At 58.7% G+C, this 56,445-nt stretch carries 56 protein-coding genes (2 of these 56 only partly in view); 23 read left to right on the top strand and 33 right to left on the bottom strand.

Translation table 11 applies throughout. The annotated features are described in order from the left end of the window. The 11 genes from atpB to rpmH form a co-directional block, all read right to left on the bottom strand. A protein-coding gene (gene atpB / locus L4G42_RS12060) for a F0F1 ATP synthase subunit A (RefSeq protein ID WP_133774007.1) crosses the window boundary here: on the bottom strand, positions 1–547 show its 5' portion. 323 nt of this gene lie to the left of the window's left edge; 547 of the gene's 870 nt are visible here — the first part of the coding sequence; its start codon is at positions 545–547; its stop codon lies beyond the left edge, outside the window. 16 nt (positions 548–563) lie between these two features. Next, positions 564–971: a F0F1 ATP synthase subunit I gene (locus L4G42_RS12055; protein WP_237259242.1), complete on the bottom strand. Its 408-nt coding sequence runs from the start codon at positions 969–971 to the stop codon at positions 564–566. A gap of 146 nt (positions 972–1,117) precedes the next feature. After that, on the bottom strand, positions 1,118–1,990 hold the full coding sequence (locus L4G42_RS12050) for a ParB/RepB/Spo0J family partition protein (protein WP_237250184.1): 873 nt from the start codon (positions 1,988–1,990) through the stop codon (positions 1,118–1,120). A 9-nt stretch (positions 1,991–1,999) separates the two neighbouring features. Next, positions 2,000–2,794 carry a ParA family protein gene (locus L4G42_RS12045; protein ID WP_133774014.1) on the bottom strand — a complete coding sequence of 265 codons (795 nt, stop codon included), beginning with the start codon at positions 2,792–2,794 and terminating at the stop codon, positions 2,000–2,002. Between the two features lie 18 nt (positions 2,795–2,812). Beyond that, on the bottom strand, positions 2,813–3,448 hold the full coding sequence (gene rsmG / locus L4G42_RS12040; RefSeq protein WP_237250319.1) for a 16S rRNA (guanine(527)-N(7))-methyltransferase RsmG: 636 nt from the start codon (positions 3,446–3,448) through the stop codon (positions 2,813–2,815). Between the two features lie 5 nt (positions 3,449–3,453). After that, on the bottom strand, positions 3,454–5,352 hold the full coding sequence (gene mnmG, locus L4G42_RS12035; protein ID WP_237250186.1) for a tRNA uridine-5-carboxymethylaminomethyl(34) synthesis enzyme MnmG: 1,899 nt from the start codon (positions 5,350–5,352) through the stop codon (positions 3,454–3,456). Between the two features lie 524 nt (positions 5,353–5,876). After that, positions 5,877–7,247: a tRNA uridine-5-carboxymethylaminomethyl(34) synthesis GTPase MnmE gene (gene mnmE, locus L4G42_RS12030; protein ID WP_237250188.1), complete on the bottom strand. Its 1,371-nt coding sequence runs from the start codon at positions 7,245–7,247 to the stop codon at positions 5,877–5,879. A gap of 78 nt (positions 7,248–7,325) precedes the next feature. Continuing rightward, a complete protein-coding gene (gene yidC / locus L4G42_RS12025) occupies positions 7,326–9,005 on the bottom strand; it encodes a membrane protein insertase YidC (protein ID WP_237250189.1) in 1,680 nt (559 codons plus the stop codon). 2 nt (positions 9,006–9,007) lie between these two features. After that, complete coding sequence (yidD, locus tag L4G42_RS12020; protein WP_074886126.1) at positions 9,008–9,253, bottom strand: membrane protein insertion efficiency factor YidD; 246 nt, start codon at positions 9,251–9,253, stop codon at positions 9,008–9,010. After that, positions 9,246–9,647 carry a ribonuclease P protein component gene (gene rnpA, locus L4G42_RS12015; protein WP_122534378.1) on the bottom strand — a complete coding sequence of 134 codons (402 nt, stop codon included), beginning with the start codon at positions 9,645–9,647 and terminating at the stop codon, positions 9,246–9,248. The genes yidD and rnpA overlap by 8 nt, the downstream gene beginning before the upstream one ends. Positions 9,648–9,663: 16 nt before the next feature. Then, positions 9,664–9,798 (bottom strand): 50S ribosomal protein L34, encoded by a 135-nt coding sequence (gene rpmH, locus L4G42_RS12010; RefSeq protein WP_002551315.1) that lies wholly within the window; start codon positions 9,796–9,798, stop codon positions 9,664–9,666. Between the two features lie 584 nt (positions 9,799–10,382). Here rpmH and dnaA point away from each other — a divergent pair. The 4 genes from dnaA to gyrB are packed head-to-tail and all read left to right on the top strand — an operon-like array spanning position 10,383 to position 16,596. After that, positions 10,383–11,918, top strand: a complete 1,536-nt coding sequence (gene dnaA, locus L4G42_RS12005; protein WP_237250191.1) for a chromosomal replication initiator protein DnaA — start codon at positions 10,383–10,385, stop codon at positions 11,916–11,918. Positions 11,919–11,953: 35 nt separating this feature from the next. Then, entirely contained in the window at positions 11,954–13,057 is a 1,104-nt protein-coding gene (gene dnaN, locus L4G42_RS12000) for a DNA polymerase III subunit beta (RefSeq protein ID WP_237250193.1), read from the top strand. A gap of 13 nt (positions 13,058–13,070) precedes the next feature. Then, the gene (gene recF / locus L4G42_RS11995) at positions 13,071–14,174 is read left to right on the top strand and encodes a DNA replication/repair protein RecF (RefSeq protein WP_237250195.1); all 1,104 of its coding nucleotides are present in this window, start codon (positions 13,071–13,073) and stop codon (positions 14,172–14,174) included. A gap of 4 nt (positions 14,175–14,178) precedes the next feature. Then, positions 14,179–16,596, top strand: coding sequence for a DNA topoisomerase (ATP-hydrolyzing) subunit B (gene gyrB, locus L4G42_RS11990; protein ID WP_237250197.1), 2,418 nt, complete (start codon positions 14,179–14,181; stop codon positions 16,594–16,596). Positions 16,597–16,660: 64 nt separating this feature from the next. Here gyrB and L4G42_RS11985 read toward each other — a convergent pair whose 3' ends face one another. Further along, the gene (locus L4G42_RS11985; protein ID WP_237260822.1) at positions 16,661–17,809 is read right to left on the bottom strand and encodes an acyltransferase family protein; all 1,149 of its coding nucleotides are present in this window, start codon (positions 17,807–17,809) and stop codon (positions 16,661–16,663) included. Positions 17,810–17,872: 63 nt separating this feature from the next. Continuing rightward, complete coding sequence (locus L4G42_RS11980; protein WP_237250200.1) at positions 17,873–19,015, bottom strand: acyltransferase family protein; 1,143 nt, start codon at positions 19,013–19,015, stop codon at positions 17,873–17,875. Between the two features lie 314 nt (positions 19,016–19,329). On the opposite strand from L4G42_RS11980, the gene L4G42_RS11975 reads away from it, so the two are divergent. Then, positions 19,330–20,517, top strand: a complete 1,188-nt coding sequence (locus tag L4G42_RS11975; protein ID WP_237250202.1) for an MFS transporter — start codon at positions 19,330–19,332, stop codon at positions 20,515–20,517. A 184-nt stretch (positions 20,518–20,701) separates the two neighbouring features. Here the strand turns inward: L4G42_RS11975 and L4G42_RS11970 are convergent, their stop codons facing one another. From L4G42_RS11970 to glyQ, 4 genes are read right to left on the bottom strand one after another with little or no spacing between them, the layout of a single operon-like run. Continuing rightward, positions 20,702–21,472 (bottom strand): lysophospholipid acyltransferase family protein, encoded by a 771-nt coding sequence (locus tag L4G42_RS11970; RefSeq protein ID WP_237250204.1) that lies wholly within the window; start codon positions 21,470–21,472, stop codon positions 20,702–20,704. A gap of 57 nt (positions 21,473–21,529) precedes the next feature. Continuing rightward, entirely contained in the window at positions 21,530–22,087 is a 558-nt protein-coding gene (gmhB, locus tag L4G42_RS11965; RefSeq protein ID WP_237250205.1) for a D-glycero-beta-D-manno-heptose 1,7-bisphosphate 7-phosphatase, read from the bottom strand. 11 nt (positions 22,088–22,098) lie between these two features. Continuing rightward, positions 22,099–24,153 carry a glycine--tRNA ligase subunit beta gene (gene glyS / locus L4G42_RS11960; RefSeq protein ID WP_237250207.1) on the bottom strand — a complete coding sequence of 685 codons (2,055 nt, stop codon included), beginning with the start codon at positions 24,151–24,153 and terminating at the stop codon, positions 22,099–22,101. Then, complete coding sequence (gene glyQ, locus L4G42_RS11955; protein ID WP_065988033.1) at positions 24,150–25,097, bottom strand: glycine--tRNA ligase subunit alpha; 948 nt, start codon at positions 25,095–25,097, stop codon at positions 24,150–24,152. The genes glyS and glyQ overlap by 4 nt, the downstream gene beginning before the upstream one ends. Before the next feature lie 82 nt (positions 25,098–25,179). Here glyQ and L4G42_RS11950 point away from each other — a divergent pair, with 82 nt between their 5' ends. Both L4G42_RS11950 and L4G42_RS11945 read left to right on the top strand, forming a co-directional pair. Beyond that, on the top strand, positions 25,180–25,752 hold the full coding sequence (locus L4G42_RS11950) for a DNA-3-methyladenine glycosylase I (protein ID WP_237250209.1): 573 nt from the start codon (positions 25,180–25,182) through the stop codon (positions 25,750–25,752). 39 nt (positions 25,753–25,791) lie between these two features. Further along, a complete protein-coding gene (locus L4G42_RS11945; protein ID WP_122534273.1) occupies positions 25,792–26,679 on the top strand; it encodes a lysophospholipid acyltransferase in 888 nt (295 codons plus the stop codon). A 4-nt stretch (positions 26,680–26,683) separates the two neighbouring features. Here the strand turns inward: L4G42_RS11945 and trkA are convergent, their stop codons facing one another. The 4 genes from trkA to def all read right to left on the bottom strand — a co-directional run bounded on the left by trkA (position 26,684) and on the right by def (position 31,081). Further along, complete coding sequence (gene trkA, locus L4G42_RS11940) at positions 26,684–28,057, bottom strand: Trk system potassium transporter TrkA (RefSeq protein ID WP_237250211.1); 1,374 nt, start codon at positions 28,055–28,057, stop codon at positions 26,684–26,686. Positions 28,058–28,162: 105 nt separating this feature from the next. After that, positions 28,163–29,485 carry a 16S rRNA (cytosine(967)-C(5))-methyltransferase RsmB gene (gene rsmB, locus L4G42_RS11935; protein ID WP_237259247.1) on the bottom strand — a complete coding sequence of 441 codons (1,323 nt, stop codon included), beginning with the start codon at positions 29,483–29,485 and terminating at the stop codon, positions 28,163–28,165. Then, a complete protein-coding gene (fmt, locus tag L4G42_RS11930) occupies positions 29,482–30,441 on the bottom strand; it encodes a methionyl-tRNA formyltransferase (protein ID WP_237250215.1) in 960 nt (319 codons plus the stop codon). Before fmt ends, rsmB begins: the two co-directional genes overlap by 4 nt. A 133-nt stretch (positions 30,442–30,574) precedes the next feature. Next, positions 30,575–31,081, bottom strand: a complete 507-nt coding sequence (def, locus tag L4G42_RS11925) for a peptide deformylase (RefSeq protein ID WP_237250216.1) — start codon at positions 31,079–31,081, stop codon at positions 30,575–30,577. Positions 31,082–31,222: 141 nt separating this feature from the next. Between def and L4G42_RS11920 the strand changes: the two genes are divergently transcribed. From L4G42_RS11920 to tsaC, 3 genes are all read left to right on the top strand, one after another. Then, entirely contained in the window at positions 31,223–32,248 is a 1,026-nt protein-coding gene (locus tag L4G42_RS11920) for a LysM peptidoglycan-binding domain-containing protein (RefSeq protein WP_237250231.1), read from the top strand. Positions 32,249–32,372: 124 nt separating this feature from the next. Next, positions 32,373–33,485, top strand: a complete 1,113-nt coding sequence (gene dprA / locus L4G42_RS11915; RefSeq protein ID WP_237259248.1) for a DNA-processing protein DprA — start codon at positions 32,373–32,375, stop codon at positions 33,483–33,485. A 38-nt stretch (positions 33,486–33,523) separates the two neighbouring features. Beyond that, on the top strand, positions 33,524–34,081 hold the full coding sequence (gene tsaC, locus L4G42_RS11910) for an L-threonylcarbamoyladenylate synthase type 1 TsaC (protein ID WP_237250233.1): 558 nt from the start codon (positions 33,524–33,526) through the stop codon (positions 34,079–34,081). Positions 34,082–34,218: 137 nt separating this feature from the next. On the opposite strand, the gene L4G42_RS11905 is transcribed toward tsaC, so the two are convergent. After that, complete coding sequence (locus tag L4G42_RS11905) at positions 34,219–35,196, bottom strand: NADPH:quinone reductase (RefSeq protein WP_237259249.1); 978 nt, start codon at positions 35,194–35,196, stop codon at positions 34,219–34,221. 225 nt (positions 35,197–35,421) lie between these two features. On the opposite strand from L4G42_RS11905, the gene hemF reads away from it, so the two are divergent. Continuing rightward, a complete protein-coding gene (gene hemF / locus L4G42_RS11900; protein ID WP_237250235.1) occupies positions 35,422–36,342 on the top strand; it encodes an oxygen-dependent coproporphyrinogen oxidase in 921 nt (306 codons plus the stop codon). Beyond that, positions 36,342–37,169, top strand: a complete 828-nt coding sequence (gene aroE / locus L4G42_RS11895; protein WP_237250236.1) for a shikimate dehydrogenase — start codon at positions 36,342–36,344, stop codon at positions 37,167–37,169. The genes hemF and aroE overlap by 1 nt, the downstream gene beginning before the upstream one ends. 129 nt (positions 37,170–37,298) lie before the next feature. On the opposite strand, the gene choX is transcribed toward aroE, so the two are convergent. Together choX and betC are read right to left on the bottom strand one after the other, a co-directional pair. Then, positions 37,299–38,225 carry a choline ABC transporter substrate-binding protein gene (gene choX / locus L4G42_RS11890; RefSeq protein WP_237250237.1) on the bottom strand — a complete coding sequence of 309 codons (927 nt, stop codon included), beginning with the start codon at positions 38,223–38,225 and terminating at the stop codon, positions 37,299–37,301. 39 nt (positions 38,226–38,264) lie between these two features. After that, positions 38,265–39,770 carry a choline-sulfatase gene (gene betC / locus L4G42_RS11885; RefSeq protein ID WP_237250238.1) on the bottom strand — a complete coding sequence of 502 codons (1,506 nt, stop codon included), beginning with the start codon at positions 39,768–39,770 and terminating at the stop codon, positions 38,265–38,267. A gap of 114 nt (positions 39,771–39,884) precedes the next feature. On the opposite strand from betC, the gene L4G42_RS11880 reads away from it, so the two are divergent. Continuing rightward, entirely contained in the window at positions 39,885–40,835 is a 951-nt protein-coding gene (locus tag L4G42_RS11880; protein ID WP_237250239.1) for a choline sulfate utilization transcriptional regulator, read from the top strand. A gap of 157 nt (positions 40,836–40,992) precedes the next feature. Here L4G42_RS11880 and L4G42_RS11875 read toward each other — a convergent pair whose 3' ends face one another. The 3 genes from L4G42_RS11875 to trpB all read right to left on the bottom strand — a co-directional run bounded on the left by L4G42_RS11875 (position 40,993) and on the right by trpB (position 43,664). After that, a complete protein-coding gene (locus L4G42_RS11875) occupies positions 40,993–41,502 on the bottom strand; it encodes an anti-virulence regulator CigR family protein (RefSeq protein ID WP_237250240.1) in 510 nt (169 codons plus the stop codon). Between the two features lie 75 nt (positions 41,503–41,577). Next, a complete protein-coding gene (gene trpA / locus L4G42_RS11870; protein ID WP_237250241.1) occupies positions 41,578–42,438 on the bottom strand; it encodes a tryptophan synthase subunit alpha in 861 nt (286 codons plus the stop codon). Further along, positions 42,438–43,664 carry a tryptophan synthase subunit beta gene (gene trpB, locus L4G42_RS11865; RefSeq protein ID WP_237250242.1) on the bottom strand — a complete coding sequence of 409 codons (1,227 nt, stop codon included), beginning with the start codon at positions 43,662–43,664 and terminating at the stop codon, positions 42,438–42,440. Before trpB ends, trpA begins: the two co-directional genes overlap by 1 nt. Positions 43,665–43,784: 120 nt before the next feature. Here trpB and L4G42_RS11860 point away from each other — a divergent pair, with 120 nt between their 5' ends. Next, a complete protein-coding gene (locus tag L4G42_RS11860) occupies positions 43,785–44,684 on the top strand; it encodes a LysR family transcriptional regulator (protein ID WP_237259251.1) in 900 nt (299 codons plus the stop codon). Here the strand turns inward: L4G42_RS11860 and L4G42_RS11855 are convergent, their stop codons facing one another. Then, entirely contained in the window at positions 44,685–45,008 is a 324-nt protein-coding gene (locus L4G42_RS11855; RefSeq protein WP_037017008.1) for an ElaB/YgaM/YqjD family protein, read from the bottom strand. It abuts the gene before it with no gap. A 183-nt stretch (positions 45,009–45,191) separates the two neighbouring features. Between L4G42_RS11855 and L4G42_RS11850 the strand changes: the two genes are divergently transcribed. Further along, entirely contained in the window at positions 45,192–45,407 is a 216-nt protein-coding gene (locus tag L4G42_RS11850) for a dodecin (protein WP_074886200.1), read from the top strand. Between the two features lie 161 nt (positions 45,408–45,568). Next, entirely contained in the window at positions 45,569–45,793 is a 225-nt protein-coding gene (locus L4G42_RS11845; protein ID WP_237250244.1) for a DUF1161 domain-containing protein, read from the top strand. Positions 45,794–45,878: 85 nt separating this feature from the next. On the opposite strand, the gene L4G42_RS11840 is transcribed toward L4G42_RS11845, so the two are convergent. Next, a complete protein-coding gene (locus L4G42_RS11840; protein WP_237250245.1) occupies positions 45,879–46,880 on the bottom strand; it encodes an LLM class flavin-dependent oxidoreductase in 1,002 nt (333 codons plus the stop codon). 284 nt (positions 46,881–47,164) lie between these two features. Here L4G42_RS11840 and L4G42_RS11835 point away from each other — a divergent pair, with 284 nt between their 5' ends. Continuing rightward, positions 47,165–47,596 (top strand): OsmC family protein, encoded by a 432-nt coding sequence (locus tag L4G42_RS11835; protein ID WP_237250246.1) that lies wholly within the window; start codon positions 47,165–47,167, stop codon positions 47,594–47,596. Positions 47,597–47,728: 132 nt separating this feature from the next. Beyond that, positions 47,729–47,962: a DUF1161 domain-containing protein gene (locus L4G42_RS11830; protein WP_237250247.1), complete on the top strand. Its 234-nt coding sequence runs from the start codon at positions 47,729–47,731 to the stop codon at positions 47,960–47,962. Between the two features lie 91 nt (positions 47,963–48,053). Here the strand turns inward: L4G42_RS11830 and L4G42_RS11825 are convergent, their stop codons facing one another. Beyond that, on the bottom strand, positions 48,054–48,470 hold the full coding sequence (locus tag L4G42_RS11825; protein ID WP_237250248.1) for a PA0061/PA0062 family lipoprotein: 417 nt from the start codon (positions 48,468–48,470) through the stop codon (positions 48,054–48,056). 108 nt (positions 48,471–48,578) lie between these two features. Here L4G42_RS11825 and L4G42_RS11820 point away from each other — a divergent pair, with 108 nt between their 5' ends. Continuing rightward, positions 48,579–49,646: an aminopeptidase gene (locus tag L4G42_RS11820; protein WP_237250249.1), complete on the top strand. Its 1,068-nt coding sequence runs from the start codon at positions 48,579–48,581 to the stop codon at positions 49,644–49,646. A 110-nt stretch (positions 49,647–49,756) separates the two neighbouring features. On the opposite strand, the gene L4G42_RS11815 is transcribed toward L4G42_RS11820, so the two are convergent. Together L4G42_RS11815 and L4G42_RS11810 are read right to left on the bottom strand one after the other, a co-directional pair. Next, on the bottom strand, positions 49,757–50,407 hold the full coding sequence (locus tag L4G42_RS11815) for an HAD family hydrolase (RefSeq protein ID WP_237250250.1): 651 nt from the start codon (positions 50,405–50,407) through the stop codon (positions 49,757–49,759). A gap of 8 nt (positions 50,408–50,415) precedes the next feature. Beyond that, on the bottom strand, positions 50,416–50,964 hold the full coding sequence (locus L4G42_RS11810; protein WP_065987984.1) for a gamma carbonic anhydrase family protein: 549 nt from the start codon (positions 50,962–50,964) through the stop codon (positions 50,416–50,418). A gap of 90 nt (positions 50,965–51,054) precedes the next feature. Here L4G42_RS11810 and prlC point away from each other — a divergent pair, with 90 nt between their 5' ends. Together prlC and L4G42_RS11800 are read left to right on the top strand one after the other, a co-directional pair. Next, positions 51,055–53,106 carry an oligopeptidase A gene (prlC, locus tag L4G42_RS11805; protein WP_237250251.1) on the top strand — a complete coding sequence of 684 codons (2,052 nt, stop codon included), beginning with the start codon at positions 51,055–51,057 and terminating at the stop codon, positions 53,104–53,106. Further along, the gene (locus L4G42_RS11800; RefSeq protein ID WP_237250252.1) at positions 53,103–53,390 is read left to right on the top strand and encodes a YheV family putative zinc ribbon protein; all 288 of its coding nucleotides are present in this window, start codon (positions 53,103–53,105) and stop codon (positions 53,388–53,390) included. The genes prlC and L4G42_RS11800 overlap by 4 nt, the downstream gene beginning before the upstream one ends. 178 nt (positions 53,391–53,568) lie before the next feature. Here L4G42_RS11800 and L4G42_RS11795 read toward each other — a convergent pair whose 3' ends face one another. Beyond that, a complete protein-coding gene (locus L4G42_RS11795) occupies positions 53,569–54,246 on the bottom strand; it encodes a dual specificity protein phosphatase family protein (RefSeq protein ID WP_237250253.1) in 678 nt (225 codons plus the stop codon). Between the two features lie 194 nt (positions 54,247–54,440). Here L4G42_RS11795 and L4G42_RS11790 point away from each other — a divergent pair, with 194 nt between their 5' ends. Continuing rightward, positions 54,441–55,499: a PA0069 family radical SAM protein gene (locus L4G42_RS11790; protein WP_237259252.1), complete on the top strand. Its 1,059-nt coding sequence runs from the start codon at positions 54,441–54,443 to the stop codon at positions 55,497–55,499. Between the two features lie 428 nt (positions 55,500–55,927). Further along, positions 55,928–56,445, top strand: partial view of a carbonic anhydrase gene (locus tag L4G42_RS11785; RefSeq protein ID WP_419789370.1) — the 5' portion only. Its footprint extends 148 nt past the window's final position; only the first 518 of its 666 coding nucleotides appear in the window; the start codon lies at positions 55,928–55,930; its stop codon lies beyond the right edge, outside the window.

Here is a 56,445-nt window from a genome sequence, read left to right as displayed (position 1 = left end):
ATTCGCCGATGAAGCCGCCGATACCCTTGATCTTGATGCTATAGAAAATGATCAGGGCAAAGACGGACAGTGCCATACCCAGCGTCGCGTTCGGATCGGTTGTCGATACGGCGCGGAAAGGAATGTGGTGATCACCGGTGATCATGATCGCCAACTGCGGGATCCAGTCGACAGGAATCAAGTCGACGGCGTTCATGAGGAACACCCAGGCGAAGATGGTCAATGCCAGAGGGGCGATCACGGCGCTACGGCCATGGAAACTGTCGCGGACGCTGCCATCGACGAACTCGACGAGCACTTCAACGAAGTTCTGCAGCGCGCCCGGCTGGCCGGAAGTCGCCTTTTTTGCGGCCATGCGGAAGATGAGGACGAAAATAAGACCCAATGCGACCGACCAGCCGAGGGTATCGACGTGGAAAGCCCAAAAGCCCATTTCTTTTGCTTCCGCTGCGGAATGCGCGAAGCCCCAACTGCCGTCAGGCAAATGACCAAAGGTCAAGTTCTGCAAGTGGTGCTGGATATAGCCCGAAGCTGTTTGCTCTGCCATGGTTGCCTCAAACGCCCTAAGGTCTCGAAAGTCTTGTTCTCAGTAGCAGGGGCGCAAACCAACTGACCAGCTGGGTCAGTATGAACACGCCGAAAACCGCCAGCGGAGCCAGCGGCTTTACTCCCGCAAACGTCAGCGCAAATAGCACTGCCGTAAAAATCAACTTGCCTGCCTCGCCGGCGTAGAACGACCGAACGATGGCCTGCGCTGCCCTGGCCCCGGAGTACCGGAATGCCTTATGAGCAAAATACAAATTCGGCAGCCAGGCTATCAGGCCTCCGCAAAGCCCCGAATACCCGGCTACGACACCGTGCCACTGCCAAAGCGCCAGCGCAGCCCCCAAGAGGACAATCAACTGAGCCAGCAAGATCGGGAAAACAGCCAGGCGATGGAATGGCAAGCGGTTTGGCGTGCGTGTCTCCATCACATGGGCTCCTCGTAAGCCGGCCGCCAAAATCAATAACTTGGCATAAATTGTGCCGACAAAATGCGCGCAGAGTATAGGGGCGGTTCAGCCCCTATTCAACTGCCAGGTAGTGATTTCCGACTACGCGCTACGCATGATTTGTTTCAGCGAATGTGAGCGAGCACACCCTGTAGCTCATCCAGCGAGTTATAACGGATAACCAACTGACCTTTGCCCTTCTGTCCATGGCGAATTTGCACTGCGGAGCCCAGCCGCTCGGCCAGGCGCTGCTCCAGACGTGTGATGTCAGGATCGGCCTTCACCGGCTCGGCAGTCTCCTGTTTGCCGCTCAGCCACTGGCGAACCAGCGCCTCAGTCTGGCGCACGGTCAAACCGCGTGCGACAACATGTCGCGCCCCTTCAACCTGCTGTTCTTCAGGCAGTCCCAGCAGCGCACGGGCGTGGCCCATCTCCAGATCACCATGGGAGAGCATGGTCTTGATCACTTCCGGCAATGCGATCAGTCGCAGCAGATTGGCGACGCTGACTCGCGACTTGCCGACCGCTTCGGCCACTTGCTGTTGGGTCAGCTGAAATTCCTGCTGCAGACGCTGCAGGGCAATCGCTTCCTCGATCGGATTCAAGTCCTCGCGCTGGATGTTCTCGATCAGTGCCATTGCAATGGCTGCTTCATCGGGCACATCACGCACCATGGCAGGAATCGTTTCGACCCCTGCCTGCTGGCTGGCGCGCCAGCGGCGTTCACCGGCAATGATCTCGAAGCGGTTATCGGCAATCGGGCGGACCACGATCGGCTGCATCACCCCTTGCGCCTTGATCGAGTTCGCAAGTTCTTCCAGTGCCTGGGGATCCATGTCACGACGCGGCTGATATTTGCCGCGTTGAATCAGGTCCAGCGGAATGTGCTGAAGCTCGCGCTCACTGGCCTTAACGGCCTGTTCTTCCAGTGCGCTGACGGTTGGGCTGCTCAGCAGTGCGTCCAGCCCACGTCCGAGTCCACGTTTCTTGACGGCCATGGAATTTCCTTAAGTGGGCTGAGCCGCGGTGCGACTGCCGCGACGTTGGCGACGGACCATCTCGCCCGCCAGCGCCAGGTAAGCCAGCGCGCCGCGAGAAGTCTTGTCATACGCCAACGCCGGCATACCGAAGCTAGGCGCTTCGGCCAGACGAATGTTGCGCGGAATAACGGTGTCGTACAGCTGCTCGCCAAAGTGCTCTTTGAGCTGTGCCGAAACATCGTTGATCAGGCTGAGCCGCGGGTCGTACATGGTCCGCAGCAAACCTTCGATCTTGAGTTGAGGATTGAGTAACTCACCGATGCGCTTGATGTTATCCACAAGGTCGCTCAGACCTTCGAGCGCAAAGTACTCGCACTGCATGGGGATAATGACGCCATCGGCTGCAACCAGCGCGTTGAGCGTCAGCATCGAAAGCGATGGAGGGCAGTCGATGAGGATGTAATCGTAATTTTCGCGGATGGGTGCCAGTGCTGAACGCAGACGCGATTCCTTCATCTGCATTTCCAGCAGGACCACCTCGGCAGCCGTCAGATCGCGGTTTGCCGGCAGCAGCTGATAGCCGCCGTGTTCGGAAAAGTGCATGGCCTGATTCAGGTCGCACTCGCCAATCAGCAAATCGTAGACCGAATGCTCAAGCGCGTGCTTATCCACACCACTGCCCATGGTGGCATTGCCTTGCGGATCGAGATCGATCAACAGCACCCGACGCTTGGTAGCCACCAGCGAAGCCGCGAGGTTGATGCAGGTTGTGGTTTTACCCACACCCCCTTTTTGGTTCGCTATCGCGAATACCTTAGCCATTCTTGCGTGTGTTCCCTGTCATGCCGTGCGGCGCAGTATCAGCAGATGCCGTTGACCTTGGCAACCGGGTACGGCCAAGGCTTGCGCGCTTTCCAGATGAAAATCTGCGGGCAATGCTACCAGTTCATCCACTGGATGCAGACCCTTCATTGCCAACCAGCGCGTTTCGCCGTCGCCCATGTGCCGAGTCCACTGGGTAAAGTCTTCCAGACTGCTGAAGGCGCGGGAGATGATGCCGTTGAACGGCAGCGCAGGCTGGAATGCTTCGGCACGGCTGTGGATAACTTCGAGGTTGGCGAGCGCGAGCTCAAGTTTGACCTGCGTCAGAAACCGGGTCTTCTTGCCGTTGCTGTCGAGCACCGTGATTTTCATGTCCGGAAACAGGATGGCCAGCGGAATGCCGGGCATCCCGCCGCCGCTGCCGACATCCAGCTGACGCTCACCTTCGATGAAACGCACCACGCTCAAGCTGTCCAGCAGATGGCGGGAGACCATTTCATCTGGATCACGAACAGCAGTCAGGTTGTAGGCCTTGTTCCACTTGATCAGCAAGGCCAGATACGCAAGCAACCGGCCGTGTTGGCTCTCGCTCAACTCGACGCCGAGCTCTCGAGCGCCAAGGGTCAGTTCTTCTGCATGCTGCGGGGTAACCATCGAACTCAAGCGCTTTGCTCCAACTGACGGCCCGCGCCGCGTTTTTTCAAATGAATCATCAACAGAGAAATCGCCGCTGGTGTGACGCCTGGAATCCGCGAGGCCTGGCCTAGCGTTTCCGGACGAGTTATCCCCAGCTTGCTCTGGATTTCTTTGGACAGACCGGAAATGCCGGTGTAATCGATATCAGCAGGGAGCTGTGTGTTTTCGCTGGCACGAAGACGAGCGATCTCATCTTGCTGACGGTCGATGTAACCGGCGTACTTGGTCTTGATTTCGACCTGTTCAGCGACCTGCGGGTCAGGCGAACCGTGGCCGGTCAGCGCAACCAGACTGGCGTAGTCCACTTCGGGACGGCTCAGCAAATTCAGCAGATTGTATTCGTGGGTCAACGGGGTGCCGAAGTGCGCCGAGACCGCATCGCCCTGCTCGGTTCCTGGACGAATCCAGGTAGATTTCAGTCGCTGTTCTTCCAGCTCGATGCCTTCACGCTTGGCACAGAACGCCGCCCAGCGGGCATCGTCGACCAATCCGAGCGCCCGACCCTGTTCGGTCAAACGCAAGTCCGCGTTGTCTTCGCGCAAAATCAGGCGGTACTCGGCGCGTGAGGTGAACATCCGGTACGGCTCTTGGGTGCCCAGCGTAATCAGGTCATCCACCAGCACGCCGATGTAAGCCTCATCGCGACGCGGACACCAGCTGTCCTTGCCTTGAGCCCGGAGCGCTGCGTTGGCACCCGCGAGTAAACCTTGGGCACCGGCCTCTTCGTAACCGGTTGTGCCGTTGATTTGTCCCGCGAAAAACAACCCACCGATAACCTTGGTTTCCAGGCTGTACTTCAGGTCGCGCGGATCGAAGTAGTCGTACTCGATGGCATAGCCAGGCCGCACGATGTGGGCATTTTCCATCCCGCGAATAGACCGAACAATCTGCAGCTGAACGTCGAACGGCAGCGAGGTCGATATGCCATTTGGATAAAGCTCATGGGTCGTCAAACCTTCCGGTTCGATAAACACCTGATGGCTTTCCTTGTCGGCAAAGCGATGAATCTTGTCCTCGATCGACGGGCAATAACGCGGGCCGACCCCTTCGATCTCCCCGGCAGCAGAATACATCGGCGACCGATCCAGATTCGCAGCGATGATTTCGTGGGTCCGGGCGTTGGTGTGGGTAATCCAGCAACTGACCTGGCTCGGGTGCTGAGCCTTGGAGCCCATGAACGACATCACGGGAATCGGCGTATCCCCCGGTTGTTCAGTCATCACCGAGAAATCCACAGATCGACCATCAATGCGCGGAGGTGTACCCGTTTTCAGGCGACCCACTCTCAGCGGTAGTTCCCGAAGCCTGCGTGCAAGCGCAATGGACGGCGGATCACCGGCACGACCGCCCGAATAGTTCTGCAGGCCAATGTGGATAAGTCCGCCCAGGAAGGTCCCTGTTGTCAGAACCACGGAGTCAGCCAGAAAACGCAGTCCCATCTGAGTGACGACGCCGCGTACCTGGTCCTGCTCGACGATAAGGTCGTCGCATGCTTGCTGGAATACCCACAGGTTGGGCTGGTTTTCGATGATTTCTCTGACCGCCGCCTTGTAAAGCACGCGGTCCGCTTGGGCGCGCGTCGCCCGGACAGCTGGGCCCTTGCGGCTGTTAAGCACACGAAACTGGATGCCGCTTTTGTCAGTAGCGGTGGCGATCGCACCGCCCAGTGCATCGATCTCTTTGACAAGATGACTTTTACCGATGCCACCAATGGCCGGGTTGCAACTCATTTGGCCGAGGGTTTCCACGTTGTGCGTAAGCAGCAGGGTGGTAGCACCCATACGTGCGGACGCCAGTGCTGCCTCGGTACCGGCATGACCGCCGCCGATGACGATCACTTGAAAACGGGAAGGGAAATCCACCACGCACCTCGTGCCTGTTGATTGGGGGGAATAGGAATGACGGCAAGTATAGGGACTTACCCCCCCTTAAGAAACCCGTTGCGCAAAATCTAACCAGCTGTGGATGAATGGCGGTTATATAAATTAAAAAGAAAGAAATTTATAAGATCTTTGTTTTTATGTTTATGTTTACTGAGCTACCTTTCTGTGGATAAAGTCCTGAAGGCCTTTAAATACGTGATGTACATAGATTCAAAAGCCTGTGTCCATGTGGCCAAGAGACCCTTGGATAACCTGTCTAAGCCTGTGGATTAAATAGCCAGTTGTCCACAGGCGCGATTATCCTCAGCTCAGAGGCCTCCTTATCAACTGACCTTAGCCGCGGTTATGCACAGGGCTTATCCGAGCACTCCAGCGCTAAACGGGCAAATTCGAGACGCAGTTATCCCGCCGCGCATTGATCGGGGGTTCAAGAAAAGTCAGAAGAATGAATCGAGATGGGGCAGATCCAGAGAGATTGACCTGCCAGGGGATAGATCGCGGCGTTATTTGCCGATGCAAAAGCTGGAGAAAATTCGTCCCAACAAGTCGTCCGAGCTGAATGCGCCGGTAATTTCGCCCAAGGACTGCTGGGCTTGGCGCAAGTCTTCTGCAAGCAGCTCGCCGGCGCCGGCTAAGGTCAGCTGCGAGCGTCCATGCTCCAGAGAAGCGCTTGCCTTGTGCAACGCCTCAAGATGGCGCCGGCGTGCACTGAAGCTTCCTTCAGCTGTTTGCTGATACCCCATGCACGCCTTGAGATGTTCGCGCAAAAGCTCCACGCCCTCACCACCGGCCTTGGCGCTGAGGTTGATGGTGACGTGGCCATCGACGCTGGTCACCAGTTCCACCGGTTCATCACTCAGGTCCACCTTGTTACGAATCAGGGTGACATGGGCCGGGTCAGGTTTTTGATCAAGGAACTCAGGCCACAATGCAAAGGGATCGCCGGCCTCGGGCGCTGTTGCATCCACTACCAGCAAAATGCGGTCTGCCTGGCCTATCGCCTGGAGCGCTCGTTGAACGCCTATTTTTTCCACCTGATCGTCGGTATCGCGCAGACCTGCGGTGTCCACCACGTGAAGCGGCATGCCATCAATGTGGATATGTTCGCGCAGGACATCCCGGGTTGTGCCGGCAATCTCAGTCACGATCGCCGCTTCTTTGCCCGCGAGTGCATTCAGCAGGCTGGATTTCCCGGCATTTGGCCTGCCTGCAATAACCACATTCATGCCATCTCTGAGCAACGCGCCCTGATTGGCTTCGTGTAGCACTGTGGATAACTGGATACGTACGTTATCCAACATGCTCAGCACATGGCCATCCGCGAGAAAGTCGATTTCCTCCTCCGGAAAGTCGATGGCCGCTTCAACGTAAATGCGCAGGCTGATCAGTTTCTCCGTGAGCTCATGCACTCTTTGGGAAAATGCACCCTGTAGCGACCTCAAGGCGTTGCGCGCGGCCTGAGCAGAACTCGCTTCAATCAGGTCAGCGATCGCCTCGGCTTGGGCAAGGTCAAGCTTGTCATTGAGAAACGCGCGTTCGCTGAATTCACCCGGCCGCGCCAGGCGGCACCCCAGCTGCACACAACGTTGCAGCAACATGTCCAGCACAACAGGCCCGCCATGCCCTTGAAGCTCCAGCACATCTTCCCCGGTGAACGAGTGAGGGCCTGAAAAATAGAGACCAATGCCCTCGTCGATTACAGCGTCGTCTTCTCCCTTGAAAGCGCCGTAGTGCGCATAACGAGGTTGTGGCAGTTTGCCGAGAATCGCCTCGGCACATTTGCCGGCCTGGGGGCCGGAAATACGGACGATACCGACGCCTCCACGTCCGGGAGCCGTGGCAATGGCCGCAATGGTTTCAAAAAGAACATTCATGGGCCGACTCCTGGGCAACCGACGGATAGCAAAACGCCCCACGAGGGGGCGTTTTGAGTGACTTGTTAACAGGGTAGATCAGGCTTCAGCTTTCTTGGCTTTCGCTTCGATGCTGCGGGTGATGTACCACTGTTGAGTGATGGACAAGGTGTTGTTCACAACCCAGTACAGCACCAGACCAGCCGGGAACCACAAGAAGAAGAACGTGAAGATGATTGGCATCAGCTTCATGACCTTGGCCTGCATCGGATCCGGAGGTGTCGGGTTCAAGCGCTGCTGGATAAACATGGTAGCGCCCATGATGATCGGCAGAATAAAGAACGGATCTTTGATCGACAGGTCAGTTATCCACAGCAGCCACGGTGCCTGGCGCATTTCGACGCTTTCAAGCAGTACCCAGTACAGCGACAGGAACACCGGCATCTGGACCAGAATCGGCAAGCATCCACCCAACGGGTTTATCTTCTCTTTCTTGTACAGTTCCATCATCGACTGAGACAGCTTCTGACGATCGTCGCCATGCTGTTCTTTCAGCGCGGCAAGGCGCGGCGCGACTGCGCGCATGCGTGCCATGGATTTGTAACTGGCAGCCGACAGAGGGAAGAAAAGCCCTTTGATCAGCATGGTCAGGAAAATAATCGACCAGCCCCAGTTGCCGACGATGCTGTGGATATGTTGCAGCAGCCAGAAAATAGGCTGGGCAATGAACCACAGAATCCCGTAATCCACTGTCAGTTCCAGACCTGGGGACAACTCCTTCAGGACTGCCTGACTCTTGGGACCGGCGTAAAGCGTTGCAGTTGTCTCGGCTTTCGCGCCAGGTGCGACCGTCAATGCCGGGCCAGTGAAACCGATGATGTAATTGCCGGCACTGTCCTTACGGGTGGTGACGGTGTTGCTGTCAGTCTTGTTCGGAATCCAGGCGGTCACGAAGTAATGCTGCAACCAGGCGACCCAACCACCCTGAACAGTATCCTTCACTGATCCTTTATCGATGTCCTTCATGGAAACCTTTTTGTAGGGTTCCGAAGGTGTCCACATGGCAGCACCGAGATAGGTGGCGGTGCCCGTAGCGGTAGTCGAGGATGGATCAGCGCTCGCATCACGTTTCAGCTGTGCGAACAGGTTGCCGTTCCACGCCTGCGGGCTTTGGTTGTCGATCACGTAGGAAACGGTCAGGTCATACAGCCCGCGTTTGAACGTGAAGCGCTTGATGTAGTTGACGCCGCCATCGCTGAATTTCAGATCGACGACCAGATCGTTCTGGCCATCAGCCAGCTGGTAACTCTTTTGCGTAGCCGAGTAGACCGGACGACCAGTGGCTCTGGCATCAGGACCGTTCGCGCCAGTCAGACCGCTCTGAGCAAGGAAAATCCTCTCGCCACCGTTATCGAACAGTTGGAAAGGAATCTCCGGGTGATCCTGACGGCGTGGATAAAGTGGCAAACGAAGCTGCACCACGTCGCCGCCCACTGGATCAATCTCCAGGTTGAGGACGTCTGTCTTCACCTGAATCAGATCTTTGCTGGTGGCCACCGGCATTTCCGCCGGCGCAGCCACTTCGCCCGTGGCGCTAGGGACGTCTGCATTGGCAGTCGCCGAGCCTTGCGGAGCATCAGGAATAGCGGATGTATTGGTGTTGGCAGCAACATTCTGAGTCGGCAAGGCAGCCTGACCATAGTCCTGGTTCCATTTCAGGACACCGACATAGGTCACGATTGCCAGGGCGACGATCAGGATCGTGCGTTTAATATCCATGATTACTCGGCCATCGAAGAGGAACGGGAGGTGGGAGCAGGTGGAACCGGGTCATAACCACCGGGATTCCAGGGATGACACCGACCTAAGCGACGTAAGGTCAGCCAGCCACCGCGTACCAGACCATAATTTTCAATGGCCTCGTACGCGTAGCAGGAGCAACTGGGGTAGAAACGACAGTGACTGGCCATCAGAGGACTGATGGCATAGCGGTAAAACTGGATCGGAACGAGCGCCAGTTTACGCATCAGGACTGTCTACCCCCGCAGTTTCGGTTTTAAGTTCGGGATCGGGCCGGCTGCGCGCCAGACGTTTCCAGAGCTTGCCGAAATGCTGAATCAATTCGGGGTTTTCAATGTCACCCAAGCCTTTGCGTGCGACGACGACGATATCCCATCCGACCAGGTTGTCCTGGTGAAGGCGAAACGACTCACGCATCAGGCGTTTCAAACGGTTGCGCTCGACGGAGAGCTTTACGCTCTTCTTCCCGATTACCAGCCCGAGACGGGGATGATCAAGGTCGTTGTTGCGCACAAGGAGCAGGAGGTTTTTCCCCGGAACCTTGCCGGTGGGGGAGTCAAAGACTGCCTTGAAATGCCGGGGTGTCAGCAAACGCTTTTCCCGACTGAAGTCCTGACTCACCACCTGTGCCGATTAATCAAACTGCCAGACGCTTACGGCCTTTTGCGCGACGACGCGACAGGACTGCGCGACCGTTTTTGGTGGCCATACGAGCACGGAAACCGTGGGTGCGAGCGCGCTTGATAGTGCTGGGTTGGAAAGTACGTTTCATGGCGTGTTACCTGGTTCGTCCACAACGGGCCGGAATGGCCCCCGTTTTAAGAGACCGGGGATTCTAGAGAAAGCGGGCTCGCAGGTCAATTTCCAACCAACGTTTCTTGCATTTAGTTCCTGAGTGCAATTCATCGACAGCGATCAATCAGCCGGTGCATTCTTGGAGCGTAGATATAGAAATAAAGAAGGAAGGTATTTAAAGCTTCTTTGTAAAGCTTATAAAAGCTTAAGGGAAGGATTTCTGTGGATAAAGCTCTGCGGGCCACGTATTGCTTGATGTACAGAGGACTGAAAGTCTGTCCACAAGCAGTGCCCGGGCTGTGCGGCAGCTGATTACAAGCTGTGCACAGAACGTATAGTTATCCACAGTGGCTTTATCCACAGCTTTTAGCCCAGGGTTATGCAAGGAGCTGAAGCGTGGTTATCCACAGACCTTAACTATCCACCGGTTGTCGTCTTTTTATGCGCTTTCCCATGGATATCGTGCGTCAGCACCCCACCTTCGTGTGGATAAGTCAGTTAGGGGTGGTTACAATGGCCGCTTGTTTTTGCCGCGCCGGCTTCAGAATCTAGGGGATATTTGTGTCAGTGGAACTTTGGCAGCAATGCGTTGAGCTTTTGCGCGATGAGCTGCCTGCCCAGCAATTCAACACCTGGATCCGTCCGTTACAGGTTGAAGCCGAAGGCGACGAATTGCGCGTGTATGCGCCCAACCGATTTGTGCTGGACTGGGTCAATGAAAAGTACCTGGGTCGATTGCTCGAGTTGCTGGGCGAGCACGGTCAGGGTATTGCCCCGGCGCTTTCCTTATTAATAGGCAGCAAGCGTAGCTCGGCCCCACGTGCAGCCCCGAATGCACCGCTTGCTGCGGCGGCAGCCGCATCTCAGGCCGCCGAGATGGCAGCTACTAGCGAAGCGCCGGTTACAGCACGAGCACCGCAGTCCGTCGCAACGCCTGCTCCAATGATTCAGACCTCTTTGAATGTCGAGGATGAGCCTTCCCGAGCTAGCTTTGATCCAATGGCGGGCGCCAGTTCCCAGCAAGCTCCTGCGCGGGCCGAGCAGCGTAATGTTCAGGTTGAGGGCGCTCTGAAGCACACCAGCTATCTGAACAGGACCTTCACATTCGAAAACTTTGTCGAAGGTAAATCCAACCAACTGGCGCGTGCGGCCGCCTGGCAGGTAGCGGACAACCCCAAGCATGGCTATAACCCGCTCTTCCTTTATGGCGGTGTAGGTCTGGGTAAAACTCACTTGATGCATGCTGTGGGTAACCACCTGCTCAAGAAAAACCCGAATGCCAAGGTCGTGTATCTGCACTCCGAGCGATTTGTGGCGGATATGGTCAAGGCGCTACAGCTCAATGCTATCAATGAGTTCAAGCGCTTCTATCGCTCCGTCGACGCACTGCTAATTGATGACATTCAATTTTTTGCGCGCAAGGAACGTTCCCAGGAAGAGTTTTTCCACACCTTCAACGCCCTTCTCGAAGGTGGTCAGCAGGTTATTCTCACGAGTGACCGCTACCCTAAAGAAATCGAAGGCCTTGAAGAGCGCCTCAAGTCGCGTTTCGGTTGGGGCCTGACGGTCGCCGTCGAGCCCCCGGAGCTGGAAACACGGGTGGCGATTTTGATGAAGAAAGCGGATCAGGCGAAAGTCGATCTCCCTCACGACGCTGCGTTTTTTATCGCACAGCGTATCCGTTCCAATGTGCGAGAGCTTGAGGGTGCGCTGAAGCGCGTCATCGCTCACTCACACTTCATGGGCCGTGACATCACGATCGAGTTGATCCGCGAGTCGTTGAAGGACCTGCTAGCGTTGCAGGACAAGCTCGTGAGTGTGGATAACATCCAGCGGACTGTCGCTGAATACTACAAGATAAAGATCTCTGACCTGCTTTCCAAGCGCCGTTCCAGGTCCGTCGCGAGACCGCGGCAAGTGGCGATGGCATTGTCCAAGGAACTGACCAATCACAGCCTTCCCGAAATCGGTGATGTGTTTGGCGGCCGCGATCACACAACCGTGTTGCACGCGTGCCGGAAGATCAATGAATTGAAAGAATCCGATGCGGACATCCGCGAGGACTACAAGAACCTGCTGCGGACTTTGACAACGTGATGCCGACGCAGCTTATCAAGGCAAGGGACTAGACCATGCATTTCACCATTCAACGCGAAGCCCTGTTGAAACCCCTGCAACTGGTCGCGGGCGTTGTTGAACGCCGTCAGACCTTGCCGGTTCTGTCGAACGTGCTTCTGGTCGTTCAGGGCCAGCAGCTGTCTTTGACCGGTACTGACCTGGAAGTCGAGCTGGTCGGCCGTGTGCAGCTGGAGGAGCCTGCCGAGCCGGGCGAAATCACGGTGCCTGCGCGCAAGCTGATGGACATCTGCAAAAGCATTCCCAATGACGCGCTCATCGATATCAAGCTCGACGAGCAAAAGCTGATCGTCAAAGCCGGCCGTAGCCGCTTCACCCTGTCTACCCTGCCCGCCAACGACTTCCCAACCGTCGAAGAAGGCCCGGGGTCTCTCACATTCAGTCTCGTTCAGAGCAAGCTGCGCCGTTTGATCGAGCGCACCAGCTTTGCCATGGCCCAGCAAGACGTTCGCTACTACCTCAATGGCATGTTGCTTGAGGTTCAGTCAGGCATTCTGCGCGCGGTTGCAACTGATGGGCATCGTCTTGCGATGTGCTCCATGGCGGCTGAGATCGAGCAAGCTGACCGTCACCAAGTGATCGTGCCGCGTAAGGGGATACTTGAACTGGCGCGGCTACTGACCGAGCAAGATGGACTGGTCAGCATTGTGCTCGGTCAGCATCATATTCGTGCGACCACGGGTGAGTTCACGTTCACATCCAAACTGGTAGACGGCAAATTTCCTGACTATGAGCGAGTGCTGCCCAAGGGCGGCGACAAGCTGGTAGTGGGTGATCGTCAGGCACTGCGGGAAGCGTTCAGCCGCACGGCGATTCTTTCCAACGAGAAGTATCGAGGTATTCGCCTTCAGTTGGCTAACGGCCAGTTGAAGATTCAAGCGAATAACCCGGAGCAAGAGGAAGCCGAAGAGGAAATCAGTGTCGAATACAACGGCAGCTCGCTCGAGATCGGATTTAACGTGAGCTATCTGCTCGACGTACTGGGTGTCATGACTACGGAGCAAGTCCGTCTGATCCTCTCGGATTCCAACAGCAGTGCGTTGGTGCAGGAATCCGGCAATGACGACTCGGCCTATGTCGTTATGCCGATGCGCCTGTAACAGCAGTTGATCAATGTCTCTTAGCCGCGTCTCGGTCACCGGGGTGCGCAATCTGCAACCGGTGACCTTCTCTCCTTCTCCCCGCATCAACATCCTGTACGGCGCCAACGGTAGTGGGAAAACCAGTGTTCTTGAAGCCATCTATCTCCTCGGTTTAGCGCGCTCTTTCCGCAGCGTTCGACTGCAGCCGGTCATTCAATACGAGCAACCTGCGTGTACGGTCTTTGGCCAAGTTGAACTCGCCGAAGGTGGCCACAGCAGCCTTGGTGTTTCCCGAGAGCGTCAGGGTGATTTCCAGATTCGTATCGATGGGCAGAACGCCAAGAGTGCCGCCCAACTTGCCGAGGCGTTGCCGCTGCAGCTGATCAATCCTGACAGCTTCCGACTCCTTGAAGGTGCACCCAAGATCCGGCGTCAGTTTCTGGATTGGGGAGTGTTCCACGTGGAACCTCGTTTTATGTCGACCTGGCAGCGGCTTCAGAAGGCCCTCAGGCAGCGAAACTCGTGGCTTCGCCATGGTACACTTGACGCCGCTTCGCAGGCCGCATGGGACCGTGAACTGTGTCTGGCGAGCGATGAAATTGACGAGTTTCGGCGCGCTTACATCAAAGCGTTGAAACCAGTGTTCGAGCAAACCTTGAGTGAGCTTGTTCAGATCGATGGGCTGACGCTTAGTTACTATCGAGGATGGGACAAGGAAAAGAACCTGAGTGACGTGCTGGCATCTTCGCTCTACCGTGATCAACAGATGGGTCATACGCAAGCAGGGCCGCAACGTGCAGATCTACGTCTGCGACTTGGCGGACACAATGCAGCGGATATTCTTTCCCGCGGGCAGCAGAAACTCGTGGTCTGCGCCCTGCGTATCGCTCAGGGACACTTAGTCAGCACGGCCCGTCGTGGCCAATGTATTTACCTCGTCGACGATCTGCCATCGGAGCTCGATGAGAATCACCGCGGTGCGCTATGTCGCCTGCTGGAAGAATTACGCTGCCAGGTATTTATCACCTGCGTAGATCATGAATTGTTGAGGGAAGGCTGGCAGACGGAAACGCCAGTTGCTTTGTTCCACGTGGAACACGGCAATATCACCCAGACCCACGACCACCGGGAGTGAAGGCATGAGCGAAAACCAAACGTACGACTCGACCAGCATCAAAGTGCTGAAAGGGCTCGATGCCGTACGCAAACGTCCTGGTATGTATATCGGCGACACAGACGATGGCAGCGGCCTCCACCATATGGTGTTTGAGGTTGTGGACAACTCGATCGACGAGGCATTGGCCGGTCACTGTGACGACATCAGCATCATCATTCACCCGGATGAATCGATCACTGTTCGCGATAACGGTCGCGGCATTCCGGTTGATGTGCATAAAGAAGAAGGCGTGTCTGCTGCCGAAGTCATCATGACTGTGTTGCACGCCGGCGGTAAGTTTGACGATAACTCCTACAAGGTATCCGGCGGTCTGCACGGTGTGGGCGTCTCGGTCGTTAATGCGTTGTCCGAGGTTTTAAACCTCACTGTGCGCCGCAGCGGAAAAGTCTGGGAGCAGACGTACGTCCACGGTGTTCCACAAGAGCCAATGCAGATTGTTGGTGAAAGTGACTCCACGGGTACCGAGATTCACTTCAAACCTTCCGCTGAAACCTTCAAGAACATTCACTTCAGCTGGGACATCCTGGCAAAGCGAATTCGTGAGCTGTCCTTCCTCAACTCCGGTGTGGGTATCGTTCTTAAGGACGAACGCAGCGGCAAGGAAGAGCTGTTCAAGTATGAAGGCGGTCTGCGCGCATTCGTTGAATACCTGAACACCAACAAAACGCCTGTGAATCAGGTCTTCCACTTCAACATCCAGCGTGAGGATGGCATTGGCGTTGAAATTGCCTTGCAGTGGAATGACAGCTTCAACGAGAACCTGTTGTGCTTCACCAACAACATTCCGCAGCGCGACGGTGGTACCCACCTCGTCGGCTTCCGTTCTGCCCTGACACGTAACCTGAACAACTACATTGAGCAGGAAGGTCTGGCGAAGAAGCACAAGGTTGCCACCACCGGCGACGATGCGCGTGAAGGCCTTACAGCAATCATCTCCGTCAAAGTCCCTGATCCGAAGTTCAGCTCGCAGACGAAAGACAAGCTGGTGTCCTCAGAAGTGAAGACTGCGGTTGAGCAGGAGATGGGCAAACACTTCTCTGACTTCCTGCTAGAGAACCCGAACGAAGCGAAAGCCGTTGTCGGCAAGATGATCGATGCAGCACGTGCTCGTGAAGCTGCGCGCAAAGCACGTGAGATGACTCGCCGCAAAGGTGCGCTGGATATCGCAGGCCTGCCCGGCAAACTGGCTGACTGCCAGGAAAAGGACCCTGCTCTTTCCGAACTGTATCTCGTGGAAGGTGACTCTGCTGGCGGTTCCGCCAAGCAGGGACGCAACCGTAAGACTCAGGCCATCTTGCCACTCAAGGGCAAGATCCTGAACGTGGAGAAGGCGCGCTTCGACAAGATGATCTCGTCCCAGGAAGTGGGCACGTTGATCACTGCACTGGGTTGCGGTATTGGTCGTGACGAGTACAACATCGAAAAGCTGCGGTACCACAACATCATCATCATGACCGATGCTGACGTCGACGGTTCGCACATCCGTACCTTGTTGCTGACCTTCTTCTTCCGTCAGTTGCCGGAGCTGGTTGAGCGTGGCTACATCTATATTGCTCAACCGCCGTTGTACAAGGTGAAGAAAGGCAAGCAAGAGCAGTACATCAAAGACGACGAGGCCATGGAAGAGTACATGACCCAGTCGGCCCTTGAAGATGCGAGCCTGCACCTGAACGAATCGGCGCCTGGTATTTCCGGTGCAGCGCTGGAGAAACTGGTACACGACTTCCGCATGGTCATGAAGACCCTGAAACGTCTGTCCCGTCTGTACCCGCAAGAGCTGACTGAGCACTTCGTCTACCTGCCGGCTGTGCCAATGGAGCAGTTGTCGGATCATGCGGCCATGCAAGAGTGGCTGGCGAAGTTCGATGAACGCCTGCGTGTGGGAGAGAAATCCGGGTTGGTCTACAAAGCCAGCTTGCGTGAAGACCGCGAGCGTAACGTGTGGCTGCCAGAGGTCGAGCTGATCTCCCATGGTCTGTCCAACTACGTAACGTTCAACCGCGATTTCTTTGGCAGCAACGACTACAAGACAGTCACCGCGCTGGGTGCTCAGATCAGCACGCTGCTTGAAGAAGGCGCTTACGTTCAACGTGGCGAACGCAAGAAAGCGGTCACCGAGTTCAAGGAAGCACTGGCCTGGTTGATGGCAGAGAGCACCAAGCGTCATACGATTCAGCGCTACAAAGGTCTCGGTGAGATGAACCCTGATCAGCTGTGGGAAACCACGATGGACCCGAGCGTGCGACGCATGCTCAAGGTGACGATCGAAGACGCCATCGGCGCTGATCAGATCTTCAACACCCTGATGGGTGACGCAGTAGAACCTCGCCGCGACTTCATTGAAGCCAACGCACTGGCGGTGTCGAACCTGGACTTCTAAGGTTCACCTGCTAACCAAACAGCCCCAACGATGCGAATCGATTGGGGCTGTTTCGTTTAGGGATTCAGCTCAAGGTTTTCATGGGATTGATCGCCAACGTGGTCCGCCCTCCGCTTCTCAACCGTTTGCCCCATTCGATACTGCGCAGTTCAATGAGTCGGTGGCTGACCGCAGATATACCCACAATCAAGATCAACAGACCGATGAGCAGGAAGTTATCAGCCACTTCGTCGTGGAAGGAAAGCATCGGGCCTGGCGCCGCGGCAGCGTATGTGACGATGGTGTTGCCGGCGACTTTCCCTACAAGAAGCATGGCGAGGGTGAAGGCGAATAGGACCATCGCATGGGTCATGTAGATCGAGTAGGACAGCGCGCCCAGCTTCTCGAACGGGCGAGCCTTCAGCAAGGTCGAGATCACTCCTCCCTCAAAGGAGAAAATCAACATGAGCGCGCAGAAGCCCAACGTCAGAATGATCTGCTTGTGATCGATGTTACTCACCAGCAAGCTCACTGTCAGGCAGACCCCGACGACTTCCAAAGCTGTGTGCAGCCAGCGCGGAATGGTCTTGTTGTGGATAACCCGATAGAGGTGATAGGTCATCACGCCTGCAAAGAAACAGGATAGACCCTGCAATGCAGGCTCCATCAGATAGGCAAGTCCCAAGGACAAGCACACCGTAGCCATCAACGAAATCATCAGAAATATCAGCGTGGCGAAGCGTGGGGTACACAAGAGTATCCCCGCGAAGATCATGTAAATGTAGTACTCGACACTGATGCTCCACGCCGGAAAGTTGAACGACTGGGGATTGAATCCCGGCCACCAGGACTGCAACAGCAGCAGGTTGGGGATGATTTCCTGGGGCGCGCGCTGCCCGGTGAAGCTGGGCTGATTGAACGCTATGCCGGCATTCTCCGCACCCAGCTTCATAACCTCCAATGCGATAGCGAGCAGGAGCACAAAGACGTGCAAGGGGTAAAGTCGGAAGGTGCGAGTGATGAAGAACTGCTTGAACTGGTCCGTCGTTGCCAGCCGCTGTCCGTAGGTGTGGACCATGACAAACCCGCTCAGGACGAAGAAAAAGCTCACCAGGTAATGAGCATTTCGGAAGAACGCCCATTCGCCGAAGCTCTGTGGAATGTGGATGTGATAGACCGCAACGCTCAGTGCGCAGATGCCCCTAAAGCCGTCCAGCACTTGAAATCTCTTCATCGCAAACTCCCTGTTGAATCCATGCCGGATGCGTTTAGATTCTCCCTCGGTGCGCAGGTCATCTCATGCGGTACCTTTCCCGGTTCCGGTCCAGCGGGTTTTCAAGTTGTCCAGGCGAATGCTTAAAGACCCGGCAAGCCCACGGCGCCAGGCCATAGCGAGCTTCTCGATAACATGCCAAGAGAACATGGCTGCCAGTAACACAAGCGGGAACGCGAGCAGCATCATGCTGACAGGCCCGATGCCTTTGAACAGATGGGCGAGGATTTCCTGAATCGGGAAGGCATAGATATAAACGCCGTACGAGTAATCACCCAGCTGGTTGTAGCGGTCGACCAGGGGGTGAGTGGCGAACCCGAGGTAGAAAATCAGATACGTCCAGGCCAGCACAAAGCACTCGAAGAAATAGGTCGTGCGCCATGTGACGGCGGCTAACGCGGCGAAAGGCAGGAAGCCGATGCATCGATGCTGAATGTGATGACGATATCGGTAGAAGGACATGCCCAGCACAAACGGCAAACTCCACGTGAAGAAAAACTCGGCGCGGTGGACGTCATTGAGCAAAGCGCTGTTCAACATCAAGGCTTTGAAGGCGACGTACAGCGCGGCGTAAGACAGTAGAAAGCCGGCGAATTTACGTCCTTCACTGTAAAAGGCAAATTTGCCAAGCCCGCCGACCAGGATGTAGAGAGCGACTTCATAAAAGAGCGTCCACAGCGACCCATTGATTCCGGGCCAAGGGTTGTTCTCGAACACGCCAGGCAGCTGGAACTTCATGCTGAACAGCGTCAGGTTATGGGTGAGATAACCGTATGTTTCACCTGAGCTGAAATATTCCCACGCACTCAGTGTCGTAAATAAAGGCCCGATCAGAAACACGCTGAGCAGCAGCACGAGTGTCAGCCCTGGGTAGATCCGCAGAAACCGGGCGGTGAAAAAATCCAGCGTGCTGCCTGCGCGATCACGGCTAAGGGAGATAAAAAAGCCGGAGACGCAGAAAAAGGTGATTACCGCCAGTTCACCGAGTGACAGGCCAATCCAGTTCGAGAGCGGCTCGACCGCATCATGGCCGAGTGCAAGAGGGTAACTGTGGGAAATCAGTACCGCCGTGGCGGCAAGCATTCTGATCAAGTTGAAGTTGTTGTTTCGTCTGGACGCCAAGTCACCCAACGTATTCATACTGCCTCCGCGCGCGATCAGGGTCATATCGGTTCGATCCATTCACCGCTGTGACGCTCACGCCGTCGGGGACACGCGATATTGAGAGGGTTGGAAATGGTTTTTGAGCTTGAACGATACACTGGGGGTGCTGCGCGTCTAATTGGCATCTCTAATCGGGATGCGGATTATCTGCATGCCCTGTCAGCCAATAATTTGGCCCTGAAACTCGAACGATAGTTTTTGTTAGGCGGGAGTGTGCCGTTGCGCCTGGATTGGCCAATGACAGCGGCAAAAACTTAGATATCCGCCGATTGAACCGTTGCATCAGGACAGATGTAAGACCAAGGAGCCGCAGTCATATGTCGATTCGCAAATACCAGAGAGTGCTGGCCATTCCTCGAGTGCTGCCTGCCACGTTGTTCATGTTTGTTGCGGGTTTGCCCCTGACCATTATGGGGCTCACGCTGAGCCTGCATGTACTCAACGAAATGGGCGGCAGCTATTTTGATGCAGGCGTGGTGGGAACAGCGACCGCCCTTGGGTTCGCGGTGGGCTCTCCCCTCCTCGGCCGGATGATTGACCGTCACGGGCTGCGCCTGGTAGTGGCCGTCTGCGGGACGCTGTCAACTATCGCCTGGATACTGCTGCCGATGGTGAGCTACTGGCTCTACGTCCTTCTGGCTTTTGTGGCGGGCCTGTTTACGGTGCCGACGGGTTCACTCGCCAGGCAGTTCGTCGCCAGCCTGGTGCCGGAAGATCAGCGCCGGCCTGCATACTCGCTCAACATGATGCTCATGGAGCTCTCATTCGTGATCGGGCCTGCCAGCGGCATCCTGTTGATCACTACCTATTCGGCGACTGCCACTCTGGCGGGTATCGGCCTCTGGCGTGCGTTCTCTTATGTTGTGCTTTACGTGTTGAACTGGCCTACGCGCAATGTGGACGAAGTCGCAGCAAATCCTGATCGCGTGCGACCCAAACTCCGCACATGGATGAGCGGCCGTTTGCTGGCCGTCATGTTCGTCAGTGCGGGTGCTTTGTTCGTGCTGTACGGCACCGAGTTGGCACTGATCGCCGTGCTGCGCGCCAGCGATCAGCTTGCCTTTACCGGGTATGTCATCGCCGCCATGTCCATTGCATCCATTGTGGGCGGATATGTCCACGGGATTGTCCACAGGTCGTGGTCGCAGATGAGACTCGCTTTGGCAATGAGCCTGCTGCTGCTGCCCGTAGTGTTCTTTGATGACGTCTGGTGGTGGCTGATGCTCGCGCTGTTGCCCACCAATCTGCTGTGCACGCCTACGCTGGCTGCAGGTTCGGAAGCGGTTGCCAAGCTGGCGCCTTCCAGCGTGCGAGGTGAAGTGATGGGGCTGCACGATTCGGCTTACCGAATAGGCCAGACGCTGTCCGCGCCGATTGTGGGATTCGCGATCGACAGCGTTTCCCCCGCCATGGGATTTGTCGCAGCGGCGTGTGGAGGGATTGCATTGGTTGGTATGGGGGCGCTATGCAATCTGTGGATATCAGCGCCGGCCAGAGCGGCTTGATCCACACGTCGGTCTTGGGCTGCACAGGCTCAAGACCGGTCTTTTCAGGTCAGCGGCAGACAAGAAGAATAAACTTATGCACGTTTTGGACGCTGTAAGCGTCGGAAGAAATAAGTATTTAAATTAACAAGTTAGACGCTAATTTTTCGAATTTCGATTTATTCGTGCACAGGTTATCCACAATTCACGCCGGTGATTTCTCGGGTGCAGGCGCAGGCATTGCGGGCGATCCCAAATCACGCTGGGTTTGCTCGTTCCATGCCGAGACGCGATCGTTCAGCGCAGCGATTGCGCGAGGGCCAGTGCCCTCTGCGTACATCGGTTTGCCAATCACGACTTCGATGGTGCCCGGCTTTTTACCCCATCCCTCTTTAGGCCAATACCGGCCGGCATTGTGGGAAATGGGCAGGACGGGCAAGTCCGCGTTAACTGCCAGTGCCGAACCGCTGCGCGAGAACTTTCCGATCTGGCCGTACGGCACGCGTGTGCCTTCAGGAAAGATCAACACCCAGACGCGATCCTTGAGCAACTCATCGCCCTTCTTCGCCACAACCTTCAGCGCCGCTTTGGGATTGTTGCGATCAATGGCGATGGGACGCAGCATCGCCATTGCCCAGCCGAAGAACGGCACGTACAGCAACTCCCGCTTGAGCACTTGGCTTAAAGGCTGAAAGTGGGCCGAGAGAAAGAACGTTTCCCAAGTACTCTGGTGATTGGAGACGATCACGCACGGGGTCTCGGGGATGTTTTCCTGGCCGGTGATGTTGACCTTGATGTTGAGGAACACTCGGGTCAGCCATAAGGCGCAGCGGCACCAGTAAACATTGATGAAGCGATAACGAACACGGAACGGCAGGAAAGGTGCAATAAAGAAACTCAGCGAACACCACAGCAGGGCGGTAGTGCCCAGCAGCAGGTAAAAGAAGAAAATCCTGATGGCCTGCACAATCGACATAGCTGCTTTTACCGTTACGGGGCAATTGCCCGAATTGAGCGAGCCATTGAATAGCCGTTAGCTGTTCAACAGGGCGCTGTTGTGAATAAGTTCTGCGGCAACCGCCGCCAGATCGTCAAAAACCAACGTACCTTCGGGTAATGCACCGCTTCGCGTCTTCTGACCTTTGCCAGTCATGACCAGAACAGGTTGTGAATCGACGGCCACCGCCGCCTCCAGGTCACCCTTGCTGTCGCCCACAAACCACACACCGCGCAGATCGGCGGCGTAATGGCGGGCAATTGTCTTCAGCATGCCCGGTTTTGGCTTGCGGCAATCACAGCCGGCGTCCGGGCCATGAGGGCAATAAACGACCAGTCCGACCTCACCACCCTGCTCCGCCACGAGTTCCCGCAAGCGTGCGTGCATGGCATCGAGGGTGGCGAGATCGTAGTAACCGCGAGCGATGCCGGACTGGTTGGTGGCCACTGCCACCGTCCAGCCCGCCTTACTTAGTTGCGCAATGGCCTCGATGGAGCCGGGAATCGGAACCCACTCGTCCACCGACTTGATGTAGGCGTCGGAGTCCTGGTTGATCACCCCGTCCCGATCGAGAATCAGCAACTTCACTGGCATGCGCTCCGCTGTCAGCCCAACAAGGAGATGTCGGCAACGCCGAGGAATAGATTGCGCAGACGGGCGAGCAAGGCGTAACGGTTAGCCCGCACGCTGGCGTCTTCCGCGTTGACCATCACTGCCTCGAAAAACGCATCCACAGGCTCGCGAAGTGCCGCAAGACGCGTCAGCGCTTCGTTGTACTGACGGCTGGCGGACATCGGCGCTACGGCCTGATCTGCCTGCTGAATCGCCGAGTACAGCGAGAACTCGTTGGCGTTATCGAAGTACTTTGGCTCGACGGTCTGGGCGATGTTGCCATCCGCCTTGCTCAGCAGATTGGAAACGCGCTTGTTCACGGCGGCCAGTGCTGCAGCCTCAGGCAATTTGCGGAAGGCCTGGACAGCCTGAACACGTTGATCGAAGTCCAGTGCCGAAGCGGGCTGCAAGGCGCGCACCGACAGGTAGACAGAAACGTCGACGCCTTCGTCTTCATAGCGCGCGCGCAGACGATCGAAGATGAATTCGAGCACTTGCTCCGGCAGACCGGCCGGTTTGATCTTCACACCGAACTGAGCGACGGCGAACTGCACGGTTTTGACCAGGTCCAGATCCAGCTTTTTCTCGATCAGGATGCGCAAAATGCCGAGCGCGGCGCGGCGCAAGGCGTACGGGTCTTTGCTACCGGTCGGCAGCATGCCGATGCCGAAGATGCCCACGAGTGTGTCGAGCTTGTCGGCGATGGCAACTGCGGCGCCGGTCAACGTGCCTGGCAATTCAGCACCAGCGCCGCGCGGCATGTACTGTTCGTTCAATGCCAGTGCGACGTCTTCGGGTTCGCCGTCGGCCAAGGCGTAGTAGTAGCCTGCAACGCCCTGCATCTCCGGGAACTCGCCGACCATCTCGGTCGCCAGGTCGCACTTGGACAGCAAGCCTGCACGTGCGGCGCGCTGAGCATCGCCGCCGATGCGTGGCGCGATGAACGCAGCCAGCTTGGAAACCCGTTCGGCCTTGTCGAACACCGTACCCAGTTGAGCCTGGAATACCACGTTCTGCAGGCGCTGGTTGAACGTCTCCAGCTTTTGCTTCTTGTCCTGCTTGAAGAAGAACTCGGCGTCGGTCAGACGCGGGCGAACCACCTTCTCGTTACCGTGGACGATCTGGGAAGGGTCCTTGCTATCGATGTTCGCGACAGTAATGAAGCGCGGCAGCAGCTTGCCTTCGGCATCCAGGAGGCAGAAGTACTTCTGGTTGTCCTGCATCGTGGTGATGAGGGCTTCCTGCGGTACTTCAAGGAAACGCTCCTCGAACGAGCACACCAGCGGCACTGGCCACTCGACCAGCGCAGTCACTTCATCGAGCAGTGCCGGCGGCACGATGGCGGTGCCTTCGTGTTGCGTGGCGAGCTCTTCAACGCGCTTGCTGATCAACTGACGACGCTCGTTGAAATCCGCAAGCACGTGGGCCGCGCGCAAGTCGCTGGCGTAGTTGGCCGGCGACGAAATGCGCACGCTGTCCGGATGATGGAAGCGATGGCCACGGGATTCGCGGCCGGACGTCTGGGCGAGAATGGTGCAGTCGACGACTTGATCGCCGAACAGCATCACCAGCCACTGGGTCGGACGTACGAACTCTTCCTTGCGCGCGCCCCAGCGCATGCGCTTCGGGATCGGCAGATCGTTGAGCGAATCTTCGACGATGGTCGGCAGCAGACTCAACGTTGGCTTGCCAGGGATACTCTGGCTATAGCGCAGCTTCGGGCCGCTCTGATCGATTTCGCTCAGGTCCACGCCGCACTTTTTGGCGAAGCCCAAGGCGGCCTGGGTCGGATTGCCCGCGGCATCGAACGCCGCCTGGCGTGGCGGGCCATCCAGGTTGACGCTGCGATCCGGCTGCTCGGTGGCGAGCTGAGTAACCAGCACGGCCAAGCGACGTGGGGCTGCATAGACTTGCTTGGCGCTGTAGGTCAGACCGGCAGCTTGCAGGCCTTTTTCGATACCGGCCATAAACGCATCGGCCAGGGTATTCAATGCTTTGGGTGGCAGTTCTTCGGTGCCCAATTCAACCAGAAAATCTTGAGCACTCATTGCGCAGCCTCCAGCTTGGCCAACACTTCATCGCGAATATCGGGCGCGGCCATCGGGAAGCCGAGCTTGGCCCGGGCCATCAGGTACGCCTGGGCCACGGAGCGAGCAAGGGTGCGGACGCGCAGAATGTACTGCTGACGCGCCGTCACGGAAATCGCGCGACGGGCATCCAGCAGGTTAAAGGTGTGAGAGGCCTTGAGGACCATTTCGTAGCTCGGCAATGGCAGCTCGACTTCGATCAGGCGCACGGCTTCGCTTTCATAGAAATCGAACAGCTCGAACAATTTGTCGACGTTGGCGTGCTCGAAGTTGTAGGTCGATTGCTCCACTTCGTTCTGATGGAACACATCGCCGTAGGTGACTTTGCCGAACGGGCCGTCAGTCCAGACCAGGTCGTAGACCGACTCGACGCCTTGCAGGTACATCGCCAGACGCTCGAGGCCGTAGGTGATTTCGCCCGTGACCGGGTAGCACTCGATACCGCCGACTTGTTGGAAATAGGTGAATTGCGACACTTCCATGCCGTTCAGCCAGATCTCCCAACCCAGGCCCCAGGCGCCGAGGGTGGGGGATTCCCAGTTGTCTTCGACAAAGCGGACGTCGTGCACGAGTGGGTCAAGACCCACGTGCTTCAACGAGCCAAGGTACAGCTCCTGGAAATTGTCCGGATTGGGCTTGAGAACGACCTGAAATTGATAGTAGTGCTGCAGGCGATTCGGGTTCTCGCCATAACGGCCATCGGTAGGACGACGGCTCGGTTGTACGTAGGCGGCGTTCCAGGTTTCCGGGCCGATGGCGCGCAGAAACGTAGCGGTGTGGAAAGTGCCGGCGCCCACTTCCATATCGTAGGGCTGAAGTACCACACAACCTTGCTCAGCCCAGTATTGCTGGAGGGCGAGGATCAAGTCTTGGAAGGTACGCACGGCTGGCGTAGGCTGGCTCACGAAATTCACCTGTACTGGGGGGCTGCGATTTAAAGAGCGGGAGTATACCCGATTCGGCCGTGCCTCCACCCTTGGGAGCCCTATGCCACGCTGCTTTTGGTGCAACGAAGATCCGCTTTACATGGACTACCACGATCAAGAGTGGGGTGTGCCGTTGCGCGATGCGCAGATGCTGTTCGAGTTCCTGTTGCTCGAAGGGTTCCAGGCCGGACTGTCGTGGATCACCATCCTGAAAAAGCGTGAGCGCTACCGCGAAGTGATGTTCGGCTTCGACGTCCAGCGCGTCGCCGCGATGACCGATGCTGAAATCGAAGCGCTGATGCTGGAGCCCGGCATTGTGCGCAACCGCCTCAAACTCAATGCCGCACGCAAGAACGCCCTGGCCTGGTTGCAGCTGGAGGATCCGGTTGCGTTTGTCTGGTCCTTCGTCGGCGGCGAGCCGAAGGTCAATCACTTCAAGGGCCGCAGTGAGGTCCCGGCCATTACGCCAGAGGCCGAGGCGATGAGCAAAGCGCTGAAGAAAGCCGGCTTCACCTTCGTCGGCCCGACCATCTGTTACGCGTACATGCAGGCCACCGGAATGGTGATGGACCATACGGTTGACTGCGATCGATACGCCGAGCTGGCGGGTGATGTGGATAATCGGCTCCCATGAATGGTTACAATGGCCGCCTCATGTATTCGGGAGTGATCTGTGGATAAGTTCAAAGGCGCCTTGATGGTTGGGGCATTGCGCCTGTTTGCCCTGTTGCCGTGGCGCGCAGTGCAATGGGTCGGCACCTGCATTGGTTGGCTGATGTGGAAGTTGCCTAACAGGTCCCGCGACGTCGCGCGCATCAACCTGTCCAAGTGCTTCCCCGAACTGAGCCCTGAAGAACTCGAAGCACTGGTCGGCCGCAGCCTGATGGACATCGGCAAGACCCTGACCGAAAGCGCCTGCGCGTGGATCTGGCCGGCGCAGAAGTCGATCAATCTGGTTCGCGAAGTCGAAGGGCTTCAGGTGTTGAAAGACGCCTTGGCGTCGGGCAAGGGCGTCGTCGGGATCACCAGCCATCTGGGCAACTGGGAAGTGCTCAACCACTTCTACTGCAGCCAGTGCAAACCGATCATTTTCTACCGGCCACCCAAGCTCAAGGCCGTGGACGATCTGCTGCGCAAGCAGCGCGTGCAGCTGGGTAACCGCGTGGCCGCGTCCACCAAGGAAGGCATTCTCAGCGTCATCAAGGAAGTGCGCAAAGGTGGCTCGGTCGGCATTCCGGCTGACCCTGAACCCGCTGAGTCGGCAGGGATATTCGTGCCCTTCTGCGGGACGATGGCGCTGACCAGCAAGTTCGTGCCGAACATGCTGGCGGGCGGCAAAGCCGTTGGTGTGTTTCTTCACGCGATGCGTCTGGAGGATGGCTCTGGTTACAAAGTCGTACTCGAAGCCGCGCCGGACGACATGTACAGCACCGACACCGCAACGTCGGCAGCTGCCATGAGCAAGGTGGTTGAAAAGTACGTGCGGGCCTATCCGAGCCAATACATGTGGACCATGAAGCGCTTCAAGAAACGCCCCGAGGGTGAGAAGCGCTGGTATTGAGCTGTCAGAAAAAGCTCAACCCCACTTGAAACAGTCGTTCCACGTCGCGGATGTACTTTTTATCCACAAGGAACATGACCACGTGATCGCCCGATTCGATCACTGTGCTGTCATGGGCGATGATCACCTGGTCGGCGCGGGTGATTGCGCCGATGGTCGTGCCGGGCGGCAAGTTGATGTGCATGATGGCTTTGCCAATCACCTTGCTCGATTTGGCATCGCCATGGGCGACAATCTCGATGGCTTCAGCCGCGCCCCGACGCAATGAATGCACGCTGACGATATCGCCGCGCCGCACGTGCGCCAGCAACGTACCGATGGTGGCGAGCTGAGGGCTGACGGCGACATCAATCTCTCCCCCTTGCACCAGATCGACATACGCCGGGTTGTTGATGATCGTCATCACCTTCTTCGCGCCGAGACGTTTGGCCAGCAACGACGACATGATGTTCGCCTCGTCGTCGTTGGTAAGCGCCAGAAAGAGATCGGCGTTGTCGATGTTCTCTTCCACGAGCAGGTCGCGATCGGAAGAGCTGCCTTGCAGGATCACCGTGTTGTTGAGCGTGTCAGAGAGGTGACGGCATCGGGCGGGGTTCATCTCGATGATCTTGACCTGATACCGGTTCTCGATGGCCTCCGCCAGCCGCTCGCCAATCTGACCGCCGCCAGCAATCACGATGCGCTTGTAGCTCTCATCCAGGCGACGCATCTCGCCCATGACGGCGCGAATGTCCGCCTTGGCAGCGATGAAAAAGACCTCGTCGTCAGCCTCGATAACCGTATCGCCTTGAGGAATGATCGGACGGTCGCGACGGAAAATAGCCGCAACGCGGGTGTCCACATTCGGCATGTGCGTGCGCAGCTGACGCAGTTGCTGCCCCACCAGAGGCCCGCCGTAGTACGCCTTGACCGCCACCATCTGCACCTTGCCGCCGGCGAAGTCGATGACTTGCAGCGCGCTGGGGTATTCGATGAGCCGCTTGATGTAATGGGTGACCACTTGCTCGGGGCTGATCAGCACGTCCACGGGAATGGCGCCGTTGGCGAACAGTCCTGAGCGGGTCAGGTACGCCGACTCGCGAACACGGGCAATCTTGGTGGGGGTCTGGAACAGCGTGTACGCGACCTGGCAGGCGACCATGTTGGTCTCGTCGCTGCTGGTCACGGCCACCAGCATGTCAGCGTCGTCGGCGCCGGCCTGACGCAGCACGGTCGGGAATGAGCCGCGACCATGAACGGTGCGGATATCGAGGCGATCACCCAACGCCCGCAGACGATCCTGATCGGTGTCCACGACGGTGATGTCGTTGGCTTCGCTGGCCAGGTGCTCGGCCAGCGTACCGCCGACCTGCCCTGCGCCGAGAATGATGATCTTCAATCAGTCTCTCCTTGAAATGATGATCGGGTCAGTTGCGTGTGCTGAATACCTGCGGCGTTTTCGGACCGTAGGAGCCACCAAGCCGGCTCCCACAGGAGACAGGCATCAGACCGCCGCAGCAACCTTGATCAGTTTGGCGTAGTAAAACCCGTCATGCCCGCCTTCCTGGGCCAGCAACTGACGGCCGTGGGGCTGTTTCAGACCGGGCGGTGGATTGCCTTGTTGACCGGCAATGTCCAGCTCCCGTGCGCCAGACGTACGCGCCAGGAATGCAGCGATGACTTCGGTGTTTTCAGTCGGCAGCGTCGAGCATGTGGCGTACAGCAAGATGCCGCCGACCTGCAGCGTCGGCCACAGCGCGTCGAGCAATTCGCCTTGCAGCGCGGCGAGGGCGGGAATGTCATCCGCCTGGCGTGTCAGCTTGATGTCGGGGTGGCGGCGAATCACGCCAGTCGCCGAGCAAGGCGCGTCGAGCAGAATGCGCTGGAACGGTTTGCCGTCCCACCATAGATCGGTGGCGCGGGCGTCGGCGGCGATGAGTTCGGCGCTCAGGCCCAGGCGATCCAGGTTCTCTTTGACCCGCACCATGCGCTTGGCTTCCAGGTCCACCGCGACCACGCCTGCCAAATCCGGTTGTACTTCCAGAAGGTGGCAGGTCTTGCCACCTGGCGCACAACAGGCGTCCAGCACACGCTGACCCGGCGCCAAGTCCAGCAAGTTGGCGGCCAGTTGGGCTGCCTCGTCCTGAACGCTGATCCAGCCCTCGGCGAACCCCGGCAGTGAGCGAACATCGCCCGGTTCGGTGAGCACGATACCGTCCTGGCTGAACGTGCTGGGCGTTGCGGCGATGCCTGCGTCCAGCAACAGCTGAAGGTACTGCTCGCGGGTTTTGTGCCGGCGGTTAACCCGCAAAATCATCGGCGGGTGGGCGTTGTTCGCCGCACAAATCGCTTCCCAATGCTCGGGCCACGCGGCTTTCAGCGCTTTTTGCAGCCAGCGTGGATGGGCAGTGCGCACCACCGGATCGTGTTCCAGCTCTGTCAGCAATGCCTCGCCTTCCCGTTGGGCTCGACGCAGCACGGCATTGAGCAACGCTTTTGCCCACGGCTTTTTCAGCTTGTCGGCGCAGCCTACGGTTTCGCCGATAGCAGCATGGGCGGGAATGCGCGAATAGAACAGCTGATACAGACCCACCAGCAATAAAGCCTGCACGTCGTTATCAGCGGTTTTGAAAGGTTTCTGCAGCAGCTTGGCCGCCAGCGCGGAGAGCCTCGGCTCCCAGCGCGCGGTGCCAAATGCCAGGTCCTGAGTCAGGCCGCGGTCGCGGTCTTCAACCTTGTCCAGTTGCGTGGGCAAGGAGCTGTTCAGCGATGCCTTGCCACTCAGTACGGCAGCCAGAGCCTTGGCCGCGGCCAGACGCGGGTTCATCGCGCATCCACCGCTTGGCCGAGGACGGTGCCCACGGCGAATTTCTCGCGGCGGCTGTTGAACAGGTCAGCGAAGCCCAGAGGTTTGCCGCCCGGGAGTTGCAGACGGGTCAGACGCAGTGCGCCAACCCCGCACGCGATCACCAGACCTTCTTTGTTCGCGTCGATGATGCTGCCGGGCGTGCCCTCCCCGTCGGCAACCTGCGCGGCCAACACTTTCAGCGCTTCGCCGTTCAGCGTGCTGTGGCAGATCGGCCATGGGTTGAAGGCGCGTACCAGTCGCTCCAGCTCAACCGCCGGGCGGCTCCAGTCGATGCGCGCTTCATCTTTGTTCAGTTTGTGCGCATAGGTCGCGACGCTGTCGTCCTGCACTTCGCCAACCAGTGTGCCCTCAGCTAGCCTGGCAATGGCTTGAATCACCGCAGTCGGGCCGAGCTCAGCGAGACGATCGTGCAGCGTGCCGCCGGTGTCATCGGTCGTGATCGGGGTGGTCACCTTGAGCAGCATCGGGCCGGTGTCCAGCCCCGCTTCCATGCGCATGACCGTCACGCCGCTTTCGGCATCGCCCGCCTGCACCGCGCGCTGAATCGGCGCAGCACCGCGCCAGCGTGGCAGCAACGAGGCATGACTGTTGATGCAGCCCAGACGCGGAATATCCAGCACGGTCTGCGGCAGGATCAGGCCATAGGCGACCACCACCAGCAGGTCCGGCTGTAACGCAGCCAGCTCGGCCTGGGCTTCGGGTGCGCGCAAGGTAGGCGGCTGCATGACAGGAATGTTGTGCTGGAGGGCAAGCTGCTTGACCGGGCTCGGCATCAGCTTCTGGCCACGACCGGCCGGGCGATCTGGCTGGGTGTACACCGCAATGACGTCGTGGGGACTGTCGAGCAGGGCTTTCAAATGCTCGGCGGCGAATTCCGGGGTGCCGGCGAACACGATGCGCAGTGGCTCAGTCATGGGCTTCTCTGTGAGGTATGACAATAGAAGCGCGTGTGCCCGCGGATAGCGTGGTGTCAGCCGACGGATGCATCAGAGACAGGTCGCAGTCGCGGGCAATCGTGCTCCTACAGTAGAAAGGAGGACGGCTGGATCAGGCGTTTTGCTTGTGGAGTTTTTCCAGCTTCTTCTTGATCCGGTCGCGCTTGAGATTGGACAGGTAATCAACGAACAGCTTGCCGTTCAGGTGGTCGCATTCATGCTGGATGCACACGGCGAGCAGGCCCTCGGCGATGAATTCGTAGGGCTGGCCATCACGGTCCAGCGCCTTGACCTTGATCCGTTGCGGGCGATCCACGTTCTCGTAGAAACCCGGAACAGACAGACAGCCTTCCTGGTACTGGTCCATCTCGTCGGTCAGCGGCTCGATCTCGGGGTTGATGAACACCCGCGGCTCGCTGCGATCTTCGGAGAGATCCATCACCACCACGCGCTTGTGTACGTTAACCTGCGACGCGGCCAGACCGATGCCAGGTGCTTCGTACATGGTTTCAAACATGTCGTCGACCAACTGGCGAATGCCGTCGTCCACTTCAGCCACCGGTTTGGCGATGGTGCGCAGGCGCGAATCGGGAAATTCGAGGATGTTTAGAATGGCCATATACGTAAGGGATGCACTGTAGGGTAAAGTCAAAATCGGCTGCTAGGCTTGGGACGTCACAAGCTGCAGCCCTAGTAAAACCGGAAGTCTCGCAAGACTCAGCGTTTCACGCGAAGCCAACATGATAAAGGGATTCACCGCATGAGGAAATCACTACTCGCCCTGCTGCTGTTGGCCGCGACCGGCCTTGTCCAGGCGCAAGTACAGCTCAGGGATGGCCATCCACAGAGTTACACCGTCGTCGCCGGTGACACACTTTGGGACATTTCCGGAAAATTTCTAAGCCAGCCCTGGAAGTGGCCGCAGCTCTGGCGCGCCAATCCACAGGTCCACGACCCTGATCTGATCTACCCCGGCGATACGCTCAACCTGATTTATGTCGATGGTCAGCCACGCATCGTGGTCAACCGCGGCGAGTCCCGGGGCACCATCAAATTGTCCCCGCGGGTGCGCAGTACGCCGATTGCCGAGGCGATTCCGACCATTCCGCTGGGCGCGATCAATGCGTTTCTGCTGAACAACCGAATCATCGATAACGCTAACCAGTTTGAAGTCGCGCCCCATGTCGTGGCCGGCCCCGGCGAGCGGGTGCTCAGTGGCGCGGGTGATCGCATCTATGCCCGCGGACAGTTCGAGCCGAGCCATGTGGCGTACGGCATCTATCGCAAGGGCAAGACGTACGTCGATCCGGTCACCGGCGTGGTGTTGGGCATCAATGCCGATGACATCGGCAGCGGCGAAATCGTCGCCACGGAAGGCGATGTGGCGACGTTGCAAATGCAGCGCTCCACCCAGGAAGTGCGCCTTGGCGACCGACTGTTTGTCAGCGAAGAGCGCCGGATCAATTCCACCTTTGTCCCCAGCGAACCTCAGCAGCCGGTCGACGGCACTATCATCGACGTGCCGCGGGGCGTAACCCAGATCGGCGAGTTCGACGTGGTCACTATTGATCGTGGTCGGCTTGATGGCTTGGCCGAAGGCAACGTATTGGCGATCTACAAGACCGGTGAGACGGTGCGCGACCGGGTCAATGGTGACCAAGTCAAGATTCCGGACGAGCGCTCTGGGCTACTGATGGTCTTCCGCACGTACGAGCGACTGAGCTACGGCATGGTGCTTCACGCAACCCGATCTCTGGCGGTGCAGGACAAAGTCCGCAATCCGTAATGCTATGTATCAGCTGTAAATCACTTTTCTCCACCGGCATGCTTCACTTATCAAATTGTTGTTAACAGACTTATCCACAGCTTGGTTCATTGATTAAGGTGGACCACTGATCAAGGAAGATCACATGCCGTTGTTCGAAAAGGCCGGTCAGTCGCCGGCCGAGCTGGAAGCACGCTTGCGTCTGCATCGGCTGCCGGAAATCGGCCCAAAACGTTTCCATACCCTCATCGATGCGTTCGGCAGCGCCTCTGCCGCGTTGAGTGCGCCGGCTTCAGCGTGGCGATCATTACGTCTGCCGGCGGCCAGTGCCGACGCCCGTCGCAGTGCTGAAGTACGCGACGGCGCCAGCGCTGCACTGGCCTGGTTAGAGCGCCCGGGCCAGCATTTGCTGATGTGGGACGACCCTGACTACCCCGCGCTGCTGGCAGAAATTCCGGATCCACCGCCGCTGCTTTTCATCGCAGGAAACCGCGCATTGCTCGAACGTCCGCAGTTGGGAATGGTGGGCAGTCGACGCGCTTCCAAGCCTGGGCTCGACACCGCTGCGGCGTTCGCGCGGAGCCTGGCGGGCGCCGGTTTTGTCATCACCAGCGGGCTGGCGCTGGGTATCGATGGCGCCGCTCATCAAGGTGCGCTGGATGTAAAAGGCGGGACAATCGGTGTGCTTGGCACCGGCATCGAGAAACTTTATCCACAGCGGCATCGCCAACTCGCAGCGCGCATGATGGCCGATGGCGGCGCAGTGATTTCCGAGCTGCCACTGGACGCAGGCCCCCACGCCAGCAACTTTCCCCGGCGCAATCGAATCATCAGCGGTCTGTCCCTGGGTGTGCTGGTGGTCGAGGCCAGCGTCGCCAGCGGATCGCTGATTACGGCACGTCTTGCCGCCAAACAGGGCCGTGAGGTCTATGCCATCCCCGGCTCTATCCATCATCCGGGCGCCAGGGGTTGTCACCAGTTGATCCGTGAAGGGGCGGTGCTGGTGGAAACCATCGACCATATTCTTGAAGCGCTGCAGGGCTGGAAAAACGTCGCGCCGAGTCCTGACGTCGTTGATAAGCCGTCGACCCCACTGCACCCGCTTCTGGCGCTCTTGCACGCAGCGCCGCAAACCGGCGAGGCGCTGGCCCATAACAGCGGTTGGCCTTTGCCCAAAGTCCTGGCGGCGCTGACCGACCTTGAAATCGACAGCAGCGTGGCCTGTGAAGCCGGGCGATGGTTTGCCCGGGCACGCTGAGGTTAAACTGCCGCCTGCGCAATTTGGGAGAACGGACGATGGTCAGCAGTTGGCGAGTGCAGCAAGCCGCACGAGAAATTCAGGCCGGGGCGGTGATTGCCTATCCAACCGAAGCGGTGTGGGGGTTGGGCTGTGACCCTTGGGATGCGGAGGCGGTGTATCGCTTGCTGGCAATCAAGGCGCGGCCTGTTGATAAGGGCTTGATCCTGATCGCAGACAACATCCGTCAGTTTGATTTTCTCTTCGAGGACTTCCCTGAGCTGTGGATCGATCGCATGGCCAGCACCTGGCCGGGACCGAATACCTGGCTGGTGCCCCATCAAGGCCTGTTGCCGGACTGGATCACCGGAAAGCACGACACCGTCGCCCTCCGGGTTAGCGATCACCCGACCGTACGCGAGCTGTGCGCCTTGACCGGTCCGCTGGTGTCGACTTCCGCAAACCCTACCGGCCGCCCCGCTGCCCGCTCGCGATTGCGCGTTGAGCAGTATTTCCACGAGCAGCTGGACATGGTTCTGGGTGGCAGTCTTGGCGGGCGCCGCAATCCTAGTGTGATCCGTGATCTGGTGACGGCTGAGGTGGTAAGGGCGGGGTAATGCCAGCCCGGACTAGCGCTAAGGTGCAAAGCCTGTAGGAGCGCGCTTGCCCGCGAAAACGTCTTGTCAGCCGCTGAAGGCGTAACAGACATATCGCATTCGCGGGCAAGCGCGCTCCTACAACGTCAAATGCGGGATCAAGGCACCAGAATGATCGACCCAACCGTTCTGCGGCCGGACAGTTCGGTGTGCGCCGTCGCGGCATCCTTGAGGGCGAACTTCTGGATGTCGTCAACCTTCACTTTGCCGGTGGCAACCATTTCAAACACTTCATCCGCCATTGCCTGCAAGGCTTCCGGGGTGTTCGCGTAGGAGCCCAATGTCGGGCGAGTGACGTAGAGCGAGCCTTTCTGAGCGAGAACCCCCAGATTCACCCCGGTCACCGCGCCTGATGCATTGCCGAAGCTGACGAGCAGGCCTCGCAATTCCAGGCAATTCAGAGACGTTTCCCACGTGTCTTTACCCACACCGTCATAGACCACGGGGACTTTCTTGCCATCGGTCAATTCCAGTACACGCTGAACGACGTCTTCCTTGCTGTAATCGATCACTTCCCACGCGCCGAGTGCCTTGGCGTGCGCAGCCTTCTCTGCCGAGCTGACCGTGCCGATGAGCTTGACGCCCAAGGCATTGGCCCACTGGCAGGCGATCGATCCCACGCCGCCGGCAGCGGCATGGAACAGGATGGTTTCTTCAGGGCGGATCTCATAGGTCTGGCGAAACAGGTACTGCACGGTCAGGCCCTTGAGCATGACGGCGGCGCCCTGCTCGAAGCTGATGCCGTCGGGCAGTTTGGCAATATTTGCGGCCGGTGTTACGTGCACGTCCCCGTACGCACCCAGCGGGCCTGTGCCGTACACCACCCGGTCGCCGACTTTGACGTGGGTGACTTCGCTGCCGACCGCTTCAACCAGGCCCGCGCCTTCGTTGCCCAACCCCGACGGGAACGAAGGCGCCGGGTACAGGCCGCTGCGAAAGTAGGTCTCGATGAAGTTGACGCCAATCGCCTTGTTACGCACGAGCACGTCTTTGGGGCCTGGCGCCGGGGGTTCGAAGTCCACGTACTCGAGCACTTCGGGACCGCCATAAGCCTTGAACTGGATACGTTTTGCCATTTGCTTTCTCCGTCATGGATCGGACTTGCAGGGGATGACTGTCGATGCGAAAGGGCTCTATCGGACTCCTTCGCTCGCGCTTCGTCAACTGCGGCATCTGCCAAGCCGGTGATATGCTACGGGCCGAATTTCGCCGACGGGATTTGCTCAGCCGGGCGTGCCATCAACGCCAAGAACGGTCGAATCCCGCTCCCGACGCACGTTTCAGTTTATGCAGGTACCGCCATGTCCTTTCGCACCGATGCCGTCAAAGCCTACTTGCTCGATCTTCAGGACCGCATTTGCGCCGCGCTGGAAACCGAAGATGGCAGCGCCCGTTTTGTCGAGGACGCCTGGGAACGGCCTGCGGGCGGTGGCGGACGAACCCGCGTGATCGAGAACGGCTACATCCTCGAAAAGGGCGGGGTCAATTTTTCCCACGTTTTCGGCGCAGGCCTTCCTCCTTCGGCCAGCGCCCATCGACCGGAGCTGGCAGGACGTGGTTTCGAAGCCCTCGGCGTGTCGCTGGTGATGCACCCGCACAATCCCCATGTGCCGACTGCCCACGCCAATGTGCGGTTCTTCATCGCAGAGAAAGAAGGCGAAGAACCGGTGTGGTGGTTCGGCGGCGGCTTTGACTTGACCCCCTATTACGGCGTCGAGGAAGACTGCGTTCATTGGCACCGCGTCGCCGAGCAGGCCTGCGCGCCTTTTGGCGCTGACGTCTATCCCCGTTACAAGGCGTGGTGCGATCGCTACTTCCATATCAAGCATCGCAATGAGCCGCGCGGCGTCGGTGGATTGTTTTTCGACGACCTCAACGAATGGGATTTCGACACCAGCTTCGGATTCATCCGCGCCATCGGTGATGCATTCGTCGAGGCGTATCTGCCCATCGTTCAGCGCCGCAAAGACACGCCGTACACGCCGCAGCAGCGTGAATTTCAGGAGTTTCGTCGTGGGCGTTACGTTGAATTCAATCTGGTGTACGACCGCGGCACCTTGTTCGGGCTGCAATCGGGTGGTCGCACTGAATCGATCCTCATGTCGCTGCCGCCGCAAGTGCGTTGGGGCTATGACTGGAAGGCCGAGCCGGGCAGTGAGGAAGCACGCCTGACCGAGTATTTTCTGCAGGATCGCGACTGGCTGGCTGAGGCGGCACAGTGATGACTGACCAGTACGTTGTCTTCGGCAACCCCATTGCGCACAGCAAATCGCCGCTGATTCATCGCCTGTTCGCCCAGCAAACCGGTCAGGCGCTCGACTACCAGACCTCACTGGCGCCGGTGGACGGCTTCACCGCGTTCGCCAAGGCGTTTTTCGAGACCGGCCGTGGCGCCAACGTCACCGTGCCCTTCAAGGAAGGGGCGTATCGGCTGGCCGATCAGTTGACCGAGCGCGGCCGTCGAGCCGGGGCGGTCAATACCCTGGCCCTTCAAGCGGATGGCAGCCTGCTGGGCGACAACACTGACGGAGCAGGCCTGGTTCGGGACCTGAAGGTCAATCATGGCGTCACCCTCAAGGACAAACGCATTCTCGTGCTGGGGGCTGGCGGTGCGGTGCGCGGCGCGCTTGAACCCTTGCTGGCGGAAGATCCCTACGTGTTGGTGGTTGCCAATCGCACGGTAGCAAAGGCCGAACAACTGGCCCAGGAGTTCGCCGACATCGGCCCGGTGCTGCCCGCAGGCTATGACTGGCTGGAGGAACCGGTGGACATCATCATCAATGCCACGTCGGCCAGCCTGTCGGGCGAAGTACCGCCCATTGCGCCTAGCCTGATTCAGCCAGGCGCGACCTTTTGCTACGACATGATGTACGCCAAAGAGCCGACTGCATTCTGCCGCTGGGCCTCTGAACACAGCGCCGGACAGGCAGTGGATGGTTTGGGGATGTTGGTCGAGCAGGCAGCCGAGGCATTTTACCTGTGGCGCGGCGTGCGACCGGAATCAGCGCCGGTACTGGCGGAACTGCGGCGGTTGATGGCGCAGACCTGACCGGCTGTTATGGCGGGCGATGTACCGTAGGAGCGCGCTTGTCCGCGAAGACATTGTGTCAGTCGATGCACTTGGCAATGACTCACTGCATTTCGCGGGCAAGCGCGCTCTTACAAGGTTTTTTTCTGCTTACAACTTGGCCTTCACCGCTGGCAGCGCATCCTTGTCGTCAGCGGTTTTCACGCCGTCGAGCCATTTGTCCAGCACTGCCGGATTGGCTTTCAACCACGCTTTCACCGCCTCGGTGTTGCTGACCTTCTTATCCACCACGGTCTGCATGATCGAGTTTTCCATGTCTTGGGTGAACACCAGGTTGGAAAGCAGCTTGGCGACGTTCGGGCACGCGTCGGCAAAACCTTTACGGGTCACGGTGTAGACGCTGCCGGTATCACCGAAATACTTCTCGCCACCTTTGAGGTAGTGCATGCCTTTGATCTGCACGTTCATCGGGTGCGGCGTCCAGCCGAGGAACACCACGAACTCATTCTTCTTCACGTTGCGCTGCACTTCAGCCAGCATCGCCTGTTCGCTGGACTCCACCAATTTCCAGTCACCCAGGTCGAACTCGTTCTTTTTGATGATCTCCTGAATCGACGCGTTGGCCGGAGCTCCCGAGCCGATGCCGTAAATCTTCTTGTGGAACTTGTCGGCAAATTTGTTCAGGTCGGCGAAGTCGTGAACGCCCGCGTCATAGACGTAATCCGGAACCGCGAGGGTGAACTCGGTGCCTTCCAGATTCTTGGCGTATTGCGTCACGTCACCTGTGGCGATGAACTTGTCATAGAAGCCCTGCTGCGCCGGCATCCAGTTGCCCAAAAACACGTCGAGTTGCCCGTCCTTCAGACCACCGTAGGCGATAGGCACCGCCAGGGTGTCGATCTTGGTTTTGTAGCCCATGCCGTCGAGCAAAAAGCCTGCGGTGGCGTTGGTTGCAGCGATATCGCTCCAGCCTGGATCGGCCATCCGCACGGTGTTACAGCTAGCGTCGGCGGCATAGGCCACGACGCTGCTCAAGCTCAAGACCCCAACCGCCAGCGTGGTGAACAGCTTATTCATGGTGTGCCCCTTTTTTGGTTTTCTAGGTGTTGGCAGGGTTCAAGGTTGCGGATAACGGGCCTTGCGCTCCAGATCGTCGAGATCGATATGGTTGCGCATATACTGCTGACTGGCGTCGACCAGCGGCTGGTGATCCCAACTCTTCAGCTTGCCGATGGCCAGCGACTCGGCGACGAAACGCCGGCGTCGCTGGCTGGCGAGCACCTGGTGGTGTATCGCCGGAATGTCCCACTTGGCCTGTGCTTCGGCCAGGAACGCAGCGAACAGGTCGCGATGAGCCTCGGATCGACTCAGCTCTTCCTGCTCCTTCGGATCGTTGCCCACGTCATATAGCAGACAGGGGTCGCGTTCCGAATAAATGAATTTGTACGCGCCGCGACGAATCATCATCAGCGGACTGTTGGTGCCCTCAGCCATGTACTCGCCGAACACCTCGTCGTGACCGCCCTCGCCTTGCAGATGCGGTAACAGCGAACGGCCATCGAGCGGCAACCAGGCGTCCAGTTGACCGTCAGCCAACGCCACAAAAGTCGGCAACAGGTCGGCGGTGGACACCGCGGCCTGCACGCGGCTGGCCTTGAACTGCCCCGGAGCGTACACCAGCAGCGGCACCCGCGCCGACATCTCGAACCAGTGCATTTTGTACCAGAGCCCGCGCTCACCGAGCATGTCGCCATGGTCGCCGGAGAACACGATGATCGTGTCATCGGCCAGGCCGGTTTCCTCCAGGGTTTTCAGCAGTTTGCCGACGTTGTCATCAATGTAGCTGCATGCACCGAAATAGGCGCGGCGCGCGTCGCGAATTTTCTGCTCCGGCAGCGGCTTGTCCCACAGGTCATAGACCTTCAGCAGGCGCTGAGAATGCGGGTCCAGTTCGGGCTGGGGCAACGGCGCGTGGGGCATCGGGATTTCGTCGTCGCTGTACAGATTCCAGTAAGACTTGGGAATGGTGTACGGATCGTGGGGATGGGTCATCGACACCGTCAGGCAAAACGGCTGATCGCCGTCTTCGCGCACATGATCGAACAGATACTGCTGCGCCTTGAACACCACTTCTTCGTCGAAATCGAGCTGATTGGTTCGCACGCAAGGACCAGCCTGCAGCACCGATGACATGTTGTGGTACCAGCTCGGGCGCACGTCTGGTTCGTCCCAGTTCACGGCCCAACCGTAATCGGCCGGATAGATGTCGCTGGTCAGGCGCTCTTCGTAGCCGTGCAATTGATCAGGGCCACAGAAATGCATCTTGCCGGACAGCGCCGTGCGATAGCCGAGACGACGCAGGTAGTGAGCGTAGGTCGGCACATCAGCGGGGAAATCAGCGGCGTTGTCGTAAGCGCCGATCTTGCTCGGCAACTGACCGCTGACCAAGGTGAAGCGCGACGGCGCGCACAGCGGACTGTTGCAGTAGGCGGCGTCGAACACCACGCCTTCAGCGGCAAGGCGACTCAAGTGGGGCATTTTGATGGGAGAAGAGGCGTACATCGGCAACATGGGCGCGGCCATCTGATCGGCCATGATGAAAAGAATGTTTTTGCGCTTCATGTATTCGCGGCATCCCATAGTCATTATTTATGCGAAAGTGCTCCGACCGAGGATGGTGCCCATGCCGTCTGCGGTAAAGCCCATGAGAGGCAATGCCTAGGATAAGTGCAGCTTATGTTTGAAGCCCTTGGTGCCATATCGCTGGATTTGCTTCGCGGCTTTGAGGCCGCAGCACGGTTGCGCAGTTTTACCGCTGCGGCCATCGAGCTCGGCACCACTCAGCCGGCCATCAGCCAGCAAATCAAGCGACTGGAGGAGCAACTGGCGACGCGGCTTTTTGATCGCATTTATCGCGGCATCGAGCTGACGGACGCCGGGCTGATTCTCTTCAATCACGTACAGACAGGGCTGGAGTCGATAAACGCCGGCCTCAATGCAATCACCGGGCAGCATCAGCATGAGGTGCTGCAAGTGGCGACCGACTTCGCCTTCGCCGCGTATTGGCTGATGCCGCGCCTGCACCGTTTCCACAAGGACAACCCCGACGTCGACGTCAGCCTGGTCACCAGCGAGCGCAGCCACAGCATGCTCCGCGCAGATATCGATGTGGCCGTGTTGTTCGGTGACGGGCGATTCAAGCAGGGGGAAAGCCACTGGTTGTTCAGCGAAGAAGTGTTCCCGGTCTGCAGCCCACAATTGTTGAAGGGTCGCGATCTGCCCTTGCCCACCGAAGCGCTGAAAGACTTCGCGCTGCTGCACCTTCGCGGCGAAGGCGGCAACAACTGGTTTGACTGGGCTGGCGTGTTCCGCGCCCTGAATATCCCTCAGGCACCCGCACCGGGGCAGCTGCGATTCGACAACTACACCCTGCTGATTCAGGCGGCGATCGGCGGCCAGGGTGTGGCCATCGGCTGGCGACATCTGGTGGATGATTTGCTTGAGCAGGGTTTGTTGTGCCGCCCGATCGAAGCCAGCGCCGTCTCCGGATACGGGTATTACATCGTCCTGCCGCAACGCAAACGCCGCGTGCAGATTGTGCAGCGGTTCGTGGACTGGTTACGAAGTGAACAGGCGTTGAGCGGGGATTTGTTGAAGGGCAAGGCACTGCCGTCGATTGCGGTTTAGCGCTTGGCATTGGGACCGTACAGGAGCGCGCTTGCCGCGAATGCGGTGTGCCAACAGAATTTATCTGTCAGGACGACTGCATTTCGCGGGCAAGCGCGCTCCTACCAATTTGGAGTCCGTCTCACAACGCGTGGATGGACACCATTTCCAAAGTCCCTTAGTTCAGCACGCCATCCAGGATTTCATAAACGACACCGCTGCCGATTGCGATCAGCACAACGTCCGGGCCCAGGCGGCGCCATTCGTAGCCATCGTATTGCGGCAGGTACTGCAGCGAGCGTTGGTCCAGTCTACGGCCATAACCGCGTGGCAGCGGGTGGCCTTTGACGATGTGGACGCCAGGGGGCAGCGGCTGACCGCGACCGATGATTTCCCGGTGCTCGGTGATGGTCCGGCGCACGTCGCCGAAATCAGCTGGAGGACGGCCGCCACGCTGATTGTTGCCACGGTTATCGGCGCGCGGGTCGTTGCGATGGTCGTTGCCGTTGTTATTACCGTTGCCATTGCCGCGATCGCCCTGCGGACCACCTTGCTGGCCGTGGTCCTGATGCTGGCCCGGGCCGTTGTCATCGCCGCCGCGTTGATCCGGTGGTGCAGCCTGAACCAGCGCGCTGGCGCTGAGCATCAACACGCCCAATCCGGCGATCAAACGATTCGAGACTTTCATGTAGCGCGCTCCTGAGCAGATACGGGCAGCAAAAAGGGGTTCAGGACGTGGTCCTGAACCCCTTCGCTGTACCGCTTAGTGTGCTGCCAGAGACTGAGATTCCTCTGTATCAGAAACTTTACCTTCGGCTACCCGGGCTTTACGCACGCCTTCCGACAACTGCGCGCACAACTCCAGCACGCCGCTGACCGCTTGTTCTGGCGAGGACGCATTGGCGATCTGGTCAATCAATGCCGAACCGACGACGACACCGTCGGCCACGCGCGCAATGGCTGCTGCCTGTTCAGCCGTGCGAATCCCGAAGCCGACACTGATTGGCAGATTGGTATGGCGGCGAAGGCGTTGCACAGCATCCTTGACGTGATCAATCGTTGCCGAGCCTGCCCCCGTCACGCCTGCTACCGACACGTAGTAAACGAAACCGGAGCTGCCATTGAGCACGGTCGGCAAGCGAACGTCATCGGTGGTCGGCGTGGTCAGACGGATGAAGTCCAGGCCGGCGTCCTGCGCAGGGTCGCACAGCTCGGCGTTATGCTCCGGCGGCAGGTCCACCACGATGACGCCGTCGACGCCAGAGGCATGGGCTTCGGAAATGAAGCGCTCAATCCCGTAATTGTGGATCGGGTTGTAGTAACCCATCAACACCAGCGGCGTTGAGGTGTCTTCTGCGCGAAACTCGCGAACCATCTGCAGCGTTTTCGCCAGGTTTTGCTTGGCATCGAGAGCGCGAATATTGGCCAGCTGAATCGCCGGGCCGTCGGCCATCGGGTCAGTGAACGGCATACCCAGCTCGATCACATCGGCGCCTGCCTTCGGCAACCCCTTGAGGATCGCCAGAGAGGTGTCGTAGCCCGGATCGCCTGCCGTGATGAAGGTCACCAGAGCTGCGCGATTTTGTTCTTTCAGTTCGGCAAAACGCGTTTGCAGGCGGCTCATCAGTGTTTCTCCTGCTGGGACAGATCCAGGTGATGCATCACGGTTTGCATGTCCTTGTCGCCACGACCGGACAGGTTGACCACCATCAGGTGATCCTTTGGCAGCGTTGGCGCACGTTTGAAAACTTCAGCCAGGGCGTGAGCGGTTTCCAGCGCCGGAATGATGCCTTCGAGAAGGCAGCACTGGTGGAATGCAGCCAACGCTTCATCGTCGGTGACCGAGGTGTATTCGACGCGGCCGATATCGTGCAACCAGGCGTGCTCCGGGCCGATGCCTGGATAATCAAGACCGGCTGAAATCGAGTGGGCGTCGATGATTTGGCCGTCATCGTCCTGCAGCAGGAAAGTGCGGTTGCCGTGCAGGACGCCCGGAACGCCTCCGTTCAGGCTGGCGGCGTGCTTGCCGGTTTCGATGCCGTGACCGGCCGCTTCCACACCGATGATGCGCACACTCGTGTCATCCAGGAACGGGTGGAACAGGCCCATTGCATTGGAGCCACCGCCGATGCACGCCACCAGGCTGTCCGGCAGACGACCTTCCTGCTCCTGCATCTGCACGCGGGTTTCTTTGCCGATCACAGACTGGAAATCGCGGACCATCGCCGGGTAGGGGTGTGGGCCTGCAACGGTGCCAATCATGTAGAACGTGCTGTCGACATTGGTGACCCAGTCGCGCAGCGCCTCGTTCATCGCGTCTTTCAGGGTGCCGGTACCCGCGACTACCGGGATAATCGTGGCGCCCAGTAGCCTCATGCGAAACACATTGGCTTGCTGACGGTCGATATCAGTGGTGCCCATGTAGATGACGCACTCCAGACCGAAGCGCGCAGCCACGGTCGCGGTTGCAACACCGTGCATACCGGCGCCGGTCTCGGCGATGATGCGTTTTTTGCCCATGCGCCGCGCCAGCAGGACCTGGCCGATGCAGTTGTTGATCTTGTGCGCGCCGGTGTGGTTGAGCTCTTCGCGCTTCAGGTAAATCTTCGCGCCGCCACAGTGTTCGGTCAGACGCTCGGCGAAGTACAGCGGGTTCGGACGACCCACGTAATCGCGCTGGAAGTAAGCCAAATCCTTGAGGAACGAAGGATCAGTCTTCGCGATTTCGTACTCGCGGTTCAGATCGAGAATCAGCGGCATCAGGGTTTCAGCGACGTAGCGGCCGCCGAAAGCGCCGAACATGCCACGATCGTCCGGGCCTTCGCGGTATGCAGTCTGGGTCTGGGTCATGTGGACCTCCGGGGATGCGAATAGGATGAGCCGTCAGGCAGTGATCACACTCTAAACGGCGCCAGCGACGATGAAAACCGATAAGATCGGCACGACCTGTCAGGAAAACTCACATATCACATGAGCCGAGACCTTCCGCCCCTCAACGCATTGCGTGCATTTGAAGCCACTGCCCGACTGAATAGTGTTAGTCAGGCGGCTGAGCAATTGCACGTTACCCACGGTGCCGTGAGCCGTCAGCTGAAAGTGCTGGAAGAGCACTTGGGCGTTGGCCTGTTCATCAAGGACGGACGTGGCCTGAAACTCACAGATGCCGGGATTCGACTGCGCGATGCGAGTGGCGAAGCGTTTGATCGTCTGCGAGGTGTCTGTGCCGAGCTCAGCCAAGGGAGTGCGGATGCGCCGTTCGTCTTGGGGTGCTCTGGAAGCCTGCTTGCGCGCTGGTTCATCCCGCGACTGGGGCGCTTGAACGCGGACCTTCCCGACCTGCGGCTGCACTTGTCTGCGGGAGAAGGAGACCTCGACCCACGGCGCCCGGGCCTTGACGCTCTCCTGATATTCGCCGAGCCACCCTGGCCGGCAGACATGCAGGTGTTCGAGCTTGCCAGCGAGCGTATCGGTCCTGTCTTGAGTCCGCGATTCGCGAGATTTGAAGCACTGCGACACGCACCCGTACAGGCGCTTGTGGGCGAGCCGTTGCTGCAGACCACTTCACGGCTGCAAGCCTGGCCGGCATGGGCGACGCAGAACGGCATCGAACCCGACGCATTGAGCTACGGACAGGATTTCGAGCATTTGTACTATTTACTGGAAGCGGCCGTCGCAGGCCTGGGGGTGGCGATCGCGCCGGAGCCGTTGGTGGCTGAGGACTTGAAAGCCGGACGCCTTGCTGCGCCATGGGGTTTCAGTGAAACCCCGGCACAGCTGGCGTTGTGGGTACCAAGACGCGCCGCAGATGGACGTGCCCAGCACCTGGCTCGATGGCTCAAGCAGGAACTCGAGCGATCGGGGCGGGCTTGATCAGCCGCGCTTGCACAGCAGATAAGCGGCCAGCAGGCCGATTGCGCCAACAGCGACGCCTGCGGTGGTCCAAGGGTGCTCTTGGGCGTAGTCACGGGTCGCAACGCTGGTTTCGCGGGTTTTGACTTTGACGTCTTCGTAGACATCGCTCAACAGGCTGCGCGAATGGCTCAGCGCGCTTTCAGCGTTGGCTTTCAGGTTTTTCAGGGTCTTGCGCGACTCGTCGGAAGCATCGGACTTCAAGCCTTCCAGCGACTTGAGCAGACTCTCGATCTCGGCTTCCATGCTTTGCAACGACGCTTTACGGGATGACGTGAATGCCATGGTTTGACTCTCCTGCTGTGATGAGTGGCGTGTGTTGTTTCCGACTACAGGGTTTCGAGAAAGTGCAGTGCGTGATGCGAAGTACCGTTTCTTCTGAACTTTTAGGCCGCATTTCGGCACAGAGATAGTGAACACCATCACTGCGGCGCTGCCACCGCGCAACACCCTTTCAGGAGAACTGCCATGTCTGATCATCACACCTACAAAATGCTGGAGCTGGTCGGGTCATCGACCGTGGGCACCGACGACGCGATCCAAAACGCAATCGCCCAGGCTGCCAAGTCCGTAAAACTGATGGAATGGTTCGAAGTGCTGGAAACCCGCGGCCACATCGAAGACGGCAAAGTTGGCCACTTCCAGGTGACCATCAAGGTCGGTTTCCGCATCGACAACAGCTGAGTCGCTGAACTTTTAAAGTGGCCGAGTGCCACAACCTTCGCTATACATACCGCGCAGTCGTGGCTTTTGCCAAGGTTCATGACGCAGGTTCATGTAGTCAGGCCGCCCGATTGGAGCGGCCTTGTTGATCCGAAAATTGCGCCTGACGAGGGGATGTACCGATGAAAAAAGTTCTGTTGGCCATAGGCTTGTTGAGCATTGCGGGCACTACCATGGCCGCCGGCAAATCGTGCGATGACGTGAAAGCCGACATCGACGCGAAAATCAAAGCCAAAGGCGTTTCGTCCTATACGCTGGAAGCTGTTGAAAAAGGCAGCTCGGCAGACGGCAACGTCGTCGGCACCTGCGAAGGCGGCATCAAGGAAATCGTTTACAAGCGCGGCTGATACCAACCGCGGATACAAAAAAACCGACGCATCTGGCGTCGGTTTTTTTGTTTATGGCGAACAGGTTTCAGCGCGTGGCCCTGAGTCAGCCCCTCGCTGCTTGCGCCAGGATCTCGTAGGAGCGCAGGCGATCGGCGTGTTCGTACATGTCGCACGTAAAGATCAGCTCGTCCGCGTCGGTCTGCTCAAGCAGCACGTCCAGCTTCGCGCGAATCTTCTCCGGGCCACCGACAACCGCCAGTCCCAGGAAATCCATCACCGCGTCACGTTCATGGGGCAGCCACAAGCCATTCATGCTCTCGACGGGCGGCTTCTGCATCAGACTCTGCCCACGCATCAGACTCAGGATGCGTTGGTACACCGACGTCACCAGATATTCGGCGCGCTCGTCGGTCTCCGCCGCTGCCAACGGCACGCCGAGCATCACGTAGGGTTTGTCGAGCACTTCAGAAGGCCTGAAATGACTGCGGTAGACGCGAATCGCTTCGTGCATGAAACGTGGCGCGAAGTGCGACGCGAATGCATACGGCAGCCCTCGCTCACCGGCCAGTTGAGCACTGAACAGGCTCGAACCCAGCAGCCAGATCGGCACATTGGTGTTGGTGCCCGGCACAGCAATGACTCGCTGATGAGGCTGACGCGGCCCGAGGTAGTTGACCAGTTCAGTCACGTCATCCGGGAAATCATCGGCACTGCCGGAGCGCTCGCGACGCAGGGCGCGAGCGGTCATCTGATCGGAGCCCGGCGCGCGGCCGAGGCCGAGGTCGATACGCCCTGGGAACAAGCTTTCCAGCGTGCCGAACTGCTCGGCGATCACCAGCGGCGCGTGGTTGGGCAACATGATCCCGCCCGACCCAACCCGAATGGTCGATGTGCCACCGGCCAGATAGGCCAGCAGAACAGAGGTTGCCGAACTGGCGATGCCGTCCATGTTGTGGTGCTCGGCCACCCAGAAACGGTTGTAGCCCCATTTCTCGACGTGTTGAGCCAGATCCAGCGCATTACGCAGCGATTCCGCCGGGCCTTTGTCTGCGCGGACAGGCACCAGATCGAGCGTCGAAATCTTCACATCAGCTAATCGTTTCATAGGCCGTTGTTGATCCTCTTGAGCTTGAATCGGCGCATCCGTCGGGGACATCACGCGAGCAAACCGGCATTAAGACTAAATATTTGCGTTAAGCCATAGGATAAGGGCGGATTTGAGAGTTGCAATGGGCAATGCGAAATTTCCTACTAATTTGGTCGGATTTAACGTTGCGCCCGTTCGCAAAAAAGCACATGCGGCATAAGCGTTGAACTAAGTCCCGCCTACACTCCTCAGAACTTTGGTCCGCGTGCGAGCGAAATCGCACTTTTTCATGAGGAGACACCATGAGCATCGTCAAGAAAGCATCCGCCCACTGGGAAGGTGACCTGAAGTCGGGTATCGGCAGCATCTCTACTGAAACCGGCGTCCTGCGCGAAGCGCCCTACGGCTTCAAGGCCCGTTTCGAAGGCGGCAAGGGCACCAACCCGGAAGAACTGATTGGCGCTGCGCATGCCGGCTGCTTCTCGATGGCGCTGTCGATGATCCTCGGTGGGGAAAATCTGACCGCCGAGAGCATCGATACCCACGCCGAAGTGACCCTTGATCAGGTCGAAGGTGGCTTTGAAATCAGCGCTGTGCACCTCATCCTCAAGGCTAAAGTGCCGGGCGCGACCCAAGAGCAATTCGAGAAACTGACCGGTATGGCCAAAGAAGGCTGCCCGGTGTCGAAGCTGCTGAACGCCAAGATCACGCTCGATGCCACGCTGCTGAGCTGATTTCGCGTTAATGCTGTACTGGATGGCCCGCAATTGCGGGCCATCTTCGTTATGGGCACGCCAGAACCGGCGTGCGCCCCCACGGTCACATGCAAGGCCGATGCGTATCGCACGGTGTCGAAGGAGTCGATCATGAAACGTATCGCCGCAATGCTGATTCTCGGTGCGCTGACCACCAGCGCCTTAGCTGCGCCCAAGCCCTGTGAAGAGCTCAAGGACGAAATCGAAGCCAAGATCCAGGCTCAGAACGTTAGCTCCTACACGCTGGAAGTCGTGACCAACGAAGATGTCCATGATCAGAACATGGTCGTCGGCACCTGCGAAAACGGCACCAAGAAGATCATTTACCAGAACAACGATCGGTAGTCCGGGCGTGAGATGAAGGTTTTCCGTGAGCCTCAGGTGAAAGAGTTCGTGTGCGCGCTGACCCGACCACGCGTCACGGAATGCAGAAGCCTCATGGAATACAGAAGATGTCCCCCTCCTCCGCGAGCACGTTGCGTTGCTCGTCGCGCAACTGTGCGTCGATGCTGTTGGTGATATTGCGCACATCCAGACGATAGCGGTGGCCGGCCTCGAAGCGGTCGTAGTTGATCGTCACGTAGCAGGTTCGCTCGTTGTAGATGTCCATCGACAAGCCCATTGCGCCGGGCGCGTAGTCGTAGTCATAACGCACCTCGAGCTTGTGCTTGCCGGGTGTCACCTGAAAGAAGCGACCGTCGTAGGTGCGCACGCCGTCCAGTTTGTCGGCCATCAGGGTTTTGCCGGTAAAGGTGTGCAGGTCGATCCACGCCTGCTGGGGATCAACAGCAGGTAGCGGCCCTGCGCATCCGGCCAGAAGACTCAGGGCAACGATGGTCAGAAGCAAGCGCATGACGAACTCCGCAGTAGGACAAATGGCGATGAGGGTTGCGTCAGAGGCGGGCTGTCCGGCATAACGCTGATGTTTGCACTTCATGAATATCGACGTTAAGGCTGCTGCATGATTCGATCAAAAAAGGGCTGGCTGCAGCGGGGCCTCCCGGTGCTGGCGACTTTACTCCTCAGCGGCTGTTCCAGTCTTTCCTATTACTCGCAACTGGCCAGTGGCCAAATGGCCCTATTGCGGGCGCGCGAGCCGGTTGCCAACGTCATCGCTGACCCGAATCGCGACCCCAAGCTGCGCGATCATCTGCGCACATCTCAGCAAGCCCGTGCGTTTGCGACCGAGCATCTGCATCTGCCGGATAACCGCAGCTACCGCCTTTATGCCGACATCCATCGTTCGTATGTCGTCTGGAACGTATTCGCGACGGGCGAATTTTCCCTTGATCCTGTCACCCATTGCTTCCCCATCGCCGGGTGCGTGGCCTACCGCGGCTATTACACCCAAGGCGCCGCGCGCGGGGACGCGGCTGTGCAAAAGCTTGAGGGCAAAGACGTGTATGTCAGCGGCGTGGAGGCGTATTCGACGCTCGGCTGGTTCGATGACCCGATCATCAGCTCGATGATGAACTGGGGCGATGAGCGACTGGCCACGCTGATCTTCCACGAGCTGGGGCACCAGCGGTTTTACGTGAAAGACGACAGCGAGTTCAACGAGTCCTTCGCCAGTTTCGTCGAGCAGGAAGGCACGCGTCAGTGGCGCGCGGCGCGTGGTTTGCCTGCCGAAGGTGGGTCTTCGGAAGCCCGGCGACGCGATCAGCTCACCCAGTTGGCGCTCGACACCCGCGATCGGCTGAAGGCGCTGTACGCCGAGCCGCTGAGTCCGCAGGTGATGCGCGAACGCAAGGCCGCTGAGTTCGAGCGTCTGCGCAGCGAGTATCGGCAGTTGCGTGACAGTCAGTGGGGCGGAGACAAGCGCTTTGACGCCTGGGTGTATGCACCGATGAACAACGCACGGCTGCTGCCCATTGGTTTGTATGATCAATGGGTGCCCGCGTTTGAAGCGTTGTTCAGGCAGGTGAACGGCGACTGGCCCGCGTTTTATTCGGCGGTGGAAAAGCTGGGCGGATTGCCCAAGGAAGAACGCAAAGCGGCGTTGGAGCGGCTGGCTAAGCTATCTGCATGACGTCGGACGTGTGGGAGCGCGCTTGCCCGCGAAAGCGGAGTGTCAGTTGATTAATTCTTAGCTGACCCGGTGCTTTCGCGGGCAAGCGCGCTCCTACAGATTGAGTGCTTTCAGCTTTTGAGAAACGCCTGATGCAGCGCGCTCACCGAATCAAAATGATACGTCGGCGCCTCGGCTTCCAGCTCGTCACGACTGCCAAACCCATACCCCACCGCTGCCACGTCCAAGCCGTTGCGCTTGCCGCCCATCAAATCGTGTTTGCGGTCGCCGATCATCAGCGTCTGTTTCGGGTCGAGCTGCTCTTTATCCAGCAAGTGCCGGATCAGCTCGACCTTGTCAGTGCGGGTGCCGTCCAGCTCGCTGCCATAGATCAACTTGAAATGGCGCGCGAAGTCGAAATGCCGGGCGATTTCATGGGCGAACACCCAGGGTTTGGAGGTCGCGATGAACAGCGTCCGGCCCTGATCCGACAGCATGTCCAGCAGTTCGAAAATGCCGTCGAACACCAGATTCTCGTAAAGGCCCGTCACCTTGAAGCGCTCGCGGTAAAACCCCACAGCTTCCCAGGCCTTCGCTTCGTCGAAGTCGTAGGCGCGCATGAATTGCTGCAACAGTGGCGGGCCGATGAAGTGCTCGAGCTTGGTAATGTCGGGTTCGTCGATGCCCAGCTTGCTCAAGGCAAACTGGATGGAACGGGTGATACCCTCGCGCGGATCGGTCAGAGTGCCATCCAGGTCGAACAGAATATTCTGGTAATGCATGGGTGCTCTCAGCAGGGTTTGTCGAAGCCTTCGGCCAGGTGTTGGTCTTTCAGCTTCACGTAATTGGTCGCGCTGTACGGAAAAAACGCGATCTCTTTTTCGGTCAGCGGGCGCATCTGCTTCACCGGACGCCCGACGTAGAGAAACCCACTCTCGAGGCGTTTGCCGGGCGGGACCAGACTGCCCGCGCCGATGATTACCTCGTCCTCCACCACCGCGCCATCCATGATCGTGGTGCCCATGCCGATCAAAATGCGATTGCCGACGGCGCAGCCGTGCAGCATCACTTTGTGGCCGATGGTCACTTCATCCCCGATCAAAAGCGGGAAACCGTCGGGATTGAACGGCCCGGCGTGGGTGATGTGCAGCACGCTGCCGTCCTGCACGCTGGTGCGCGCGCCAATGCGGATGCGGTGCATGTCGCCACGGATGACGGTCAGCGGCCAGACCGAACTGTCGGCGCCGATTTCGACATCGCCGATTACAACCGCCGAATGATCGACAAACGCCCGCTCGCCAAGGGCCGGGGTGTGGTTCTGGAACGTGCGAATGGCCACGATAGGCTCCTTCTCTGGCGCCGATAGCTGCGGTCGGCGCCGATTGTAATTAAGATGCGTGGGTGTTTCTTTTAGCCAAGGTGCCAAACCGTGAGCGCGAACAACCCTCTGTTGCAATCCTACGACCTGCCACCTTTCTCGGCGATTCGCGCCGAGCATGTGAAACCTGCCATCGAACAGATTCTCGCCGACAACCGCGCCGCGATTGCCGACATCCTCGCCAAGCAAGGTTCGCAGCCTACATGGGCTGGCCTGGTACTGGCGATGGACGAACTCAATGATCGCCTGGGCGCCGCCTGGAGTCCGGTCAGCCACCTGAACGCCGTGTGCAACAGCCCGGAACTGCGTGAGGCCTATGAGTCTTGCCTGCCGGCACTGAGCGCCTACTCGACCGAAATGGGCCAGAACCGCGAGCTGTTCCAGGCCTTCGAAGCCCTGGCCAACAGCCCGGAAGCGGCGAATTTCGACGTCGCCCAGAAGACTATTCTTGAACAATCGCTGCGCGACTTCCGCCTGTCGGGCATTGATCTGCCGCCGGAACAGCAAAAACGCTATGCCGCAGTGCAGAGCAAGCTGTCCGAACTGGGCAGCCAGTTCTCCAACCAGTTGCTCGACGCTACTCAAGCCTGGAGCAAGCACGTTACTGACGAAGCTGCCCTCGCCGGCCTGACCGATTCGGCCAAGGCGCAAATGGCGGCCGCAGCCCAGGCGAAAGACCTGGAGGGCTACCTGATTACGCTCGAGTTTCCGAGCTACTACGCCGTCATGACCTACGCCGAAGACCGCGCGCTGCGTGAAGAAGTCTACGCGGCGTATTGCACCCGCGCGTCTGACCAGGGTCCGAACGCAGGCAAAAACGACAACGGCCCGATCATGGAGCAGATTCTCGACCTTCGTAAGGAACTGGCCAAACTGCTGGGTTTCGCCAGCTTTTCCGAGCTGAGCCTGGCCACCAAAATGGCCGAGTCCAGCGATCACGTCCTCAGCTTCCTGCGTGATCTGGCCAAGCGCAGCAAGCCGTTTGCCGTTCAGGACCTGCAGCAGTTGAAAGCCTATGCCGCCGAACAAGGCTGCCCGGACCTGCAAAGCTGGGACAGCGGTTTCTATGGCGAGAAGCTGCGCGAGCAACGCTACAGCGTCTCCCAGGAAGCCCTGCGCGCCTACTTCCCGGTCGACAAAGTGCTGACCGGCCTGTTCGCGATCGTGCAAAAACTGTACGGCATTGAAATCGCTGAGCAGAAGGGCTTCGACACTTGGCACCCTGACGTTCGCCTGTTCGAAATCAAGGAAAACGGCCAGCATGTCGGGCGCTTCTTCTTTGATCTCTACGCCCGCGCCAACAAGCGTGGCGGCGCATGGATGGACGGCGCCCGCGATCGTCGTCGCACCGCGGAAGGCATACTGCAAAGCCCGGTGGCCAATCTGGTCTGTAACTTCACCCCGGCGGTCAGCGGCAAGCCCGCGCTGCTCACCCACGATGAAGTCACCACCCTGTTCCACGAATTTGGCCATGGCCTGCATCACCTGCTGACCCGCGTCGAACACGCGGGCGCGTCGGGCATCAATGGCGTGGCTTGGGATGCGGTCGAGCTGCCAAGTCAGTTCATGGAAAACTGGTGCTGGGAGCCGGAAGGTCTGGCGCTGATCTCCGGCCATTACGAGACCGGTGAGCCGCTGCCTCAGGACCTGCTGGAGAAAATGCTGGCGGCGAAGAATTTCCAGTCTGGCCTCATGATGGTCCGCCAGCTGGAGTTCTCACTGTTCGACTTCGAATTGCATGCCACCCATGGCGACGGCCGCACCACGCTGCAAGTGCTCGAAGGCGTGCGTGACGAGGTGTCGGTGATGCGTCCGCCTGCGTACAACCGCTTCCCGAACAGCTTCGCGCACATCTTTGCCGGCGGCTATGCGGCGGGCTATTACAGCTACAAGTGGGCTGAAGTACTGTCTGCCGATGCCTTCTCGAAGTTCGAGGAAGAAGGCGTGTTCAACGAGCAGACCGGTCGCGCGTTCCGTGAGGCCATTCTGGCGCGCGGCGGTTCCCAGGCGCCGATGGTGCTGTTCGTCGACTTCCGCGGACGCGAGCCGTCGATTGACGCACTCTTGCGTCATTCGGGCTTGAGTGAGGAAGCGGCAGCATGACCGAAACACCGCAGGTGGTTACCAAGAAGCGCTTCATCGCCGGGGCGGTCTGCCCGGCGTGCAGCGAGCCTGACAAGTTGATGATGTGGAACGAAGACGACGTGCCGCACCGTGAATGCGTGCATTGTGGTTATTCCGACACCCTCAATGCGCAAGGGCAGTCGATCCCGAAAGAACTCGGCACACGGGTGAACAAGCCTGTGGTCAAGCCGGCCGATCCTAAGGTGCAGGGCGTGCAGTTTTTCCCGAATCCGAAACTGAAGAAGCCGGTTGATCCGAGTTGATATCGCGCGGCGTCCGTCTATACGCCGCGCTGCATTTCCGCAGGGCCGGCTTTGCTGCATTTCCGTAGGACCGGCTTTAGCCGGGAACAGACCGGTGCGAACACCCCTCAGTTTTGCAGTGTGATGCCCGACGTCTTCCCGGCTGAAGCCGGTCCCACTATGTGTGCAGTATCCGGCCTCACAACCGCCACAAGATCGTCTGCACCCCCATCACATCGGTTTTCTCAAACCAGCCCTTGACCGAGCAGCGGGCAAACACGCTTGTGCTGCATGCACCCGTGTCCATCGCCGACTTCAGCGCCGCCACATCGACATTGTTGATGTAGGCAATCCCGCGCTTGAGGCTGTCTTCGTCGCCGTAACCGCCGTGTTCCATCTCATCCAGCGCTGCCTGTTTGCTCCAGCCCTGGGCGACGATGCGGTACATCGCTGCCACCAGACCGGTTCGGTCCAGGCCGTGCTTGCAATGAATCAGCACCGGCCCGTTTTGCTGCGCGGTCTGGATAGCCCGCAGGCTTTCGATTACGTCGGCGTCGTCAATATGCACCACCTGCAGCGGAATCTGCACCTGCTCCACGGAGGTGTCAGACAGCCATTTGCTGTCACTTTCCTTGAGGAAGTTGATCACCGTGTGCACGCCAAGCCGCTGCAGAAGCGGCTGTGCTGCTGCGTCCGGCTGGCGACTGCGGTAAAGCGTCGGGGTGATCTGGTAAAGGTTGTAGTGCGGGTCGACGAGTTGTGCCCACTGCGCCGGGCGTGACGATTGCGCCGGTGAAACATCCTCGGCTTGAGCGAGAGAGGCAGATGACACGGCCAGCAGCAGGAGGAGTTGAGCAGCGAGCGGGCGAAGGCGCATGAAAGACGTACCGTGGAAACCAGCCATTTATCGATGGGGCAAGTTTTCGCTGCCCAGGGTCAAGGCGCTGTGAGGCGCGTGTCAAAAGTTGGTGAAAGCCGTTGATCGGCGCCGGGATGTTTTTCCGGGTCTGCGCGTGAAGGGCATGAGCGTTTCGCGATACTGTATGCATAACCAGTTATCGAGGAGCCGTCATGTCCATTCACTTGCCCCCACGCGGGCGCGGCACCGCGACCAACCCGCATAACCGATTTGCGCCCAACCGATCCGTGGCCGAAGACGACGGCTGGTATCAGGAAGTGCCGCTGACCCAGGGCACCACTGTCACGCTGGAAACCGCCAAGAGCATCATCGCGCGCAACTCGTCGCCCGACATCCCCTTCGACCGCTCCATCAATCCGTACCGGGGATGCGAGCACGGTTGTATTTATTGTTACGCCCGGCCGAGCCACGCCTATTGGGACATGTCGCCGGGGCTGGACTTCGAAACCAAACTAATCGCCAAAACCAATGCTGCTGCCCTGCTGGAGCAACAGCTCTCCAAGCCTGGCTACAGCGTTGCGCCGATCACCCTGGGCGCGAACACCGATCCGTATCAGCCCATCGAGCGCGAATACAAATTGAGCCGGGCGACGCTGGAAGTGCTGCTGCGCTATCGCCATCCGGTGACGATCATCACCAAAGGCTCGCTGATTCTTCGGGATCTGGACCTGTTGGCCGAGCTGGCAAAGCTGCGGCTGGTATCAGTGTTCATCAGCCTTACGACGCTGGACGATGAGCTCAAGCGCATCCTTGAGCCCCGTGCTGCCGCGCCCAAGGCCAGGCTGCGGGCGATCCGGGTGTTGCGCGATGCCGGCGTGCCGGTGGGCGTTTTGCTGGCGCCGATGATTCCGATGATCAATGACATGGAGCTGGAAAAGCTGATGGCCGAGGCCAAGGCCGCCGGCGCGTTGAGTGCGAGCTATGTGATGCTGCGCCTGCCGCTGGAGGTCGCCCCGTTGTTCGAAGAGTGGCTCCAGGCGCATTATCCGCAAAGAGCCGAGCATGTGATGAGCCTGGTACGACAGAGCCGCGGCGGCGAGGTCTACGACAGCCGCTTCGGCTCGCGAATGCGCGGTGAGGGGGTGTTCGCCGAACTGCTGGCGCAGCGTTACAGCCTCGCCATCAAAAAGCACGGCCTGAACCGGCGGGAGAGTTTTCAGCTGGACTGCAGCGCGTTTTGCCCGCCTGGCGGTCAGATGTCGCTGTTGTGACTCCACGGGCGTCTTACAGCGCGAGATGCTGATCTCGCTGCGTAAGACGCGTTGCCACTGTAGGAGCGCGCTTGCCCGCGATTGCGGTCTGTCAGTAAAAAAAACGGCAACTGACCGCAAGCGTTCGCGGGCAAGCGCGCTCCTGCAGCTTTCGCCGCGAGCTTGCGGATTAGATTTTCTAACGCAAGACCCGCGATCTAGAGCCACGCATTCAGTTTCAATTAAGTTTGCGTCGTTAAGGTGAGTCGGAAGTGACCGATTGGCCTTGTAGGAAAAAAGTCGTACGAAGGCCAGAAAAAAGTGGGTCATCCACAGGGTTCGCCGGAAAATCCACTTAAATCCGTCAGAGAGGATGAAACATGAGTGACCAGGATAAGCAGCCTCAGGCTGCGACGACAGGCGTAACGCCTCAGGTGGAAACCGCCGAAATGGCGCTGAAGCACATCGTTGATGGCTTCAAGCATTTCCGCCATGACGTCTTCCCTCAGCAGGAAGAACTGTTCAAGAAACTCGCCACCGCCCAACATCCCCGGGCCATGTTCATCACCTGCGCCGACTCGCGCATCGTCCCGGAACTCATCACCCAAAGCTCGCCAGGCGACCTGTTCGTCACCCGTAACGTGGGTAACGTCGTTCCGCCTTATGGCCCAATGAATGGCGGCGTTTCGACGGCTATTGAATACGCCGTCCTGGCCTTGGGCGTGCAGCACATCATCGTTTGTGGTCACTCCGATTGCGGGGCCATGCGCGCCGTGCTCAACCCCGACACCCTGGAAAAGATGCCGACGGTCAAAGCCTGGCTGCGTCACGCCGAGGTCGCCAAGACCGTTGTGCAGGACAACTGCAACTGCACCAGCGAGCACGAAACCATGCACGTGCTCACCGAAGAAAACGTCATCGCGCAGCTGCAACATCTGCGCACGCACCCTTCCGTAGCGTCCAAGCT

Origin of the sequence: Pseudomonas petrae (assembly GCF_021728295.1) — a bacterium.
GTDB classification, from domain to species: Bacteria; Pseudomonadota; Gammaproteobacteria; order Pseudomonadales; family Pseudomonadaceae; genus Aquipseudomonas; species Aquipseudomonas petrae.
The sequence above is the reverse complement of the archived record's forward strand: the minus strand, read 5'-3'. Positions and strand labels throughout refer to the sequence as shown.

Coding starts and splice junctions, on each gene's coding strand:
- L4G42_RS12055 (WP_237259242.1), bottom strand. CDS start 971: ATGGAGACACGCACGCCAAACCGCTTGCCATTCCATCGCCTGGCTGTT.
- L4G42_RS12050 (WP_237250184.1), bottom strand. CDS start 1,990: ATGGCCGTCAAGAAACGTGGACTCGGACGTGGGCTGGACGCACTGCTG.
- L4G42_RS12045 (WP_133774014.1), bottom strand. CDS start 2,794: ATGGCTAAGGTATTCGCGATAGCGAACCAAAAAGGGGGTGTGGGTAAA.
- rsmG (WP_237250319.1), bottom strand. CDS start 3,448: ATGGTTACCCCGCAGCATGCAGAAGAACTGACCCTTGGCGCTCGAGAG.
- mnmE (WP_237250188.1), bottom strand. CDS start 7,247: ATGAATGTTCTTTTTGAAACCATTGCGGCCATTGCCACGGCTCCCGGA.
- yidC (WP_237250189.1), bottom strand. CDS start 9,005: ATGGATATTAAACGCACGATCCTGATCGTCGCCCTGGCAATCGTGACC.
- yidD (WP_074886126.1), bottom strand. CDS start 9,253: ATGCGTAAACTGGCGCTCGTTCCGATCCAGTTTTACCGCTATGCCATC.
- rpmH (WP_002551315.1), bottom strand. CDS start 9,798: ATGAAACGTACTTTCCAACCCAGCACTATCAAGCGCGCTCGCACCCAC.
- dnaN (WP_237250193.1), top strand. CDS start 11,954: ATGCATTTCACCATTCAACGCGAAGCCCTGTTGAAACCCCTGCAACTG.
- recF (WP_237250195.1), top strand. CDS start 13,071: ATGTCTCTTAGCCGCGTCTCGGTCACCGGGGTGCGCAATCTGCAACCG.
- gyrB (WP_237250197.1), top strand. CDS start 14,179: ATGAGCGAAAACCAAACGTACGACTCGACCAGCATCAAAGTGCTGAAA.
- L4G42_RS11985 (WP_237260822.1), bottom strand. CDS start 17,809: ATGAAGAGATTTCAAGTGCTGGACGGCTTTAGGGGCATCTGCGCACTG.
- L4G42_RS11980 (WP_237250200.1), bottom strand. CDS start 19,015: ATGACCCTGATCGCGCGCGGAGGCAGTATGAATACGTTGGGTGACTTG.
- L4G42_RS11975 (WP_237250202.1), top strand. CDS start 19,330: ATGTCGATTCGCAAATACCAGAGAGTGCTGGCCATTCCTCGAGTGCTG.
- L4G42_RS11970 (WP_237250204.1), bottom strand. CDS start 21,472: ATGTCGATTGTGCAGGCCATCAGGATTTTCTTCTTTTACCTGCTGCTG.
- gmhB (WP_237250205.1), bottom strand. CDS start 22,087: ATGCCAGTGAAGTTGCTGATTCTCGATCGGGACGGGGTGATCAACCAG.
- glyS (WP_237250207.1), bottom strand. CDS start 24,153: ATGAGTGCTCAAGATTTTCTGGTTGAATTGGGCACCGAAGAACTGCCA.
- L4G42_RS11950 (WP_237250209.1), top strand. CDS start 25,180: ATGCCACGCTGCTTTTGGTGCAACGAAGATCCGCTTTACATGGACTAC.
- rsmB (WP_237259247.1), bottom strand. CDS start 29,485: ATGAACCCGCGTCTGGCCGCGGCCAAGGCTCTGGCTGCCGTACTGAGT.
- fmt (WP_237250215.1), bottom strand. CDS start 30,441: ATGACTGAGCCACTGCGCATCGTGTTCGCCGGCACCCCGGAATTCGCC.
- def (WP_237250216.1), bottom strand. CDS start 31,081: ATGGCCATTCTAAACATCCTCGAATTTCCCGATTCGCGCCTGCGCACC.
- L4G42_RS11920 (WP_237250231.1), top strand. CDS start 31,223: ATGAGGAAATCACTACTCGCCCTGCTGCTGTTGGCCGCGACCGGCCTT.
- dprA (WP_237259248.1), top strand. CDS start 32,373: ATGCCGTTGTTCGAAAAGGCCGGTCAGTCGCCGGCCGAGCTGGAAGCA.
- tsaC (WP_237250233.1), top strand. CDS start 33,524: ATGGTCAGCAGTTGGCGAGTGCAGCAAGCCGCACGAGAAATTCAGGCC.
- L4G42_RS11905 (WP_237259249.1), bottom strand. CDS start 35,196: ATGGCAAAACGTATCCAGTTCAAGGCTTATGGCGGTCCCGAAGTGCTC.
- hemF (WP_237250235.1), top strand. CDS start 35,422: ATGTCCTTTCGCACCGATGCCGTCAAAGCCTACTTGCTCGATCTTCAG.
- aroE (WP_237250236.1), top strand. CDS start 36,342: ATGACTGACCAGTACGTTGTCTTCGGCAACCCCATTGCGCACAGCAAA.
- choX (WP_237250237.1), bottom strand. CDS start 38,225: ATGAATAAGCTGTTCACCACGCTGGCGGTTGGGGTCTTGAGCTTGAGC.
- betC (WP_237250238.1), bottom strand. CDS start 39,770: ATGAAGCGCAAAAACATTCTTTTCATCATGGCCGATCAGATGGCCGCG.
- L4G42_RS11880 (WP_237250239.1), top strand. CDS start 39,885: ATGTTTGAAGCCCTTGGTGCCATATCGCTGGATTTGCTTCGCGGCTTT.
- L4G42_RS11875 (WP_237250240.1), bottom strand. CDS start 41,502: ATGAAAGTCTCGAATCGTTTGATCGCCGGATTGGGCGTGTTGATGCTC.
- trpA (WP_237250241.1), bottom strand. CDS start 42,438: ATGAGCCGCCTGCAAACGCGTTTTGCCGAACTGAAAGAACAAAATCGC.
- trpB (WP_237250242.1), bottom strand. CDS start 43,664: ATGACCCAGACCCAGACTGCATACCGCGAAGGCCCGGACGATCGTGGC.
- L4G42_RS11860 (WP_237259251.1), top strand. CDS start 43,785: ATGAGCCGAGACCTTCCGCCCCTCAACGCATTGCGTGCATTTGAAGCC.
- L4G42_RS11855 (WP_037017008.1), bottom strand. CDS start 45,008: ATGGCATTCACGTCATCCCGTAAAGCGTCGTTGCAAAGCATGGAAGCC.
- L4G42_RS11850 (WP_074886200.1), top strand. CDS start 45,192: ATGTCTGATCATCACACCTACAAAATGCTGGAGCTGGTCGGGTCATCG.
- L4G42_RS11845 (WP_237250244.1), top strand. CDS start 45,569: ATGAAAAAAGTTCTGTTGGCCATAGGCTTGTTGAGCATTGCGGGCACT.
- L4G42_RS11840 (WP_237250245.1), bottom strand. CDS start 46,880: ATGAAACGATTAGCTGATGTGAAGATTTCGACGCTCGATCTGGTGCCT.
- L4G42_RS11835 (WP_237250246.1), top strand. CDS start 47,165: ATGAGCATCGTCAAGAAAGCATCCGCCCACTGGGAAGGTGACCTGAAG.
- L4G42_RS11830 (WP_237250247.1), top strand. CDS start 47,729: ATGAAACGTATCGCCGCAATGCTGATTCTCGGTGCGCTGACCACCAGC.
- L4G42_RS11825 (WP_237250248.1), bottom strand. CDS start 48,470: ATGCGCTTGCTTCTGACCATCGTTGCCCTGAGTCTTCTGGCCGGATGC.
- L4G42_RS11820 (WP_237250249.1), top strand. CDS start 48,579: ATGATTCGATCAAAAAAGGGCTGGCTGCAGCGGGGCCTCCCGGTGCTG.
- L4G42_RS11815 (WP_237250250.1), bottom strand. CDS start 50,407: ATGCATTACCAGAATATTCTGTTCGACCTGGATGGCACTCTGACCGAT.
- L4G42_RS11800 (WP_237250252.1), top strand. CDS start 53,103: ATGACCGAAACACCGCAGGTGGTTACCAAGAAGCGCTTCATCGCCGGG.
- L4G42_RS11795 (WP_237250253.1), bottom strand. CDS start 54,246: ATGCGCCTTCGCCCGCTCGCTGCTCAACTCCTCCTGCTGCTGGCCGTG.
- L4G42_RS11790 (WP_237259252.1), top strand. CDS start 54,441: ATGTCCATTCACTTGCCCCCACGCGGGCGCGGCACCGCGACCAACCCG.